Raw genomic sequence first — 57,671 nt, forward strand, 5'->3', positions numbered from 1 at the left:
AGACCTCTTGCAAAAGTAGTTGTCAGACACAACGTATATTATTGAACTCTACTTACTTAATAGATATGCCAAACATAGATAAGCTACTCAAACAAAGTGACGCTGGTTTTAAACGCTACACTGGCATTCATAAAGCCACTTTTTATGACATGCTTGAGGCCATGCAAAAGCATGAAGCATCTAAGACCAAATCAGGTAGACCAAGTGTGCTCAGTCTTAAGGAGCAGATACTACTAGCCCTGACTTATTGGCGTGAATACCGCACGCTTTATCATATCAGTATGGACTTTGGTATTCATGAGTCTTCTGCTAGCCGTATCATTCGTAAAGTAGAAGACACACTGATTAACTCTGGCAAGTTTGAATTGCCCAAAAAGCTGCCTAGTCGTGTCGATGAGGACATCAATTGGTCAGTCGTCATTGTCGATGCCACCGAAACCCCAATTGAGCGTCCAAAAAAAACCAAAGAGACTACTACAGCGGCAAGAAAAAACAACACACCTTAAAAGCGCAGGTTATCGTTCATTGGCAAACCGGTTTGATACTTGATGTGCAAACCTGTAAAGGGTCCATCCACGATTTTAAGCTGTATAAAGATACTTGTCCTGATTGGTTACCTGAGAACACTAACTATCTAGCAGACAGTGGTTATCAAGGGTTAGCAAAGCGACATAACCAAACTTTCACACCATTTAAGAAACCTCGTGGTGGTCAGTTATTGGAGATATGCAAACAAGCCAATCAGTATCTGGCAAAGTTCCGTATTGTGGTTGAACACAAAATAGGCTTAATCAAGTTGTTTAAAATCGTGGCTCATAAATATCGCAACCGTCGTCAGCGCTATGATCTTAGAATGAAGCTGTTTGCTGGTATCATTAATTCCGAGCTTAGACTATGACTTTTGCAAGAGGTCTAATGTCAAAACCCCAATCTTTTAATGAGACTGGGGTTTTATTTTTAGTGTGGCTGGCCAAATAGGCACAAAAAAACCTATCACGCTTTAACATATTGTCTATATACAAGATCATTATGCAAGCGTTAGATTTGATAAATCATTAGCGTCTTGATATGGTTACGCTCTTTTAATTTTGGAAAGATCTATGGATCATGTGAAAGTTGGTAGAGTCGGCCCTTTTCCGCGAGTCAGTAGGCCTGTCTTTTTGACCTCAGTCATCTTAATTACGCTGTTTATCATTTTTGGTGCTTTATTTAATCAGCAAGCAGAAATGGTGTTTAACCAAGCGAAAGCCTTTGTGTCTTTGCGTTTTGGTTGGTTTTTTATTGCCGTGATTAATACCACCTTATTGATGAGTGTCTATATGATACTCAGCCGATATGGTGATATTCGCTTGGGTCATCAAAATGAGGAGCCTGAGTATAAGCTTATCTCTTGGATCGGGATGTTGTTTTCAGCGGGTATTGGTATCGGGCTGCTGTACTGGGGTACTGCTGAGCCGCTATATCATTATATGGCGCCACCACTTGGTGAGGGTGAGACGGTCGCCTCTGCCAAGCTTGCGATGAATATTTCATTTTTGCATTATGGTATTCATGTCTGGGCGCTTTATGGCATGGTCGCTTTGGCGCTAGGCTACTTTCACTATCGTCGCGGTTTACCATTGGCCATACGCTCGACACTGTACCCTATATTGGGTAAAAGAATCTATGGCGGCTGGGGTCATACAGTTGATACTTTAGCGGTATTTGGTACGATGTTTGGGGTGGTGACGACCTTGGGGCTTGGGGTGTTGCAGATTAATTCTGGCCTTGAGAGCTTGTTTGGCATTCCTAACAATGTCAGTGTTCAGATTATCTTGATTGCTATTATTACTGTATTGGCAGGAATGTCGCTGTTTTTAGGTTTGGATAAAGGCATCAAGCGCCTAAGTGATATCAATATCTTTTTGACTATTATCTTATTGAGTTTTGTGATTATCTTAGGTCCGACGCAGTTTATCTTTAATAGCTTTATCGAAAATATCGGTAACTATGTACATCAAGTGATTCCTTTAGGATTTTGGACGGAGTCCTATGAAGGACAAGAAAACTGGCAGGCTTCTTGGACGATATTTTATTGGGCCTGGTGGATCAGCTGGTCACCATTTGTAGGTGTGTTTGTGGCCCGTATTTCGCGCGGCCGTACTATTCGTGAGTTCACCTTAGGCGTGTTGTTGATTCCAGTGGCCATATTGTTTTTGTGGTTCACCGCTTTTGGTGGCTCTGCAGTCCATATGGAGCTGATGTCCGTAATCAATCCTGATATAGCAAGTCCTGGTCTGGTAGAAGCTGTGAGAGCAGATACCGGTAGTGCGATCTTTAAGTTAATGGAGTCCTATCCATTGACATCTGTGTTTAATTTGCTGATTGTCCTCATGATTGTCCTGTGGTTTGTCACTTCATCTGACTCGGCCAGTTTTGTGATTGATATGCTGACCTCAGGTGGTGATACCGATCCTCCAAAAGTCCAACGTTTGTTTTGGGCAGGTACTGAAGGGGTTATCGCAGCGGTACTGCTGGCGGCAGGCGGTTTGACGGCGCTACAAGCAGCGTCTATCGTGTCAGGTTTACCTTTTGCTGTGGTGATATTAGTGATGATGTATTCGCTACTGCGTGGTTTGAGCCGAGATCATCTGATCCTTTATCGTCAGCAGCAGTGGTTTATCACCGAAGAGTCGGCTGAGCACAATTCGGCAAGTGAGCTGCCTGATGAAGACCTGCTTAAAGGCCCGCCAGCTATCAAAGAGGCGAGCGAATAAACGGTCTAGGCTGGTCAGCTAAATAAGACTAGGGTGGATCAGCAGTTTATCGTTATAGCGCAGGCTTAAGAGCACTCACCTGCAACATAGCCGATAGCGTCAGGAGTGCTACAGGCTGAACAAGCATTTCCTGCTGTACGATAGTTGATGATACCTGCAGACTCTGTCTTGACACAGACAGGGTCATATTGTGCTGTACATATCGTCTGATTAGGGTTAAAGGGTGGGCATTGGATAAAGGCGCCATCAGGAAGCTGGGTGTTTGAGTGTGGTGGCTGAGATACACTGGTAACAGGTTGAGTCACACTTGCGATTTCACTACAGCCTACTAATCCTAGAGTTATTGAGAGCCCAACCAATGACAGCCAAGATTTATATGAGTGTTTTGTCACGATGAATCTCCTTTTCATTGTAAACATGGTCAGTGAGCCGAATGACATTCATTTTATCTTAGACTATTTTTGCTCAGTCAGCTAGGGTATGGGCTGATTTAAAAGATATAGTCAGTTGAAAATAAAACTGTTACATAAATTTAAGCGCGCTACTGGTATCAATTTTACTTGCGTGCTGTTATCACAGAGGCTGCGCAAAATTCACCCCAGTAGCGCTATGTTCTTTTTAAAGTGCATCGACTATATAAATAAAAAGCCCAAGCTTGATTTAAGCTTGGGCTTTTGAGTACTTGGATGTCATAAGGGTTTAGTTAGCTGTCTTGTCTTCTTTATTGAGCTGTACATACTTATCGAAGTTTTGTGCATAATCGGTTAGATTATCACTGAGCATTTGACGGTATTGTTTGACATAAAACTCTACAATATCGTCTTTTTCTTTGGCAAAATCTTCGCCTTTGACAAAGCCAATAGAGGCGACGGAAGCACTATAGCGGGCCGCAGCATATAGTAAAGATGCTCCAACTTGCCCTGAATGGGCGTCAGGACCAAGCTGACTGTTTGCCAGACCAATAATGGCATCAGCACGTTGATAAAACGCTTGCATTTCAGGAGTGATTTCAATATTTGTATCGCCATTATTATTTTGATCATGAGCCTTGTCTTGTGACATAAGTTATTCCTATTAAATAGATATAAGTATAAAGTTATAAGCCAGCATCAGCTCTTAATAGCTCAGCCTTATCTGTTTTTTCCCAAGTAAAGGCAACATCTGAGCCAGCACGACCAAAGTGTCCGAAAGTGGCTGTTTTTTGATACATGGGCTGAAGCAAGTTCAGCATTTGGGTGATGCCATAAGGACGCAGATCAAAATGCGTACGAATCAAACGAATGATTTCTTCAGAGCTGATTTTGCTGGTGCCAAAGGTATTGACAGAAATAGAGGTGGGTTCGGCGACACCAATAGCGTAGCTGACTTGTACTTCACAGCGATCTGCTAGGCCTGCAGCGACAATATTTTTGGCGACATAACGTACGGCATAAGCAGCACTGCGATCGACCTTTGATGGGTCTTTACCACTGAACGCCCCGCCACCATGGCGAGCCATACCGCCGTAAGTATCAACGATGATTTTACGGCCTGTCAGCCCTGCGTCTCCAACTGGACCGCCAATGACGAACTTGCCTGTTGGGTTGATGTGATAACGGGTGCCAGCATGTAGTAGGTCAGCCGGCAATACTTGCTTGATGATATTTTCCATCACAGCCTCTTGTAAATCCTTTTGGGAGATACTTGGATCATGCTGAGTGGAGAGTACCACGGCATCGATGGCTGCTGGCGTGTCGCCATCATATCTCAGTGTCACTTGCGCTTTGGCGTCTGGACGCAACCAAGGTAAATCACCTGCACGGCGTAGCTCGGATTGACGTTCCATCAGACGATGCGCAAACTCGATTGGTGCAGGCATCAACACATCTGTCTCATTACTGGCATAGCCAAACATCAATCCTTGGTCGCCAGCACCTTGTTCTTCTGGGCTGCTGCGATCCACGCCTTGAGCGATTTCGGGTGATTGTTTGCCAAGCATATTGATAACGGCGCAGGTTTCACCATCAAAACCAAGGTCAGAATGGTGATAGCCAATGCCATTGACAGTGTCACGTACAATACGCTCAACATCGATATTGGCCGTGGTGGTCACTTCGCCTGCTAAGATCACGGCACCTGTCTTGACCAAGGTTTCGCAAGCGACGCGTGCTTGCAAGTCTTCACGTAAGATGGCATCGAGGATAGCATCGGAGATTTGGTCAGCCATTTTATCAGGATGGCCTTCGCTTACAGATTCTGAGGTAAATAAGTTGTATTCACGCATAGTTGGATCGCTTAATTGCAAGGACTGTTAGAAGTAATAATCAGTCATAATTGAGTGTTAATAGAAAAGAAGAGGCGAAAGTGAATCAAAAAATTAGCACATTTTACCGTGAATCGAAGTAAAACTCTAGTATTAGGCATTGCTGCTAACAATTGTAGAAACCATCAAGTTGGCTGTCTTCTTGCCAACGGTATTCTGTATAGTTAGCAATCTGCCTTGCAGTATCAATATCATGTCTATCAGCAATAAAACCAAGCGTCATATCCACTCCAGCGCTGACACCTGAAGAGGTATAAAACTTACCATCTACTACCCAGCGGGCTTGTTGTACCCAATCAACTTTATTTGATTGTTCAACAACCCATTGCCAAGCAAGCTTATTAGAGGTTGCGCGCTTATTATCTAAAATATTAGCTTTCGCTAATAATGCACTACCAGTACAGACACTGAGCACCCAGTCAGCGTCATCAGAAAGCTTGATTAGAGTCTGTAGAAACCTATGATCTTCGATTACTTGACGAGTACCTTTGCCACCAACAACCAATAATATATCAGTTTGATGCTCTAACTCTGTTACCGCACTAGTATGTAGGGAAACTCCATGATGGTTATGAATAATACCCCCTGTCATAGAGACAAGTTGAATACGAAAATGCTTAGGTAGACTACCGAACATCTCAATCGGTCCAAATAAGTCAAGCGTTTCAAAGTTATCAAATATAAGGGCGGTGAGTGTTTGCATCATTGTTTCCTAATGAGGAACTGTTTTAAAAACAGTGTAAGTGAACGATAAAGAACCTTTACAGCTCTACAAACTTGGCTTTATCCTTAAACATACATTCCTCATAAACCGGGCAAGCCCCGCATTTGGGCGTACGTGCTTGACACGTATAGCGTCCATGCAAGATGAGGTAGTGATGAGCATCGAGTAATAAGTCTTCTGGAATGCGCTCGACCAGCTTTTTTTCTACCATCAAGACGGTTTTGCCCGTAGCCAGACCTGTGCGGTTACCCACTCGAAAGATGTGAGTATCAACCGCCATCGTCGGCTGTCCAAAAGCGGTGTTGAGCACCACGTTAGCCGTCTTACGGCCGACCCCTGCGAGAGACTCTAAGTCTTTGCGGTTGTCAGGGACGGTACTATCAAATTTTTCAATCAGGTCTTGGCAGGTCTTAATGACGTTTTTGGCTTTAGAGTTATACAGGCCAATGTTTTTGATATAAGACTTTAGACCTTCTTCGCCCAGCGCAAGTATGGCTTCAGGCGTGTTGGCTACAGGATATAATTGTTGGGTGGCGATATTGACACTCACATCAGTCGCTTGCGCTGACAAAATCACCGCAATCAGTAGCTCAAAATCACTACTATAGTTGAGTTCAGTGACTGGCTCATCGATGGTCGCTGCAAGCTTTTCAAAAAATGGCCGTACGTTTCGATTGGCCATGCGTCTGGAGGGCGGAGTCTCAGCTGTTTTATGTTTGACCGTCTTACTCATAATGTGGCTTCATCTTTCTAAACGTTCATTGCTTTTCAAAAGTACTTTTATAGTTGTGCCAGCTCGATTTTCAAGGCCGCTAGCTCGCTTTCTTTTTTCGCATTCGCTCGTATGCTGAGCTGTTTTTCGAGTTTTTTAATCTTACTTCTTAGCTTAGCTGCGGCAATGGTGTCTTTGGCTTGTTGTTCACTGATATCTAGTGCTTGACTGGCCACGTTGTTGAGTTTGGCCTCCACCATACTGACGACAGGCTTGGTGTTGCTGCTGGCAGCCAGCTGCTTGGTCACTCGGTTTAGATGAGTATGATAACGCTGTCGTAAGTTGTCCTGTTCTTGAGTGCGAGCCTCCTCAGTGGGCTCACGATGGATAGGGACCAGATCAATACAGTCAACGGGGCAAGGTGCTATGCACAGCTCGCAGCCAGTACATAAATCGGTAAAAATTGTATGCATGTGTTTGCCCGTACCAACGATAGCGTCGACAGGGCAGGCGGGTATGCATTTGGTGCAGCCAATACAGTCATCTTCACGAATGATGGCACGAACCTCAGTAGGGCGCTCGGTCACCGGGTCTATCGGCCACTGTGAATCTGCAGCCATCAGGGGCTGCTCGTGGTTGAGGTTAAGTATGTGATGAATAGCGTCTGTGACAGGCTGACCACCTGGCACACATTTGTTATAAGGCTCGCCCTCTACCACGATAGCAGTTGCATAAGGCAAGCACCCATCTGGATGTTCACAAAGCCCGCACTGGGTTTGCGGTAGGCAAGCATCAATGGCTGCAATCTGCTGCTGTACATCGGATGGTAGTGCGTCTAGGTTCAATGTATCGAATAATAGCGGCAGGTTTGTTAAGCGTGTGTCAATATTACTAGGCATTTCAAAACGGCCTTAAAGCTGGTAAGAAATAGGGTGTATAGATCAGTTATGCATGATAGATATGAGTATATCGTCGATGGTTTCATTTGTAAGCGTTACGCTAAAGGGACATTCCTTGCTCATGTACAATCTGAGCGATCAACTCATACGCTATACTGCCTTTAAAAGGGATTTTAGGCAAGTTTGAAATATCAAAGAAGTCAGCATGTGACAGCTCTTTTTGTTGTATCGCAATATCACCACTGGCATACGCTGCCCGAAAACCCAACATCAAATTAGACGGAAACGGCCATGGCTGACTACTGATATAGCGAATATCAGTTAAGCGGATGGCCACCTCTTCGGCGACTTCACGCACCACCGCATGCTCTAAGCTTTCGCCCACCTCTACAAACCCTGCGATAAGCCCGTATTGTAGCGCTGAGCTTGGTTTGCCATACCGGTGATGATGTGCCAGTAAGATTTGCATCTCTCCGGTCTTAGGGTTGGGTCGAGTAATGGCAGTAATAATACACGGCTGCACACGGGGGTACTGACGTAAATGACAGACGGAGCAGACCATGGCACGCTCACCAGATGAGTCGGCAGAAACGGGGGCGCTACAGCGACTACAAAACTGGGTATCTGCCTGCCACCGTAGCAATTGAGCGGCTTGGCTGAGCTGAGCAGCAAGCGCTGCTGGCAACTGGGTGATAAGCTGTCGATAAGACACAAACTCGATGCGTTGCTGCTCATTGACGTCACTGCTACCGTCTGCTGTGTCAGCGACAGAACGGCTCGTACTAGCAGCTATATTCAAGTCAGGAATGGCAATATCTTGTGTTTGGGCGTGCTCTAGAGTAATGGCAAAAGTTGCCGCAAAGTCCTCAGTCTCAGCAGTGTCGCACGTATCTTCCCAATGACGTGATGCCAAGCTCTCTAGCAGTGTCACACGTCCTACCTGATAGGCTGCAGTTGCCTCAGTTTTTGGAAGGGTCACTTGCAATGGCCACCAGCCTGTTACTGTATGTCGACATAAGACAGTCTCGTTATCAAATACAAAAGCGGTGGTCATTGTGAACTATCCAAAATATTGAAGCGTGTGTTTATAGTGAGTCCTGCCAAATGCCCTTAAGCAGCCAGCAGTTGATTCAAGCTGTCTAATGCAATATCGAGAGACTGCTTGCTAACAGGGCGGTTGTTTTCAAGGCTGTCTAAACGATAATCTACTGCCATAAGGACATCGGCGATACGTGCCAATGTCTGCTCATCAATGTTTTCATGGTCTGCTAGGCGCTGCTCTATATGAGTAGCGAGCTGGCTCAGTAGATTGGCAGCTGCAGGAATCTGTAAAAACCGCATGGCACCTACTATTTGGCGTAACATGCCAGGTGTGTTTTGAAAGCCAGCTGTGTCCTTATTAGGGTCGCTCAAATAGTCACTCATCGTCTGCTCGATATCCGCTATCATAGAACGGCTTTCTTTTGCCAAGGTGGCGTATGAAGTGTCTAGTTGGTGCAATGAGATATGCTGATTGTTCATAGGTAGGTGTGTCATGCCTGGTGTATGGCGTCTGGCCATCGCTGTGGCAGCGTTTTCTGCTAGCATAAGTGCCAACAGCAGATGATCAACGTCCTCAGGTGTTGGTGTATGCCATTGTGTTACTGCGGTCGCTGCAGACTCTAATGCAGTCGCCGCATCATCTAAGCCCAGTAACTGTAACGTAGAGCTCAGCTCAGCCAAGCTCTCTGCAATCGATGTCACTTGACCGGCAGAGGCATTTAGCGTGTCGTCACGGGCATAGCTGTCCGCTTTTTCTTTGATAGCATTGATTTGTTGTTGAATGAGGTTGTTTAGCGTATCTGTAATGGCACGATTGGGACCAAATAAGAAACGCTCCAGTTGCTTACGTTGCGGCGACTCTAGCTGGTTGATGGCGTATTGCTCACGAAGCTTTTGTGCCTGTCTGTTGTCACGTTGACAAGCAAAACCAACCAAATCGGCAAAACGCTTATCTATAACTGGCAAATAATGATGAAATTGCTGCTCTAGATAGATGAGGGTGTGCTTTTGACTCATATTTAACGGTATGATGTGTTTTAAGTCCGTTACCGCCGCTTCAGCCGCTTGCCAAAACAAGCTGCTGGTTTGAGAGGCAATCAAAGCACAGGCAGCACTCATTGCATCTAGTTTTTGTTGTGCATCTGCCGTTAGCAGGCCACTTTTTTGTGTGAGCGCTACACCCAAGCCACTCCGATAAGCACTGGTCAACAGCTCAATGTCAAGGTTGAGCTCACTTAATGGCTGATAGTTTTGCTCAGGATTAGCAATGACAACGCTACTACTGCCAAAGTCAGAGAAGTAAGTAGCATCGATAGCGTCTTTGTGAATATGGTCGTGTAGCTTATTGATAATAGGTAACAATAATGTTGGCTCTATCGTCTCATGTAGTAAGACAAACTCGACATAGCGATCTAACGTCATAATGGCTTCTGATAGATCCATAATCAGCGCTGTATCATTATTATGGCCATTGTCATAAAGTGTCTGCAAGCCAAGCATGATAGCAGTGCTAAGGAGTTGCCCACCTTTTAAACCAATTAAGTCAAAAATACAAGACAACTGTGTCAGCACGTCGACAGAGTCTAATAGTAATGGCGCTTGAGACGCGTCGTCATTGAACTCACTCAAATGATTCTCGCTATCTTTTAGAATAACAACAATCTCATCATAGAGTAGGTGCAACGAAGGAAGATTGAAGTTGCTAATACTCAGACTGGTAGTACTTAGAGGTTTGTTTTCAGCTTGGCTCATAATTATTTCCATAAAATGCTGATCAAGTTGTGTTTGGGTCATAGATGAGATGATAAACCATTTATCGCTCAATTAAGCCATTTATTGTCGTACACTAAACAGCTGAAGAGGTATGGCATTGTGCTTAGTCAATCATTTTTACCACTGTGACATCTTAGCTTTAATCTCAGGGTAGTCGTCTGCTAGACTGGCAAACCAGCTTTGATTTGCATCATTGTCTGCTTTAGAGTTGACTAACATGGCAGCCAAACTGGCAAAGCTCATATGAGCGGTATGACCACCGTCTGCTTCTGCATCATCCTCGATAGCTAGGGCGACCTGACCACCTGTCATTGCCAGATAAACTTCAGCTAAGATCTCAGAGTCAAGTAAAGCGCCGTGAAAAGTTCGATCTTGCTTACCTACATTAAGTCGGCGTACCAACGCATCAAGGGTGTTTTTCTGTCCAGGGTATTGCTGTTTGGCCAGCGCCAGAGAGTCAGTGACTTTGACGCGTTGAGCAAAATCAGTCAGCCCCACCTTGTCAAACTCCATAGATAAGAATGTCATATCAAAGGTGGCGTTATGAGCGATGATTTCTGCCCCATCCATAAAGTCATAGAGGGGTTTGGCGATTTGATCAAAAGTCGGTTTATCGCTTAAAAAAGCCTCAGAGATACCATGAATACGAATGACTTCTTCATCCATACCACGCTCTGGATTGATATAGACATGCAGCTTTTCACCCGTAAACTTACGACCAACCAGCTCCACAATACCCACTTCGATCACTCGATCACCTTTTAAAGCATCGAGGCCTGTGGTCTCGGTATCCATAATCAACTGGCGATTGCTTTCATGGCGATGAATGGGTTCGGGTAATAGGGGGCGAAAATTTGGGTTAGCACGACTGGTATCACCATCAAACTCTGGCAACGCCGCTGATTCAGCTGGCGTGTTGGCTTCTGCCAAGTGAGTCTCCGTCATACGGTTGTTCGACCTATTGTTATCTGCTGTGACTGTATCTGCTGTCATAGTATTACCATGCATTGGTTGTCTACGGTTGTCTGCGGTATGGACTGTATTGCTCGAGCCTGTCTCAGATAATGGCAGATTGTCTGATAAACCATCTGCCTCTTCCATCATGTTAAAGCCCAATGGGTCAAAGTGTAGCCAGTCGTCATCAGCCGCTATATGAGCTTTTTTTTTACACTTTTTTGTATCGCTGTTAGAGGTGACACCTAGGTTTGCCAGTTCATCAGCTTTTTCGTTGCCTGCGTGTCCAGCGTGACCTTTTACCCAGTGCCATTCGACCGTGCGCTCTTGACGAAGCTCATCTAACTGCTGCCATAGATCTTGGTTGGCTACAGGTTTTTTACTGGCTGTTTTCCAGCCTCGTTTTTTCCAGTTGTCTATCCATTCGGTGATACCGTTTTTTACATAGCTAGAGTCCGTCCATATCTCCAGCTTTAAATTTTTTGGGCTATGTTCCAACGCTTTTATTGCGCCCATCAGTTCCATACGATTGTTGGTGGTTTGTGCTTCACCGCCGTATAAATCTTGAGTATGACCATCACCATATATCAGATGAGCGCCCCAACCGCCTGCTCCAGGATTGCCTTTACAAGCACCATCAGTATAGGCAACCGTCGTATCTGCCTTGGCTGCTAGCGGGTCGGCTGTGTTTTTCTGATGGGTACTCACAGTGTCTGCCACAGTATCGCTAGATGTGGATAGTGATGAAGAAAAAGAGTCTGACATAAAAACTATAAACCCTATTGATGATTAATGGATCATGCTCAGCCTCACAACAACATAGAAAGTGCCAGCTGGTCTTACTCGCAATAATGCGCTTGATTATAACAAATACCAGACTGAGATGGGTCATTACTAGCGATAAGGCTACGAAGTAAAATATCAAAACAGCAGGGCCATTATTTTCTGTTAAAATGGCTGCTGCTACTTGCATGCTATTAAAAGCGTATCTACGCTCTAGCAACAACTGATGATATCAGACCTCAAAACTTTCTAATGCAGGATAATGCCGACATGCATAACCCCCCAGAGGCTCGTTTGACCATTTTTGGCGATAAATCATTTACCAAAGCACCTACTAAACTATGCAAGAAACTTGCCACATTTACTATCAGTGGCATGGTGTGCGGTCTGCTACTATTGACTGGTTGTAGCGATGATGACTCAGTAAGTGACAGCGCAACGCCACCAGCCAAAACCGATCTATCTGTATTTGCTGGATGCTATACCGTCAATTATGAGACGCCAGCACAAATCAAAATCAGTAAGCAAGAGGGCAATTGGGTCATGCAAATGAAAGAGTCTGCTAGCGCCAATCGCTTATGGGATGACCCTGAACCGCTAGAGGTGTTAGATAGCACCCACATACCTAAGTTTTTTTCAATCGATCCTGACAATGTCGATGCGGTTATTGCTCGTCCTGATAGGTTTTTGGTGATGGCGCATGTCAAGCCCGTATATGCAAATATCGACCCTCTATTAGATAGCGAGTATTTGTCTTATATCTATAAAGGTGCCAATACTATCTATAAAGTAAAGTGTGATGAGATCAATACGAATCTGCTAAATAATCCTCACGCCAATATTGTGATTGATAATGTCAATGACGGTAGCCAGTGAGGTGATATGAAGCCTAAGTTGGTATCTATAACGAGATGTTTATCAAGTCTCTGTTGAGTTTTCTGTTATTAGGGTCTGCGGACTGATCCTTAATTTTGATGTAATTGAGTCGGATGATATGAGTTTTTTTAGTTATGTAATTTTGGGTGGTTTATCCTATGTGGCTGGGTGGGCAGTACGTCATTATATATTGAACAAAAAGCCTGCACCCGAGCAGCCTTACGGTTTAAAGCACCCTGTTATTTTGGGATATTTAGGCGGTTTTTTTATAGTTATGTTGGTAGTGTCATGGCTGATAGGGCGGTATTTACTTGGGCATATGAGCCTTGATCTGCCATTCATCATTGTTAATAGCTTGGTTGCGACCTTTGTATACTCATTTGGTTTGAACCCAGAAAACAACAATTATAATGTGCCTCATTAACACTTAAAGCCTGTGGTACTAACCACTGGGCTTAGGTCTTTCTCACTTTGATTCTGATTCTGACTTTGTGCTTGTGTCTGTCGCATCAAATTTTGCTGTATCAGTATTATTAGATGCTTTTTGTTTTTCTTTCCATGATTGGTATTTTTTTAAGTCATTCTCTATCAGTTTAAGACAAAAACCCAGTACCAAGGCATCATCAATATGACCAATAAAAGGGATAAAGTCTGGGATGATATCTATCGGATTAAGTACATACAGTAAGCCAACTGCTGCTGCCGAAATCGTTTTGTAAGGGATGCTGCGATAGTTGCCTTGGTAGTAGTCTTTGACCAAGCTCATCAGCAGTAGTAAATCTTTGGTGTAACGTTCAAGCCCTTTGTCAGCCTTTAGTTGCTCATTTAGCTTGTCTTCTTTACTCAAGATCACCTTGATACTGTTTAAAAGATCTGACTTATCTTTTTGCTCTTTTTTGGCGCTCATGCTTACCTCCTTTTACTCGTTGAATAAAAACCTATCAGCACTTACTATAGCAAGAGTCAAGCCATGCGCCAAATAAGTCTCTGTCAGTACCATGATCGAAGCATCAAACACATCCCAGCCAGATGATTACTGGTATCGAACACACAGTAAACCCAAACCATAAGTAAATCACCATCCTAATAAAATGACCGTTACTCAAATAGAGATATCTAAAATGACTACGGTCAATCAGATCAACCCTAAAAGAGAAGCCATGATAAGCGCTAATAAAAGACGAGTGACGCTGAGTCGTCGGCAGTTTTTTCATCAGTTAGGCATGACGGCAGGCGCAGGGCTACTAGCCACGCAGAGCTGGGCTCAGGCGGTGCCGTTTAGAAGCAGTGATCGAGGTGCTCATGCTCAGCTGACCAAAGATGACTTGCCCATTTCAGTAGCGAAAAGCAATCAAGCTGTAGCCGTTACGCCCATGTGCGTGCCGCCAACTATTGATACCCGACTGTTTGCCAGCTCCAATATGAGTGGCAGTAAGGAGCGTAGCCAGTTGGCACTACAGCGACTGTCCTGCGCTGGGTTTAAAGTACACAATCCTGATATCGTTGCTCGCCAATATTTGCGCTTTGCTGGAACGGATGGGCAAAGAGCAAGCGATCTGCAAAACATTGCCACCGGGGCAATAACTGCGCCAAAACTGCTGCTTGGAGTACGTGGTGGCTATGGTGCCATGCGTCTGTTGCCACTCGTTGATTGGCAGACACTAGGACGTGTGATGCGTGAGCGTGGCACCATACTGACAGGCTTTAGTGATGTTACTGCCATTCAGTGTGCCTTACTGGCGCAAGGACAGATGAGCTCACTTGCTGGACCTATGCTCTATAGTGAGTTTGGTAAGACTACACCAGATGAGGTCAGTTGCCGCCAATTTGTGAAAGCGCTTACTGACCCTAAGCTGAGTATCAGTGTGCAAAATGCAGATCTAACCAGCACCCAATTACCCCCTGTGTTGGCCACTACTGCGAGCCAGACACTGACGGGCACGATATGGGGTGGCAATCTCAGTGTGGTGTCGGCGCTGGCGGGCAGTGAGTATTTACCAAACGTTGATGGCGGCATTGTGTTTTTAGAGGACGTGGGGGAGCAGGCATACCGCATTGAACGTATGCTTTATGATTTGTATTTGGCTGGCGCCTTTAAGCGACAACAAGCCATCGTCTTTGGCTCAATCACAGGTGAGGGCGAGGACAGCTATGACAAACGCTATGATGTGGCGACGGTGGTTCGTCAGCTGCATCGTCTGACTGGACTACCGATCTATAGTGGTATGAGATTTGGACATATTGCACAAAAACACAGCTTTCCGCTCGGGGCGAGATGTGAGATTAGTAGTGATGATGATGGCGGCTATCAGCTTAGGTTTTCTGATTATCCTACCGTTGAGGCTAGTGCGGTTAATCAGGAAGGGTTATGGCAGTTTGGTTCACCATAAAAAAGTCAGATAGCTGGTCTTAAGTAAAATCAATGCGTAACTATAGCCAAACAATGGAAAAAATCAACATCAGTCGCTTACAACAGTCTGCTCTCGGTACGTTTTAGGCGATACGCCATATACCCTTTTGAACGCTTGACTGAAGGTTGAATTTGAGGTGTAACCGACCAGCTCACTGATTTGACCGATACTATTATGCTGTAGGCGTAGTTGACGGGCAGCAAGACATAAGCGGTAGGTAGTCAGGTAGGTCAAGGGCGGCACACCCATAATGTTTTTGAAGCGCTGAGTAAAGCTTGAGCGAGACATGCCGACCTTTTCTGCCAGCTCATGAGTCGTCCATTTATGATCTGGTGAATCATGAAGAATGGCTAGTGTTTTTGATAAATACGGGTCTCTCATAGCCAGCAACCAATTCTCTGCCCTCTCAGGCAAACTTTCAATATATGTGCGTAAGCATTCAACCATGACAATACTTGCCCAAAGATTAATCATCGCAAGCTTACCTAAGCGCTCATCTTGAGACTCTAGGGTTAAGAAGCCAACTGCCCAGCCAAGCGCTTTAAATTGACTGTCATGGTTGTCATCATGCTCAGGCAAAATGGCGGGTAATGCTGATAGTAGCGGTCGAAGCAGGTCTTTATCGTATTGACATTCGATGACTATAAATTGCGCATTAGAACTACTGTCTTTGAGAAGGTCTGCAGGACATTTATTATCCTCAAGCAAAGTTTTATCTAACTCTTGAACACTCTGACTGTGATAGTTTGATGTATGACAGACATGTTTACTGGAGTTAGGAATCATCACAATATCACCAGTATACACTTGTCGTGATACGTCATTTATATCGATATAAAAGCTGCCAGCTTGAATCAAATAAAAATAAATATTCTCGCTACCTGTAAGAGAAAACGCCCAGTCACCAAAAAAACTTAGACAATAATATTTAGTTTTTTTTAAGTGCTGAGTTTGCTGCAGTAACCTACTTAAGGCATCCATAAGTCCTGTCCTTAGTCAACAATCAGCTTTGAAGCTCTCGCCACTAATTCCTGTCCAAAACCTTATTGACGCTTGGTTCATCATTACGATAAACGGTCCTTTGTTATCTAAAAAAATTATCAGATTTAGGCTTGTTAGGGTTAAAAATCTGGCTAATAACGGTTATTAACAGCCTATATCTGATTTCATCATAGCAAATGTTGTGTGTTATTTGCTTTAAATCTTGTAGGTTTTTAAGAAAATATTAGTTGAATGATTGTTTCTTAGAGTCAGAAATACCTTTAGTAAAGATATTTTTTATCTTATAAGTCAGATAGTTAGGTTGTTTTTAGTATTTGCATAGATAACAAGTAGTAGCGAGATTTTAGTAGAGCATGTGATGCGGTCAAGTTAAAGCATAAAAAACCTAACCATCAAAAGCCTGCTGCTCAATATCAAAATGAGAGTCATGAAACCCTCTAAAAAATGATCTCTAATCAGTAGAAATCCAAGACAAAAGGCATTTTATTTATACAAAACGACCAAACATGTGTTTGTTGTCTCTATGTTTTTAGTTATAGCACATTATTGTCAATTTGGCTTGCGACATATTTAGTAGTTGGTCTATGTTGGTGTTATGGATGTATTTATTCTGTGTCTAGCTTGTTATCCAAAACGATAAAGTAGAGCAGATAGTTATTTATAGTTATCAGACTCCAATAAAATCCTAAACATGTCGAACAGGAGTATTTAAATTGATTGAGCCCGTGATAATAACCGTGATTTTAAAGTCTGCGTCGGATCAAAAGGGTAGTAAAACAATGGCCAACTCCTTTGCAAAGTTAGAGAGCTGGGCTAGCACTAACGATGTAACTGTGCAATCTCCTATAGATACTGATCCTGAAGCTTTAAAATTTGCTACGGTACTGGCCTCTGATAATAGTGAAGCAGATAAATTGATTGGTGAGATTTTAAGTCTACCGTTTGTTGATACTTGTTATAGGAAACCAACTGACGAATTACCATGAGTAGTATTCGTATTCAAGTATTTTAAATCTAAATATTTTAATGCTCAAAGGAGTTGAGATCATGACTAGTAAAATCAAAAATAAAGCGCCTGCATCACCGCGTGAGACAATCATCATAATGCAGCCAGATGCAGGATTGCGTGCATCTGCAGGACGGTTTGAAACAAAGACAGCCGAGTCAGTGTCGGATCTAAAAAAAGTTTTAAAAAAATACAAAGCTAATATGACTCCTATATTCGGCAGTACTGAAGAACGAATCGAACGAGAGATGATGTCAGAATCTGCCGAGGGCAATGCAGATATACCCATGCCAGATTTAAATCGGTTTTACAAACTTGAAGTGGACGATGAACAAGCTGAAGAGGCAGCTGAGGCAATGGCTGGTCTTAGTCAAGTTGAAGCAGCATTTGTCAAACCTGGAGCTGAGCCTCCTGTGATGCTAGATGATCTTGATGCGACACCAATGCAGAATGAACCCACTGCGCCTGCAACACCAGACTTTGTATCACGCCAAAGTTATCTAGATCCCAGTCCTGTGGGTATAGATGCTCGCTGGGCAAATGCACGAGCCGGTGGGCGTGGTCAAAACGTTCGCATCATTGATATCGAAGGGGCGTGGCGCTTTTCCCACGAAGACCTGCGACAAATGCAAGGTGGTGTCGTTGGAGGAACTCAATCAACAAACATTGGCTGGCGTAACCATGGTACAGCGGTACTCGGCGTATACTCGGGCGATCACAATCGTTTCGGAATATCAGGAATTTGTGATCAAGCCATGGCATCCGCAGTATCAATTTTTGGAGGTATGGGTTCTGCAGCAGCCATTCGTAGTGCAACTTCAAGGTTACGGAGTGGTGACATACTCTTAATAGAGTTACATCGTCCAGGGCCAAGACATAACTTTCAGTCACGAGCTGATCAAAAAGGATACATTGCTATTGAGTGGTGGGAGGACGACTACGCTGCCATTCTAGCAGCAACTCGGCGCGGAATTATTGTAGTTGAGGCTGCTGGTAATGGGGCTGAAGATCTTGATGACAACATTTATCAAGTACGTCCAAGCTCCTTCCCTAGTAGCTGGAGTAATCCTTTCCGTCGCTCTAACCGCGATTCTGGCGCAATCATTGTTGGTGCAGGTGCGCCGCCACCCGGAACTCATGGACGTGATCATGGGCCTGATAGATCGCGTTTGGGTTTTTCGAACTATGGGGAGCTAGTCGATGCACAAGGCTGGGGCCGAGAGGTAACAACTTGTGGTTACGGTGATTTGCAAGGTGGCACAGATGAAGACATCTGGTACACGGATAAATTTTCGGGAACCTCATCCGCATCACCTATCGTAGTTGGTGCTATCGCATCATTACAGGGTATGGCGCGCGCACGTGGATCTGCAGTGTTGAGCCCAGCTAAGGTGCGTCAATGCCTAAGATCAACAGGCGCTGAGCAAACAGATGCTTCTGGTCGTCCACGCACTCAACGTATCGGTACTAGGCCTGACTTAAAGGAACTATATCAATGTGCTTTTAAAACATCAAAAGAGTTTAAAGAAAAAGAGCGTCTTAAAGAGCAAGTTAAAGAGTTTAAAGAAAAAGAGCGCCTCAAAGAGCGGATTAAAGATATAAAAGAAAAAGAGCGCCTCAAAGAGCGGATTAAAGATGTAAAAGAAAAAGAGCGTCTCAAAGAGCGGATTAAAGATATAAAAGAAAAAGAGCGTCTCAAAGAGCGGATTAAAGATATAAAAGAAAAAGAGCGTCTCAAAGAGCGGATTAAAGAGCGTAAAGAGTTTGAACGATTTGATAACAAACAAATAGAAAGGCTGCATGATACTAGATTAATGTCTCAAGATAATAATTTAGATTTTCAACCTGACTTAACAGCTGAAGAATTACAGCTGACTCAAGAGATGCTTTCAGAAGAGCTAAAGTATTTTGAAGATAGAGAGCGAAAAGAGATAAAAAACTTTAAGCATAAGGAGCGTCTCAAAGAGCTCATTAAGGATAAAGATAAAGAAATTAAAGAAAAGGATAAAGAGCGTCTTAAGGAGCTTATAAAAGACAAGGAGAAAGAAAAAGAACGTAAAGAGATTAAAGAAAAAGAACGTAAAGAAATTAAAGAAAAGGAGTTCAAAGAGGTTAAAGAAAAAGAGAAGGATTTTAAAGAGATTAAAGAAAAAGATAAAGAGTTTGAAGGGTTTGATAATGATCAGCTTGAACTGCGTCACAATGCTCAGCCTTACCAAACTGAGGATATAGGAGATCGTTTAGGATCATTGGAGATGATGGTCGGTGAGCTCACTCATTTTATCACCACTGAGTTGCGTCCCGACTTGGTGCAAGGAGCACAAGATTATGCAGAGCATCGGAATGAATACGATCCTGAGAAAGCAGCTCAGATAGCGAAAGATGAGAAGGACTTCAAAGATACGGAAACTTTCTAATCTGAAAACGTTCAGTTTCTAGTGTGGCTCTGTCATATCAACAATTATGGCAGAGTCATTTTATATAAAGGAAGCCATCGATATGATTATATTCTTATGCTCACCCAGCGATATATCGGCACCTTGTTTCTTAGCTACGCTACGTCATCAATATGGTATAAAAGCCAAAATCATCACTCCGCAGGAACTGGTCTATGCACCTGCAATGGAACACTGCTTAGATGGACATCATGTCACCAGTAGCGTGACTACAAGTACGCATGGCACTTTAGATGATACCTCGATGACTGCTGTAGTTAACCGATTGGATTGGCTACCAGATGCTCATTTGACTACAGTTAATACCACAGACCGAAGCTACATTCAGCAGGAGTTACAGGCCATTTGGTCCAGTTGGATTAGTGCTTTACCCTGTCTGGTTATCAATAGGCCAACCGCTACTTCTATGTCTGGACCGACATTTCACCATGCCATTTGGCAGCATTATGCTGCGCTTACAGGTCTGCCAACGGCACCTATGATCTATGATTCTGCACAGCCTGAACCTACTCCTATTTTACCAGTACATTCAATTATTGTTTGTCAAGATCGATGTCATAGTACGTCATCGTTATCTCAACTATATGAATCCTGCCGTAATCTGGCTGACTATACGGGGTTTGATATGCTAGAGATATTCTTTGGAGAGGGGCCTGACGGAAAGGTTGTGTTTTCTCATGCGTCGTCGACGCCATATCTGAACCATACCGTTAGCAGTTTAACCTCTCAGATGGCACAAATGCTCCAAGGAGGCACATTATGATTTTATTAGCTGGATTACCAGACGAGCCACCTATTGCACGCGTTGCTACAGCATTAGAAGACTTAGGTATTGACTATCGCATGATAGATCAACGTCAGTACGCAGATCTGCAAATCTCCTTTGATCCAGCAGGTTTTCAGGGCGTATTACAAGGGCATTTATATTGTAAAGGAGAGCAAGACATTACGCTTGAAGATGTTACAGCAATATATTATCGCCTGCACTCTGAAGAAAGCTTTCCTGACTTGTGTAAACTAAAACAAGAAGATCTAATGCGGGTTCGGTTTAGGCGGTTTGTAACCTTGTTCACAGTATTTGCCGATATATGCTCTGGTCGTGTGTTAAACCGAACGCCAGGAATGGGTACTAATAATTCTAAACCATTTCAAGCGCAAATTATCAAACGCTGTGGCTTTGACATTCCACGTACATTAATTACCAATGTACCCGATCGTGCCCGTAAGTTTGTGATAGAAGCTGAAGAACGTAAGCAAGAAGTTATTTTTAAATCTGTCAGTTCGGTGCGTTCAATTGTACGTACTATGACGGCGAAAGATTTAACGCGTTTAGATCAGTTGCGAATATGTCCAGTACAGTTTCAAGAACGTGTTGAAGGTTATGATGTGCGGGTTCATGTAGTAGGAGAGAAAATATTTGCTACGAGGATCAACACGACAGGAGTTGACTACCGTTATGCAAATCGCGAGAAAGACGGCTCGACCGTTCTAGAGCCTTTTGAGTTACCAACACACATCGCTGCACAAGCGATCAAATTATCTCAAATATTAGAGCTGCCACTTGCTGGGATTGATTTACGTCGAACTCCTAATGGCAACTGGGTATGTTTTGAGGTTAATCCTAGTCCTGCTTACTCATATTATGAAGCTAATACAGGTCAACCCATTTCGATTGCGATAGCACAGTATCTGGCTGATGTATAACATTATATACGATTAGTGTGACGCTGTTTTTTGCTTGTACAGTCAAATAAAAATAAGACTGTCATATAAGTTATATACGCTACTGATATAAGTTTTCTTTGCTTGCTGTATTCACAGAGGCTGTAAAAGCTGTACTCTTTTTATTTAGGACTCACTATAACACTTTTAAAGTGAATCGACTATATATATAAATAAAGCAAACATATGTTTATTGCATCTATGTTTTTAGTTATAGCACATTATCATCAATTTGGCTTGCGATGTATTTAGTAGATGGTCTATGTTGGTATTATAGAAAAATTATTTAAAAATAAAGATATGAGCCAGATAAATATTTTGATAAAAAAATAGTTTTTTTATATAAGAGTAATGTATTCCAACTACTATCCAAGAGGATGGTTATTGTGATAATTGGTTGCCGCATACGTTATAAGTATATGGTATAAACTCATACTTACTATCTTTTATTAAATACGAATTTAATGATTGGACTGTAAAAATAATTTGTTTTGATTTGGTTTATTTTTATCAAAAATATACTAATTTTTTATTAGTAATCAAATTTATGACTACATGCTATCTTTTTTATTTGTATTGAAATAAAAAAGTGGAGAATAGGAATGAATAACATTAATGACAACAACACTAATGCACCTGCTGAAGATCCAAACGTAGGTAATAACAACATGTCAAACGAGAGTTCAAACTCTTCATTGAGTGTGGATGATCCAGACACAACCAATGAAAACTTCGACATCTCAGATTCAGAACTAGAACAAGAAGAGGCATACTCTGAAGCAGGTGTATCTAGCGATTTGCTGGCAATCCGAGATGCAGTTGAAGAAACGTTGTCTGCTGCTACAGGAGAATTTGCGTCAATGTCAGACGTACCATCCACTCAAGGCATCGTCGGTGTCGGGATTGGTTTGTCAGATCCAGAAAGTATTGGATTAGGCGTTGGTAATCCAGGTGAGCCAACTTTGACTCTTTTTACTGAAAGTGTACTTTCAGAAGAAGCACTCACAAGCCAAATTGCTCAGATTGCTGGAGCGCAAGCACTTTCTAGTATCCCAATAGAGCAAGTCGTAGTTGGTACAGTCGACGCTTATTCACACCGCGGCCGACATCGTCCCGCACCTGGTGGAGTTTCAGTAGGTCATACTAAGGTGACAGCTGGAACACTTGGCAGCCGTGCCATTGGACGGACAGCACCTTGGAATAATCGACATCTGGTCCTTAGTAATAACCATGTATTGGCAAACTCGAACGATGCACGTGTTAATGATAGCATCATTCAGCCAGGTAGAGTTGATGGTGGCAAACATTCGAGAGATCAAATCGCGGTTTTAGGACGGTGGGTTCCAATTCACTTCGGCGGTAAAGCAAACTATGTAGATGCTGCTTTCGGATGGGCATGGCACCAGCGCATTCGTGGCGAACAGTACTATCAATCAGCTGGTAGAGCGAATTATTATAAGACAGGAACAAAACCACTCACAGCAAAGGTTGGTATGCTAGTTGGTAAGAGCGGCCGTACTACTGGTCTTACTATGGGACGGGTAACGCACATTGGCGTATCAGTAAACGTCAATTACGGGAATGGTCGCATTGCATTATTCCGCAATCAAATAGCAATCCGGTCGGTGATTTCGGGTACGTTCTCTGCAGGTGGCGACTCCGGCTCACTAATTTGGAACTGGAGTCAAGGCTTGCGACCAGTCGGTTTGCTTTTTGCAGGTGGTGGTGGCACTACCTTTGCAAACCCAATTGGCAGAGTGCTTGCAGCTCTTAACATCCGTTTGCTACCTTGAACTCTGTTATAATTATGACGTTGGCTGTCACTCTCGTAGTGGCAGCTAGCTGTGCGTATCTAAACCCAACGAGTCAAGGAACCGCCATGAGTGATACTAAGAACACACAGCCTGACTTTTCAGGTTCTGGCCCTGTTGAGTATAACCCAGCTCCCGAACAGTCAGATAGCGCGCTTGCACCAATACTTGCGCGTGAAGAAGGCAGAATACTGGCTATTGAAGGCGTGACGTCTATAGGTATAGGTGTTGCTCCTGCTGGCAATGAAGTGTTTAAAGTAGGTGTGATAGATGCTAGTGTTGCGTCACGAGTACCTAGTGAGATAGAAGGCGTGCAGGTAGTTATTACTATCACGGGACCAGTAAGAGCGCTACCACTACGTTAATTTGAGTTTACTTTAAATTTTTGATAAATAAAAAATACCGCTGACTGTAAATAGTTAGCGGTATTTTAATATGATGTTATGAATGAACTATAGTCAGTTTAAAACAAAACTGTCATAAGTTAAAAGTGCTACTGGTATAAATTCCTCTTGCGTGCTGCGTTCCCAAAGGCGGCGCAACTGTATTTTAAAAGAGCGCATCCCAGTAACGCTGTAACGCTGTTAAATTAAATCACTCATTCAAATAAAACTCAGCCATGCTATCTAGCTCGGTTTTGACCGCTTTCCAATGCGGCATAACCAGCGTCAGCAGTCGCCAAAACCGCTCACTATGGTTGTGCTCTTTGATATGACACAGCTCATGCAGTATCACATAGTCGATACACTCTTTGGGGGCTTTCACCAAGTGCGGGTTGAGTACTAAATTGCCTTGAGCTGAGCAGCTGCCCCATTGCTTTTTCATGGATAATATCTTAAAAGTGGGTGAGTTATGCACCCAATTAGCTTGGGGCAATACGGCAGCAAGGCGCTCTGCAAATACCATTCTAGCTTTAGCTTGATACCAAGCATCTAACAGTGCCTTAACTTTAGCAGCTCGGTCGCTTCCGTCACTGGCATTACTGTCATCATGAGTTAAGGTAACCGTGAGCTTGCCACGAATCAGCTTCACATTAGCAGCTTGCTCAGGGTCTACAATTACTTTGAGCACGTATCTGCGACCCAAATAAAACTGAGGCTCACCACTGACATAGCGTTTTGGCAGCACATCAGTTTTTTGCTTGGCAAAGTCTTGCAGGTGCTGCCATATCCAGCGCACCCGTTTTTGCACTGATTGATGTATAAACTCATCTGTCACCTGCATCGGTACGCTGACCACCACCCGCTGATCAGGATGCACCTTAATACGTAGCTTACGAGCTTTGTCCTTACGTATCACCTCATAACTGATTTTGTCCTGTCCATAGTACAAATGGTGTAGTAGGCCGTCAGCTTTGGTGGGCTTGCTATCTTCGATAGGCTTCTTGTCATTGTTTGCTGTAGTGTGCTCTAAGCGACTTGCCATGATTAGTTGCCTCTAGAGATACCATGGCGAGTGATACGGATCACTTCATCAGACAGCTTCTTGGCATTGTCGGTACCGATGGCTTTGAACAGTAGCTTTAGTAGCCCAACTTTGATGTCTTTTTCCATCTGTGACGGGTTTAAGGAGTTGACTGCTACCGCTTTATCGACGACGTCATCAATAGCGTAAGCGAAGCTGACGAGTGTGTCCTTGTCTAGGCCGTTTTCTTCTAGAAGACTTGGATCAAATAAGTGCTTGAACAGTCCATAATAGGCTTGTGCATGTTTGTTATGCTTACCTGACTCATCGATAAACTCGTTTGGCACATCAGGTACTTTGCGAGCTTTAACGTCTTGCTCAAAGCCTGCGAACATCATGTACTGCTTGACTGGTGCATCAAACATGGCTTTGGCGTCCTCAATGGCTTTTTTTAGTAGCTTAGAGAAGTGCTCTTGCGCATAAGGATCGTCAGCCAAATCCTCTTCAATCATCTTAGTGACACGGCTGGTGATTTTGTCTGTTTGGTTACGTGCTTCGTCATCACTTAGTGCTTCAGGTTTGATGTCCTTGCCCATATTGCCGACTAGATAAGCGCCTTTAGGCTCTCTGACTTCTATGCCTGCGATATGTTTATTAAGTAGGGTGCGAATATCATCTTCAAACTCATCAAAATTGATGGTTTCATTGGCATCTTCACGTGCCTGTTTACGCAGCTCCACAAAGGCCTTTAAGTCTTTTTTATAACGATCTCGCTTACCCTCAAAAAAGCTGTCTTCAAAGTAGGAGGCCGATTGTAGTGCGACTTTCATCACATTAGCAAACTCAGTTAAAGCGGCATAAAAATCATCACGCTTTTTCAGGCGAGTATCGATAAAGACGCCCTCTCGCTCTTCTATTTTAGGCGATAACGACTGACGCAGGGCGTTGCCATCTTGTTTGTTGCTAACATCAGCAAAAATCGCCCAGACTTTTTTGTGTAGCATCGGCAGTCTTTTGTATTCAGAGTCCATGGCATGGTACATACCCGCCAAATCTTCAATGTCAAAGCCACCTTGGGTACGTTCCGCTAGATCTTGGTATTTTTCAATCGTGGTATCAAGCTCTTTTAGGATGCCACGATAATCAATCAAATAACCGAACTGCTTTTTGTTATGCAAGCGGTTAACGCGAGCAATGGCCTGAATCAAGTTATGACTCTTTAGCGGTTTATCGATATATAGCACGGTGTTTTTGGGTTCATCAAAGCCAGTTAACAGCTTATCCACCACGATCATAATATCTGGGCCATCATCCTCACCAAAAGCATCAATGATGTCCTTAGTATATTGGGTATCGTCCATACCGTATTTGGGCGCGACGTTATCCTGCCACCAGTTCTGGACGATGTCTTTGCTCTCGGCATCGACGACTTCATGACCTTCACGAGTATCAGGCGGTGACATAGCCACGACTGATGAAACCTTACCAATGGCGTCTAAAGCTTGCTTATAGCGAATAGCAGATACTTTAGAATCACAAGCCAGCTGACCTTTTAGGCCTTGCTGCTTGAAGTTTTGGAAGTGGTCGGAGATGTCATGAGCGATCAGTTCAATACGACCTTCGACTTGATAGACTTGGCCTTTTTTGGAAAACTTACGTTTAAGGTCCGCTTTTTGCTCACTGGTGAGCTTTTGTGTGATACGCTCAAACCATTTATCGATTGCGACATCATTGGTATTGAGCTCAGGGATGCGCTCTTCATAGAGTAGGGGCGTGACGGTTTTATCGGCTACCGCTTGCTGCATGGTATAGGAGTGAATGATGGTGCCAAATTTGTTTTCGGTCTTATCATCTTTAAGCAGCGGTGTACCCGTAAAGGCGATAAAGGCGGCATTGGGCAGAGCCTGCTGCATACGGATGTTGTTTTCACCGTTTTGGCTGCGGTGACCCTCATCAACCAAGACGATGATGTTTTCACTAGGGTTATAAAACTCATCGTACTGCGCCGCTGCACCAAACTTATTGATGATAGAGAACACAATACGCTCGTTACTTTTGCCGATCTTTTTGGCTAGGTCTCTACCCGATAGCGCTTTGGCAAGGCGGCGATCTTTATCACTCAGCGCCCCTGCTGAGATAAAGGTACGGGCGATTTGGTTTTCCAAGTCTATTCGGTCGGTCACGACAAACACACGGCACTTGGCAAGATCCTCAAGCCAAATCAGCGCCTTAGATAAAAATACCATGGTAAAGGACTTACCACTACCTGTGGTATGCCAAATCACGCCACCCTCACGGCTTCCTTGCTCGTCAAAATGACTGATGCGCTTGACTAGGGCTTTGATGCCGAAGACTTGCTGATAGCGCGCCACGATCTTACCTGCCTTACTATCAAACAGGGTGTAGTAGCGAGTCATATCGAGCAGTCGGTCAGGACGTAGTAGGCTGATAATCAAGCGGTCTTGAGCGGTAACGGCAAGCGAGCCAGCAGCAAGCAGTGATTGATATTCACGTTTATCATAAGCGCTACGCTGTGCAAACAAGTGGTCGATTTGAGGATCATCTAAGCGTTGGTTTTTTAATTGATGAAACTCAGTCTCGCTGATTTCTTCTTCGATCCATTTAGACCAGAACTTCTCAGGGGTGCCGCAAGTACCGTACAACCCCTCATGACCATTGATAGCAAGCAGCAGCTGACTGTAGGCAAATAGATGCGGAATGTACTTCTGCCCTTGGTTACGGATGTGCTGCGAGATGGCTTGGCTATTGGTGGATTGATGCGGATTGTTTGAATCGGGGCGCTTGGCTTCTATCACTACTAGCGGTAAGCCGTTTACAAAGCAGACGATATCGGGGATGACGTTACTAGTGGCATCAGCGTTTTGCACGACCATCTCTTCGGTGACGTGATAGGCATTGTTTTCGATATGCTGCCAGTCGATGAGCTGAATAGTCGGCGAGGCTTTTTTACCATCGATAAATTCGGTGACGCTAATGCCATAGAGTAGGGCGTCATATAGTTTCTCATTAGCACGAGTGAGCCCGAGGTTCATCGCAGGGTTTAGCTCGCTGATGATCTTGTCGATACCAGCGTCAGACAGATGATGCTGCTGACCTTCAGATGGATAAGTTTGATCGGCTAAAAACTTACGCAGTATAGGCAATAGCATCACTTGATTGCTGCTATTGGCTGATTTTTGTAGACTTGAGCTTTTAGGGCTGCGTAGCTGTAAGCACTCTTGCGGGGAGAGATAGCGATAGCCCAAATTCATGAGTAAGGTAAGGGCAGGGATTTTTGCGCTAAATTCTTCTTTGAAGTTGATTGCTCTATTAGAGGTTATTTCCATAATGGGTGCTCTCTCCAGTTTTCAGGCAAACCCATTGCTGAGCGCCATTTTCTCTCGGCAGCTAATGGCTCTAGTATATTATTTACTTCTACTGCCCAATCATCTCCGTTGCCAGTCTCTTTTAATAAGTGACGCAACATCAATAAAACATAGAATATTCTGTCGTTTCTAGGGGTCATTGGTGGTAGCCAGTTTACATCTTTTGTTCTATCTGGTTTTATTGCTAGCGAGCGATTCCACAAGCGACCATGATGGGCACAAATATTTCTAACATAAGTCAAAGTATGTAGCCAATCGCCAAGCTTTTTGTGATGAAGACTGAAATGGTCAGAAATTAATTTTTTATCTTCAATCCCTTGTGCTCGGTTATTAATCAAACCTCTATATCCAACCGACAATGCACCTAGTGAAATTACTTCGGTAAGCATCCAAATAGGAACCTTTGGAAAGCCTGCATACTTCAAACTGTAATGCTTGATGAAATCATCAGTTGACCAACTTACTTCGTTTTGTATTTTTCCAAGCCATTTTTGATGATCAAATTTAGAGTGGAAGTTACCTTTGTCAGTATATCCAAAAGCACCATATCTATGACCCATTTGATAAGTAAATTGAGTCCTAACAGCGATTTCAACACGTTCGATGGCATCAAGTATTAAAGAGCGTAGCTTACGGTCAAATTCATATAGAGACACGACTTCATTGAAGTTCGTTCCATCCTGAAATTGGCTGGTAACGACATTTTGGTCATTGCGAATTCGAAAGGGATACCAATAGCCGCTTAAACGATAATAGCTAATACTGGCTAACTTGGCTTCGGCAAGATCTTTGTCTTCAAAAAACATGCCTTTTTTCTCAAGACGTGTAATTTGCTGTGCAAAGGTGAGAGGAGGTTTGACATAGGTAACTAACATTGCTTAGCTACCTCATAAAGAGAAATTTTAGATAAAGAAAAACCGCCAAGGTTGCGCGTTACCCAGAGGGCACTAAGCGTGACGGTTATGTTGCGTACATTATACGGCGTATTGACACTTCTGTCAATACATGCATTCAGACACCACTTTTGCATCTTTTCCAAAAGATAATTCCTCAATTATTTAAAATCAGCTCATATTTAGTTTTTTACTTCTATATTTTATCGGTGCTTAAAAAGCACCCTACGCCAAAATCACCCATCAATCCGCACCCGCTTCTTACCCGTCAACAACACCTGCATCAGCGCCTTTTTCTCTTGCTGTAAATCGGCAAGCTGTTGTTCGAGCAATTCGATTTCTTTATCGGCATTGGTTAATACCGCAGCGATCTTTTGTTGTTCTTCAACAGGAGGCAATGGAATAGTAATTTTTACCAATTGCCTTTTAGAAAGGTTAAACCTCGTCGAACCTTGAGCTAAGATAGAAATCTTCCTACGAATCTTACTACTTCTTAACATGTAGCCAATGAAGAATGGTGAGACTCTTTCAAGGGGCTGAAGTCTGAATCCAAAACAGAAAGAGTTTAAATATATATTCTCTTTTGTATCTGAAGTAAATACAGAAGACATGCCTACTTCTTCTGGAGTTTCAGAGGATGTTGTAAAAAAAATATCTCCAAACTGTACTGCGTTCTGTTTTTCATCTGAGCCTATATTTACAAAATCAAGATTATCTGTGTCTATGAAAGTATTTCTAAATATGTTTATGTAAGGGATATACTTTTCACCACTACCGAAATCTACTTTCGTCTTACCAGTCAACCCATTAAAGGTTGAGCCCAATTCACCTAATTTAACCTCCTCCCACTCACCCTCAAACTGCTCACCATTGTCATCAAGCAAACGCTTTTTACCCGTCAGTAACTGCTGCATCAATGCTTTTTTCTGCTGTTTGCTGTTATCAATCAAACGCTCAGTGCTATCAATCGCTTTATCCCAAGTAGATAGGATTTTGGCGATTTTTTGTTGTTCGGGTAGGGGTGGTAAAGGGAACTCAATTGAGTAAAAGTCTTTGTGGTTTAGATCTGGAATTGTACTTGAGCCAGCTTTAGTTAAGATCAAATGCTGAACTCTAGGTGATCTTAGATAATTAACTAAGAAAGTCTTATCAATTTTACTCTTATCAAAATCCATTAAGAAAAAGTTATTGTGAAAAGCACCTTCAATATCAGTTACAACAATTCCAGTATTGCCTGTTCTAGTCATTAGTACGTCATCTTTAGTACAAATAACTCTCTCAGATGGACGTTCTACATACTCACGCGATTGCTGAGCCTGTTTGATCGATTGAATTGTAATGTACTCTTTCGAGGTTTCAGTAGGTTCTTTCAAACGTTTAGAGATCGCAATTTGTAATCCTTGGCGTACTTTCATTACGTCTAGAAATTTTACCCTTTGCCAATCATCAGGAATTATACCTAGCTGTGATGGTTGAGGTTTATTAGGCACCATAACCAAGCTCCTTAAGATAGCTATCCATCTCAGTCTCTAAGCTAGCAAGCTCAGCTTTCAATGCCAAACGCTGCTCTCGTACCGCCACAAGATCAATCTCTGCCTCAGGCTCAAAGGTATCGACATAACGAGGAATGTTGAGGTTAAAGTCGTTCTCCTTAATCTCATCAAGGCTGGCAACATAGGCATATTTATCGACAAACTCACGGTTGTTATAAGTCTCAATGATTTTTGCCAAATTCTCATCCGTCAGCTTGTTTTGGTTCGAGCCAGATTCAAACTCACGACTGGCATCGATAAACAGTACAGAGTCATCAACTTGACCATTGACAGGATCAGCTTTATTCTTCTTAAACACCAATATCGCCGCAGGAATCCCCGTACCAAAGAACAGCTTTTCCGGTAAGCCAATCACCGTATCGAGCAGGTTTTCTTCAATGAGCTGCTGACGGATTTTGCCCTCACTTGAGCCGCGAAACAACACCCCATGCGGCACGACCACACCCATACGCCCTGTGTCGTTCTTAAGCGTTTCAATCATATGGGTGATAAAGGCATAGTCGCCCTTGGTCTTCGGCGGTATGCCACGATGAAAGCGACCGTGTGGATCATCGCTGGCATCCTCATGACCCCATTTGCTTAGCGAAAACGGCGGGTTTGCCGTCACCACATCGAAGCGCAGTAGCGAGCCTTTATCATCAAGCAGCAGCGGATGACGCAAGGTATCGCCCCATTCGATACGGTGGTTGTCCTCACCATGCAAAAACATATTCATTTTTGCCAGTGCCCACGTCGAGCCAATCGCCTCTTGCCCAAACAGCTCATAGTTCTTTGTGCCAGAGTTTTTACGTGCCATCGCCCCGCATTTAATCAGTAGCGAACCTGACCCGCAAGCAGGATCGCAGATCGCATCGCCCTCGACAGGATTTAGGATAGTCGCAAGTAGGGTAGACACCTCAGGCGGGGTGTAGAACTCGCCAGCACTAGCGCCCGCATCAGCGGCGAAGTGCTTGATCAGATACTCATAGGCATTACCAATCACATCCAAGCTACCGACCCGTGACGGGCTGAGGTTCATCACCTCTTTGCCGTAGTCTTCAAGCAAATGCCGCAGTAGCTCGTTTTTCTTCTTCTCATTACCAAGGCGATCCGTATTGAAGCTGATGTCTTGGAATACGTTTTTGAGCTTATTACCGTTGGCTTCCTCTATCGCATGTAGCGCTTCATCGATACGCTGACCGTTACCCGGCTGATGACGCTGCTCGTATAGATCCCAAAAGCTGGCACCATCGGGCAACACAAAGCGCTGGTTGCTCATCAGCTCCTTGACCAAATCGGCATCGCCATACTCGTCCATCAGGCTGTTGTATTCATCACGGTACACATCCGATAAATACTTCAAAAACAGCATGGTCAAAATAAAGTCTTTATAAGTATCGGCGCTGATCACACCGCGAAAGGTGTCACAGGCGTTCCAAACCGCTTTGTTGATCTCAGCTTGACTGATAGGGGAGATAGGAGTTGCAGCCATGTCAGGGTGTTTCCTTAAATGAGTCTATGATTTATAGTTGAAGGATTGATAGTTGTAGGAACTGATAGTTATCGTGTTATTGGTTTAATGCATCTTGCGCACTATATTAGTTTACTGACACGCTTTAGTCTATCGCCATTGTATCAGTGTACGACATTGAGCGTCGCATGGATAAAGCGGTTTTCTGACTTAACGTATAGGGGGGAGGGGCGTCATTCTAAGAAGGCTGCTTAATAAAATAATAGACACAAAAAAACCGCAGACCATAGTTGGTTTGCGGTTTTTCGTACTTCTATAATGGTACCCGGAGCCGGAACAGTTTTATGTAAGTAAGTTTTTGATTTAGTTAAATTTTAATTTTCTAATTAATTTTAGTGTACAAAATAGTGTACATAATAAGCAAGTTTCATATTCCAGCTATGTAAGCTGATTAATCAGTACTATCATACGCTTCATCAATTAGTTGCTGAAGATATTCTGCGCTACTTACTCCATACTCGCTAGCTAATTTTTTAAGCCTATTCATATGGCGTCTGGTTAAGAAGTGCTCTTGAGCTGTCTCAGCATCTTTCTTATCACGAAATTTTTTCTGACTCCAAGCCTTACGCATATTTGAAATAAAGAATCTCTTGTTTGCGGTAGGCGTATATTGGTAGTTCATGTTATGAAAATTATCTATAGTATCTAAACTTGCACAAATTTGCGCAAACGTATCTTTGTTATCTTGAGCCAAAAATAATACATTTTGCACCAGCATTCCAGCTTTTCTAAGATAGTCTACTGCCCAATAGAGTTGATCTATATCATTGATGTCAATCCAATCAGTATATTTACGTTCTGTAAGTATTGAGTGGTAGAGTCGTTTCGTATCGTTGATGACTGTCAGTTTATACTCTAAACCAAAATTATAGTTATTGATAATATGTAGTTGCTCACTATCATTCGAATAAATAGGAGGGTTCAGTAGCATGAAAGAGCAATCTATACCAGTGATCAAATAATCTACGTGGTTACTAAGGCTATTATGAGCTAAATGTATGTTTGATGTAAGGTGGTTATGATAGTAGTTATAAAACCATAGCGAGGCTCTCAAGTCTTTTGTTATCCAATTTGAGCTTTCTTCAGGTACTAAAACAGACTTTACATCATTAAGTAAAACTAATAAGAGGCCTTGGTCTAAATATGTTTGTTGAAGCCTTCTGAGTAGATAGTCCTTATCTCTAATTATAACGATGTCGTTATGATATTGGTTCAGAATAGCTAGAGTTGCAGCTACCTCTCTTTCCGTTAATCCATTAGCTTTATGTAGCAGTTGTTCTTTCGTTGATTGGTTGTTATTCATGAGAAAATCCATATAGCTGAGATAAAGTTACCCGTAAACTGTAAATATTTAAGCAGTATTAAAGTGGAGTTTATAAGGTATTATGATAGTATATCAGTAATTATATCGTAGTATTTATAGTAATACTATTCTGAGTATAAAGCTTAGAGAATACGGGTTTTCTATACGTAGAACCTACCTATTTAGTAACCTAATAATTATATGCCTTTAATAGATGATGGTGGTTTTTACCGAATAATCATCAACCTATAAAATCAGGAATTAGTGCAGTTGTACCAATTGCAAGCGATCAGCTAACTCCATCTTCACTCTCTTCCCTAAAACACAGCGAATTACTGTGTTGCGATTTTCATAAACCCAATGCTGGCTTACACAAATCTTGCCTTTGGATACTCATGAACAGACGGTACTATAATATAAATTATATTAAGTACTACTTAACCAAGGCGGATGCTGTCCGCATCTAGGAATAAAAAAATACACAACCCTATGAATATATGTAACACCCATTCAACTTTATATTCATAGGAAAACAAGCCATGATCTACTCACCTGTTAATCACTCACAGCTTATCTCTAACGTCGACAGACTGGTTAGAGATATATTATTTGGTACGATCAATTTCCAACAAATCAAAAGTCAATTGAACGAGTTCTATTACTCGTTCATGATCAGCCTTGATTTTGAATTTAGATATTCAAAACCAATCCAAGCATTTATAGAAACTACTAATATAGTTATTGGTGATGCTTACGCTTATAACGTCTTTTGGAATGATGAAAAGACAGTGCATTTTATTCGGTTACTGTCAGGTTATGAGAAGGCGATAAAAAAAGACTATAGTGCTTGGCGCTATCAGAGTAATCAAAATGGCAGAAGCTTAGAGACTAATATCAGAACTCTCATATCAGATCATTCAAGATTATTGTTTGTTAGAGTGGATTTAAAGTACATACGAGACCTCAGTTATCACATTACCATTCGTGATTTTGATTTTCATATGAAAAAATTAAGAGATGCCATTCATAATGGTGATACTTGTTTTACGCATTTACTGCGTTACGCTTGGTCATTAGAACAGGGTGAAGACAATGGTGGTTTTCATTGTCATTTGCTATTGATCTTTGATGGTTCAAGACATTACAAGGACAGTTATTTGGCTGATCAAGTTGGGCAAAAATGGCGTGAGATTACTGAAGGCGTTGGATACTGCTTTATCTTAAATACTAAAGAGTATAAGGAAGATCTTGCACGTTACGGCAAGCTTGGTATCGGAATGATCCATCGTAATAACTTACAGGAAGTTGAAAATGCAGTTAACGCTGCCTTGTATCTAACCCGTCCTGATAAGCGTGATGGTAGCTATCAACGTCTTAAGGTGTCTTTACCGAATATGAAATCCTTTGGACAGAGCCGGCTTTCTAGCAAGGTTAACGATTAATACAGCTAAAACGTATCTCATATCAAAATAATTACAGATATATAGTATCCCCATGAGATAAGCACCGATGTCATCGTTGCCTCATCAATCTAACCCTAAACGTATCATCAAGGTCTGCTTTATAGCAGGCCTTTTTTATGCGCCATTATCAAGGAGGTACTATGAAACCTATCTGTCCCAACTGTCACTCTTCTCATGTCATCGAAAATATAGATACCAGTATGCAAAGCATTTCAGAGCATGTGCTTTCACCAAAGCTATTAGTCAGTCTTAGCGTTGGTGTCTGCAAGTACTACAAGATCAATCCCATGATTGGCATGGTCGCAGGCAGCGCCCTTGCCACCGTCATTAATCTGGCACAACAAAGACTGATACAGCCACCACTCATTAAAGCGGCTGTCCTGCCGCGCTATTTATGCAGTACCTGTCAGCATAGCTTTAGTCTCTGACGCCATCATTTATTTAATCACTCAATGATTCATGTATCAAAGCATTGAATCAGTCAAACCACTTATTTTATTTAACAATAAAAGGAAATATTCTTATGGCACATTTAATCGAATCTATGGCATACGTTGGTGACACCCCTTGGCATGGCTTAGGGCAAGAGTTGTCCCCAAAGCAGCCTATAGAGGTCTGGGCACGTGAGGCGGGTATGGATTGGCGTATTGAGTCGTCGGACGTCAGCTACATGGCAACCAATGACAAAGGCCAAAACTTGATCATACCCTTTGACAACAATAAGGTATTGTACCGCTCAGACACACTTGAGCCATTATCAGTGGTCAGTCAGCGCTACCAAGAAGTACAACCGAATGAGATCTTAGAGTTTTATCGCGATCTGACTGAACAAGCAGATTTTGAATTAGAAACAGCAGGGGTATTAAAGGGTGGCCGTAAGTTCTGGGCATTGGCTCGTACCGGTCAATCCGCAACCCTACGCGGTGGTGATGTCAGTCATGGTTATTTGCTACTAGCAACGGCATGTGATGGCACGCTTGCGACCACAGCGCAGTTCACTAATATTCGGGTGGTATGTAATAACACCTTAGCAATTAGTCTGGCTGATGGTAGTGGCGGGGTGGTAAAAGTACCGCACAGCACCACCTTTGATGCGCAGAAGGTAAAGCAGCAATTGGGCGTGTCCGTCAGCCAGTGGGATGACTTTAACTATGAGATGAAGCAGTTAACCAATCGACGAGTCACCCAAGCAGAAGCGGCCAATTACTTAAACCGTGTGTTTAACGATGTGCAGGACGATGGCCTGATTCTGTTTAATACCGCTAAGAAGGAGAAAGAAGCCGTGCCCAATGCCCGCGCCATGAATCAGGTGATGATGATGTTTAACGGTCAAGGTCGCGGTGCTGATCTGGCCTCTGCTAAAGACACCGCTTATGGTTTGCTGTCTGCGATGACAGAATATGTCGATCATGAACGCCGTGCCATGTCGCGAGACCATCGTCTTGATTCTGCGTGGTTTGGTGCTGGGGCGAAACTGAAAGATAAAAGCTTAGAGCAAGCGCTACTGATGATCGCCTAAATCAGCGTATGAAACTTAATGATTAAACCACGCCCTTGAGCGTGGTTTTTTTATGCCGTTTATTCAAGACATTACAGCCATTACTCACCAATAATAAAATTGTCCAAGGAGTTCACTATGAACACGATCGCTTTACACAACACCAATCGCACTCAGCTAAGCGCTAAACGCTCAACGGTTAAGGTTAAGCCAACAGCAACACCGCTAAAGCAAGATAGGACTGTTGATAAAACCAATCAATCTAAACCCTCAAGCAACGCTAAGCGTCTGATCAACACCAAAGACTTAAGCCGTGAAGAGTGGTTAGCCGTTCGCAAGCAAGGCATTGGCAGTAGTGATGCCGCTGCTGCTTGTGGTATCCATCCGTATTTATCCATGCTTGAGCTGTGGATGATCAAAACAGGACGCATGAGCTCAGATATCGATGAGAGTAGTGATAATAGCATCGAAGGTTATGCGCCTTTGTATTGGGGCAATACTTTAGAGCCCATGGTCGCTAAGTACTATCAAGAACATACAGGCAATAAGGTACGGCGCGTCAACGCCATCTTGCAGCATCCTGATGCTGATAAAGCTTTTATGCTGGCTAACTTAGACTACAGCGTGGTTGGTTCAGATGAAGTGCAGATACTGGAGTGCAAGACTGCTGGTGAACACGGTGCCAAGCTGTGGAAGCATGGCGTGCCGTTATATGTCACATGCCAAGTACAGCATCAGTTAGCGGTTACAGGTAAAAGCGCTGCGCATATCTGTGTGCTGCTATGCGGTCATGAAGCCAAGATATACAAGGTTGAGCGTGATGAGCGCTTGATTGCTTCCCTCATCGAGCATGAGCGTCTGTTCTGGCAATACGTGGAAATCGATACACCGCCAACACCTGATCATTCTGAATCTGCAGCCAAAGCATTAAAACTGCTGTATCCAAGCCCTAAGCCGTCAAGCAAGATTGATCTGACGGATGACGACGGGGCCAATAAGTTGTTTGAGCAATTATTAAGCTACCGTGACTATATGCAAGAGCTAGAAGAGCGTCACGATAAGGTCAAGCATCAATTGCAAAGCCTTATCAAAGACAATGAAGTGGCGGTCTTTGATAAGGGCGCGATCTCTTGGAAGCGTAGTAAGGATAGCGTGAGCTTAGACAGCAAAGCGGTGATCAAAGCCCACCCTGAGCTATTGAGTCAATTTAGTAAAACCAAGCAAGGCAGCAGACGCTTTGTGATCTTAAACGACTAGGTACTTATCTCATTAACTACAAATCAATCCACTTATCAAACAACCAAAATAAGCCCATAACAGCCCACCCGCAAAGGTGGGCTTTTTTATGGCTTAAACAATTTATTAAATACACAAGGAATACCACTATGATTAAAGGTCTAACCATAACCCCACCCGTCTTAGGTCGAATCAGCATTGGCCGTGTCATTCAAAAGGACGGCAAACGTCTGCCTGCGAAAGACGATCAATTCACCATTACCAGCCAAGTGCAGAATAAGGATGGCTGGGTCAATCATCCACTAGATGCAAAGCTGCGTAAGGGTACAACCGATAAGCTCAGACAAATACCAGTACGGATGTTGTTTAACGATCCTGAGCTAAACCTACGTGCTGAATACACTTTGTTTGATCGGCAAACAGGCAGACCGTTATGCGTCGGCGATGGTGAGCAATGTCAGCGCCGCACCAGCAATGGTGTTGAGCAACTGCCTTGCCCATCCCCTGATCGTTGCCCACTAGCACAAGGCGGAGCCTGTAAACCTTATGGGCGGCTTTACGTGAATCTGTCAGAAGACGATGAGCTGGGTACCTTTATCTTTCGCACTACTGGCTTTAATAGTATTAGAACGCTTGCCGCACGCTTAAGCTACTTTGCCGCGGTCTCAGGCAATAAACTGTCGTGTCTACCGCTGCAATTAACCCTAAGAGGTAAAAGCACGACGCAAAGCTATCGTACGCCAATCTACTTTGTGGACTTAACCCTGCGTGAGGGCGTCACGCTTAAGGATGCAGTACAACACGCTGGAGCAATTGATCGTGAGCTGAGCGAACACGGCTTTGATCAAGTAGCGTTAGAACAAGCGGCTAAACAGGGTTATAGCAATTCATGCTTTGAGGTCGATGATGAGGCGAGTGAGCTGATGGCAGAGTTTTATCCAGAGGAAGACAGTCTCGAAACTCAGCCACAGACTCGAAAACAGAAACAAGTGAGCAACGGCTTAGATACTCTTAACGTAAGCAGCATTGAGCAGGGATTACGCCAAAGCGTGACAGCAGTGAGCTAGTCCAGCTACAGTCGTTAATAGATAGATACAACATAAAAAGGAGCTGATTCGTTTAGCTCTTTTTTTATGCGTTCAATTCGTGCAGGACTCTATAGGATGCCGTAAAAAAATATAGGTCTCCCTAACTGTATGAGAGGACACGCTCTCATTCACTTATAAGGAGCAAGTCATGGAAAATCTAAATGTAACACAGCCAGTAATCGAGCAGTGCAATCATATACCACAGCTATTAAGTATTAAGGATGTTGGTCATTATACTGGTCTTAGTCGTTCTACAATTTATGAAATGATCAATGAGAAGTCTGATCGTTATGATCCAACGTTCCCTAAGAAGGTTCAACTTACGCAGGTAAGGGTAGTGTGGGTAGCGAGTGAGATTGCAGAATGGATTGAAAGTAAGATAGCTGCTCGTGTTAGCTAGAAAATTATATGAAAATAAGTCGCGTCATGCGGCTTATTTTTCTTGACTGTTGTTTTTCTATCTTTTTTATTTATTAGTATTAATAGATAAAAACTCCTCAATTTAAGTGTTTCTATTTAACTTCTATTTAGTTATTATATGTAATTTAATGTGAGGATTTTTAGATGAATGGCAAAATAATTAACTTTGATGATTATAAAAATACGGGAATAGTTATAGCTGATGATGGTGTTCAGTATGCTTTCGATGGCAAGGATTGGATAGAGAAGTATGCTCCCAAAGCAGGTGATAATGTAGATTTCATGTTCAATGGCACGGGTAGTATCAATCGAATATCTTATCAATCCAGCCAGTCTCAGGTATCTACCCCTCCATCATTACTTAAAGATCCTCAGAACCAAAGTATATCAACTACACCAGAAATTGAAGATTACGGTCGTCCTGGTCATAGTCAACATGATGAAAATATCGGAAGCTTATACCTAGCAGAAAGTAACTACGGAATAGTAGATTGGACGAAAAAAGTATTCAGTAATTATGCGACTTTTACAGGCCGTGCTAGACGAAAAGAATATTGGCTGTTCTATCTAGCAACTATTCTCTTATCTGTAGTCTTTGGATTTATGGAAGGTTTTTTTGGAGCACTTTTAGGCATAGGAACAGGGGATGAAGCTATATCACCATTGATTCTAGCGTTAGTATTCTTTATTCCTACTATAGCTGTAGCTACAAGACGTTTGCATGATACTGGGAGGTCTGGTTGGTGGCAGCTTTTATGGTTTATTCCGATTATTGGCTGGATTGTTCTTGTCGTCTTTCTGGCACAACAAACATCTCCGCAAAGTAATCAGTGGGGATTACCAGCGAAGCGTGTGCAATAGTCAATGTGATTAAAATAGTTTTGTGCACTAATCTCATTAGTTTGGAGTAATCAATGTACGGTATTCCTGTTAGTAGCAATTATCTAGAAGCTCAATATTTAATTGGAGTAGATTACCTGCAAGGTAATAAAGTAGCACAAGACTATGCACAAGCTTTGAAATGGTTTCAAAAGTCGGCGAGTGAAGACTATGCGCCAGCTCAAGATGTTATAGGGTGTATGTACAGCTATGGCTTTGGTGTTGATCAAGATTATGCTAAGGCATTTGAATGGTGTTCAAAAGCGGCAGAGCAGGGCTACGATATTGCTCAAAACAATGTTGCTTATCTTTATAAGAAGGGCTTTGGTGTGTTGCAAGATAATAGTAAAGCTTTTGAGTGGTATCAAAAAGCATCTGAACAAGATAATGCAGATGCTTATTACGAGCTGGGTAATTTTTATAACGAAGGCGTAGGAGTTGAAATAGATAAAGACAAAGCTAATTATTACTATTATAAAGCAGCATTTAAGGGGCATTTAGAAGCAGAGCAGCGTTTGCAGAAGAATAATGAGCCGCTTGAAGAAGATAAGCACTCTAATAAAAAAGTGGTAGAAGAAGCTGATGCAGATAGTCATATCGAAATCATAAACTTTGAAAGCGATCGGAGTATTTCATTCAAAACGTTCTTTGATAGTTATTTTCGTGATGAGTCAAAAATGTTGCCTCAAAACCCTGGTGGAGGTGTCTGGTTTTATGAAAGTATGGATTTTGACGAAAGTTCTAAATTTTTTGATAAAGCAAATGGTCTTAGAGAGAAAAATGACTACATGATTGATACTACGTATGCAGATTTTATTATTGATACAACTTTCATTAGAAACTTTGGTGCTGGTCTTTTCTTACATGTACATCAAAATAGTTATCAATTTCATTTAAAAAATGACACCAATGACTGGGAAGTATTGAATGATATCGAAGAAGCCTACTACAGCGAAAGTGATAAAGCTCTGTATATAGAGGATTATAAAATAAATCTGGTAGGAGATGCCGCTCGTTTTTATGGTAAGAGGCTTGTAGATTGTATCAATGCATATTTAAATCAAAACGAAATTGATAAAATCGATGAAGAAATGGTGTTTAATTCAGAGCTTGTGACTGGTGCGCTGGATGATATTGATGGCAGACTTGCTGAGATTAACCAAAAGCTTAATGAGCTACGTGAAGATAACGCAGCTTAAAGCAGACTTACTATGAACTTTCCTTGTAATCAATGCGGCTGGTGCTGTCAAAACCTCGATAAAAACAAAGTGTATGCTGCTTTGGATAGGGGTGATGGCACGTGTAAATGGTTCGATATAGCGAATAAAAGTTGCACGATTTATGAGTCACGTCCAACAATATGTAATATCGATGCAATGCACGAGTCTTACTTTTCAGATTTGGACTATGACGAATACATTGCTTTGAATATAAGCGTTTGTCAATCTGTGCAAATCGAACATCAACTACCACTAATTCAGATATAACTAAAAAAGGACTCTACTATGCCTATTCCTCTAATTATAGGTGCAGGTGCACTGGCTGCCTCAGGCCTCGGAATCACCAAAGGGGCTAAAGGTGTCTCTCAATTATCTGAAGCCAATGCTACTATCGAAAGAGCGCAAAGAAGGCTAGATAAGAAGCGTAAAGCACTGAGTAACCTTCGGATAGATACGAATGATGAGCTTAGAAATTTAGGACAGCTAAAAGTTGATATTTTTAACAATCAAATCAAGCATGTCATCGACACTATTAAGAAAGTAAAAGACGCGGGTTCCAAACTTGAAAACTTTAGTCAAACAATCACAGAGCAAGAATATATCGATATACAGAAAAAGGTAACCGCTTCACTTGAATTAGAAAACGGTATTTTAACAGGAGCCGCAGCAGGTGTCCTTACGGGGATAGGCGCTTACGGATCTGTTGGGTTACTTGCTTCTGCTTCAACAGGCACTGCGATTTCTGCATTATCAGGAGCAGCTGCCAAAAGCGCTACGCTTGCATGGTTGGGTGGTGGATCTTTAGCAGCAGGCGGTTTTGGTATGGCAGGCGGTACTTTGGTACTAGGCGGCATAGTTGCAGCTCCCGCATTAGCTATAACGGGTCTACATCTTGCTGGTAAAGGCGAGAAGGCGCTAACCCAAGCACGCGATGCAAAATTTAGAAGCAGTTGCAATATAGCCGCGATTGAATTAATGGAAGTAGGCGTCAAAGCTGTCATGACTAATGCTTTAGAAGTTCAGATGGTATTACTCGAAACGGTTAAACGTTTTGAGAAAATCAAAGTATATGATAATTCAGATCCAGTAGCGTTCCAGACAATGCTTGCTTTAGGTAAGTCGCTAAAAAATATTTTAGATCAGCCTCTTTTAAATAATGAAGGTGAAGCAGTACAAAATATTCGCTACAAGTGTGAAGGCTATCTTGAAATCTAATAAGGAATATAAACATTATGAAAGATGTGATTACAGCAAGCTCTAAGAAAGCTATTAAGACGGTAAGCTCCAAAAATCCAGCCTCTAGTGCTTATCAAGGCTTTGAGATGCTGGTTAAGGCTTACGCAGATTATAAAACTGTCTGTCAGACTGAATACACAAAACGTGAAGCGATAGCTGCATGGGAAAATGTACATCTTACTAAGTCCAATAACCAAAGAGAGTTTCTAGAGTCTTATCTAAAAGAACGCTTCGCAGAACGTCGTCATGTGATAGATGAGATGTTCGCAAGGCTTGATCAGGGGATTGAAAATGATAATCCTGAGTTGATCACGATGGCTATGAGCGCGATCGAAAATACGGTTAAGTCTTCACCGCTTCAAGAAGCAGGTCAGGTGTTAATAGCGATGAATGACCCAAACATCGAAAAAATTGAGTTTTAAAAGTAATAAATACTTGAGTCGATTTAGTGCTATAAATCTATTTTACTAAAATAAAAACTAATTTACTTAACTTTAGCGAGTAGGGCGGTTTATTTTTTGCCTAATAATGAACGCAGCTGTTTAATCGTGGCATGAATGCTTTGATCAAGTACAAGTTTTGCAAATAAAGGCTCATAGCTCTTTGGTAGGGCAGGATTATCAGACAATTGCGGGTGTAATGCACTTTTGCATTTTTGCGCAGTATGGGGGGTGTTTTGACCTAACACACTTAGCAACATGCCTTCTAAGCATAACGGCTTTGAATATAAGATCGTAATGCCTGAATCTTTAGCGGCTTTAATATCTTGTTGGTTTACAGGAACATCGCTATCCATCAAAATAAACTTTTTATCATAACCAACATGACGGCTTTTTTTGACGGTGTCTTTAATAATATCGTGCGGTGATCCGCCACTTGAAAAGTCTAAAGTGATTTTACTACCAGAGCGCCTTTCATGATAGATACCTTTCATATGACTCAAAAAGGCCTTGTCATGCTCACCTTCGCCCATAACAAGCAAGGTGGTTTTGTTGACTGACCTAGGTTTGCGCTTTGCCATAATCTAGCCCCTTATAGATTTGGTATCGCGTCAAACGCGCCAGCCATATACTTGGCATAAAGATTATCGTCATTACGAACCCCTTCCATTTCATCTAACCGCCAAGCTTCTGAAGCCTGCTCATATTTTTCGACCAAATATATTTGATGCTTATTTAATAGATTAAACACTTCAGGAGTATGGCAACTAAAAATAAGCTGAGCATTATGAGGGTTATGATGCAATGAGCGGAACAAGTCAAAAATAGCAGGTAACAGTAGGGGGTGTAAGTCATTATCAAGCTCATCGATAATAGCTACGCCACCATTCTTAAGCACAGGTAGGATGAGACCAAGCAAGCTATAAGCAGATTGTGTGCCATTAGACTCTTCATAAATCATCAGCTCAAATGATTCGTCACCGACTTTATGAACACCAAAGGGCAGCAGAACTTCCTGTTGCTTCCCTTCGTTTATCATCATTACACTTTTTATATTAATCTCATCGATACCTGTATCAAACTGACAAAGTAGCTTTTCTGCAGTTTGTTTTAAACCATCATCCTTAGCAAACAATTCAGTCATCTCAGGTATAGACTGGCTAAGACTGCCAAGCCTACCCATTGAGACTACATTGGTTTTATAGCCTTCAAACATCTCAATGATTGCTTCTGCCAGTGGTTCATCAAGCAAATTAGCATAACTGATCAAAGAGGCATTTTTTTTCACGTCATCTGCAAGTGATGGGATGACAAAACTGCGATGCTTATAAATCATCTTATCACCGTCATAGTGACGGCTAAAAACATAGCTAAATAAGCGACTGGTTTTTTTATATAATGCTTCGTTGCTTACGCGGTTTTGGCTAAGCGTTAGCTCATAGCGATATTCTTCATAAACACCATCAGTATTTTTGAGTAAAAAACCCATTTCAAATTCAGAGGTATTTTTTTTGTTCAGCGCAAAGGGGCTATATGGGATATTGTCTTCTGAATCAAGGCTACTAGTAGAGCCACAAATAAACCAGCGCAAAAACGATACTGCTTTGAGTAGCTGTGTTTTACCAGAGCCATTTGCACCTAAGATTGCTGTGACTTTATTGAGCCGATACTGGTCATGCTCAGTATCAACGTAGAAGTCATAGTTAGACTCGGTCGGCTGCTTACCTAGCGTAAAAGACACCTCGGTTGACTCAGGGTAAGAGTAAAAATTATCGAAACGAAGATAGGTGATCATAGTCAGCCATTTTTAACGGTATTTTGTGGTTTATGGGTTACAATAGCATAATAACGGTCACGTAGTATAGTTTAGACTTGTCAAAACCGTCATACTTTCAGTGTTCTCGCAATATTTGATTCGAAGCTCCTTGAAACTAACTTGACCATTTTCGATCGCTTGCTTAATAATTTTCTGACGCGCATTGAGTTTAGCATTACCTGCTTTTACTTCAGCAATAAAGGGCGTGAACTGTTCACTGATTTGACCTTTTAGAACGTTACGCTGCATGTTATTAGAGCGCTTTTTAGCGCCCTTTATTTTTTGTGCAAGCTCAACTTCAAACTCAGCTTTTTGCTGGGTTATCGCGGTTTGAATATTGGCGATCTCACGCTCGTTTTGTAAAATGGTTTTGTTTTGCGCTAAAATTTTTTGGGCAGTAAATACCAGTAAAACCAAAGCAGTAAGAATGGTGAGTAGTAAAATAGTATTGCTCATAATCGGTTCCTAAGTAAAATATAATAAACGTGTCTATGCATCTGGCTATTGCTTTGGTGTCATATCCATTTCTTGTAGTCGAGCAAAAACAGTATCTGAAAAGGGCTTAAAGTAATTCCATGATTTGTATTTTTGGTTATACTTGCCGCCGCCTTCGTTACGCCACTGCTTTAGTATTTCGATGACATCGTGGTTATAGGTCACGCATTTCACCGATACCATGCCTGAGTTAAATACTCTCACATCTACCCAACTGTGCTTGATCGTAAAGCGATAAGTGCTATAACCCTTATCAAAGCTTTCATTGCCATCTTCTTCAGTGATTGTTTGGCAGTTATAGATAGGTTCAGCTGATAGAGTAGGCGCTGAAAAAGTACTTGGTTCAGGGAATACCCATTGTTTATTATTCACACAGTCTAAAATGTAGTCTTTCGCTTCAGTGCTTGGCAGCTCCATATCCTGTTTAAGAATCTCACGCAAGTCGATCTCTATCGTCTTGATACCAAGCTGCTTAATAAAAGCAGATTTATCCGCATCGATAAATGACGTTACTGCCACTTCGATAAACATTATCTCGTCATTAATAGTCGCTACTAAATCAGGTCTTATAACTCCAATTGCTTGTTCTGCGACCAGATGATCAAACTGCCAAGTCTTATCATCATCATTTTGTTCATCAGGTAATGCTGGTAGTGTTAAATATTTCTCTTCCATAATGACTTGTTTGGCAAACTTGTGTAGGATACTTTCAGGGTGAATCGTACAGCTTTCTTTATTGCTAAGGTGTGCGAAATGATGTTCGTTTTTATCACCTTTACGAGCCACCACAGGCTCCGCGCACTCAAAGCAAAAACACATACAAGCCAGCCCTCGCTCGACTTGCTTAACGTTGACGATTTGCTTTTCCTCATTAACAGCGATTGACATTGACATAGTTACCATCCTTTTGTTAGTTGTTTAGGAGTGAGGTAACTATGCGCGGAAATTTAGTTTTAAAACAGGCTGCTATAGGGATGTTAACAGGGGTTTAAACGGTAAATTTTTATGAAAAACAATCACTTGATAGTATTCAATGAATTGTATAATCAGTTGTTAAACTATCCCCGTGATACGCTTTGGAATACGTATTTAAAAACTATCGTCAGTGAGCAGCTAAGAAAAATCGAGTATTCGGACGAAGCGTTTGAGCCTGAAAAGCTATCGAGACAGCAAATTTATGCCAAAGCAAAAAACATCGATGAAAAAAATGTAGACAGTCAAACTGCTAAAAATGCAGTTAAAACGACAAAGCTAAAATCGACTTTGGAAGCGTTCATTAACGATCAGCCGGACTGTAAAAAGGCGTTTATAGAACTAGGGTATAAGCCAATAATTGTCACATCGGCATCAGGAGGAGGTTCGAAAAATAAGACTTTGCTATGGATGGATATTCAAGTCATCGAAAATGAGGCAGTAGAGCATATAGATGAGACGGCTTTAGTTAATACTGACGATGATATCGAAAGCGTTGATGATATAAGCAGTATCACTTACGAGCGTAAAGCCACATCCAACATTAAGCCATCATTATTTACCAAGCTGTTTTTTAAACAAGGCGAGCTTAAAGTGCTTAGCGTACGAGGAGTATCGCTCATGCTACTGTTGATGGCTGTGTTCGTCTCAGATATTTTAATAGCGATATACGCCTTTTTGGTACTTTTACTGCTGGATGATCTGCCTACGGTCAGCTTGTGGCAAGCCATTTTATTTAGTGCAATGATACCTTTTGCTTATATCAGCTGGCGCTACTTTTTCATGCCGTTATACTTGCTGCCTTATCATCGTGTGATCAAAGCGCCTATGTTTTTTGCCAATGTGAATGTTGATAATGCTGATATCGAAATGTATAGGGACAAAGACAGACTCAATGTTGCTAGAGTAACTGAATTTACTGCTACTTGTCCTATCTGTTCAGGAACGATCATACTGGCGCAAGGTAAGCCTGATCAAAAGCCACCGCTGGTAGGACGCTGCAAGGAAGCACCCCATGCTCATGTTTATAGCTTTGATCGGATGACGATGAAGGGATGCTTTTTGGGTGTGCCGAACTACTTATCTGATAAACTCTAAATCTTTAATAGTAAGGAACAGCGACTATATATTAGGCTCCCTTCTAAGATGCTGTTAAGATATGAGCCGAATTATTGTCTACAGCCAGTTTTCATAACAAAGTTTATAGAGTTCTGATAATAAGTGAAGGTGCGTATGGATTCTGAAGCTTATAGCTACGAACAGCAATATGATACTTCTATAAATATTATAGGAAGTATTAAAGAGCTAGATACAATTTCTAATCTGATTAAAGCTGAGTTATATCCAGACATCATGGATATAGAGCTGGTTAAGCGAGAGCTTGGAATTAGAACTGAAAAGAGTATTTCAAGAGTTGAGCATGGTGTAAAGAAAGCTTTCATGTCTTTCGTCAGCGAGGAGCATGAACAGTTTTTTCATAAAATATTTAGTAAAGATATTAATAAAGCCGATATGTCATTTATATTGTATTGGCAGCTTTTAGTCACAAACCCACTCTTTCGAGAGATAACCAAGGGACTGTTTGTTAAGTATTATTTTGAAGGTCGGGTACATATTGATACAGATGACGTTTTAGGATATGTTTTAGAGCTTAAAAATAAAAATGAGACAGTAGACTGGTCTGAGAGCACGATAAAAATAATAGCTAATAAGTATCTTAACCTGATGGCTAAATTTGGATTCTTAGAAAAAAAAGGTAGAAAAAGAATTTTTGTATATGCCACTTTATCGCCTGAGCTACAAGTTATAGCACTGTATTTTTCTAGATTTTATCCGTCTGGAAGTAGTAGTGTTCTGTCTAATGAGTTAGCGAAGCTAAGCTTCATCTCACAAGATGACTTGGTTCATAAGTATAAGAAGCTATCAAAAAATGGATTGTTTGATATGAGCTTTAATGGTGAAGCCTTAGCATTTAAATTGAATGATGATATTGAGAGAGTAATTGATGTCTTATACGGGTAATTATCAGGCTAGATTTGCAAGCTTAGACGATGCACTTAGAAATAGTGATCAAATCGTTAGAAAGGCTAATGGCGGCAACAGCATCTTGTTCTCTTACCTCCCAGAAAAAGAGCAAGAGTGTATCTCAGGTGCCAGACAGCACTATGGTGATCAATCTGAGTTCAAAGCAGAGTTTATCGATATTAGTAAACTGCTTGTTACTTTTATTGATAAGGATGGTTGGGAGGATTTCTCCGCTTACTACAATGACATGAAGCCTAGCCACATTGTTTTTAAATCAGATGATCCAGAAGAAGACCTGTTTGACTTGATTATAAAAGCGATTAAAACAGCTAGTGCTAATGGTAAGATACCGTTTTTAATACGGAGCGGCTGCCTCTATGGTACTGGAATTGAAAACGTAAATATTATGGAACATAGAGATATCATGAGCCTTCAGCATCCTCTAGTTATATTTTATCCATCAGCAATTTCTGAAGACAATATTCACTTTTTAAACTTTAAGCCAGCATCCAAGTACCGCTGCACTTTGGTAATGTAAGGAAAAATATGACAACTATAAAAGACATACTTGTATTGGATCTTAATGAAGATATTAAGAACGTTATTGATCTTGAAGATCGGTCAGAAGCAGAGATCCAGCAAGAAATTGAGTCGTACATTGTTACTGAAGGGATTGGTAAGCATTTAGGTGAATTTTCTGATGAGTTCACATCAAACATCAAAGAGACTGGTGTTTGGTTGTCGGGCTTCTATGGTTCTGGTAAGTCGTACTTTGGCAAAATGCTCGGTTATATTATCGATAATCCCATTATCAATGGTACCCCTGCACGAGAGCGTTTCATTCCAAGGTTAAAAGGCGTAACTGATGCGAGCCTTATCGAAAACTCCATTCGAAATTTAGATAAGATTAATAGCCGTGTTGTTTTTTTAGATGTTGCAAAACAAAATACGGAGCGTGGTCTAGCTTTTACCTTATTCGCTAATCTATTAAAGAACTTAGGTTTAAGAGACGATATCTATGGCTACATGGAGTTTGATCTTCTGATTGATGGTAAGCTCGATGAGCTTAAAGCCGTAGTACAGAGGCTTGAGTCAGAGCCTTGGGATGAGCTTAAAAAAAGTAACCGTAGAGTTGCTGGAGTCATGCGTAGAGCTTATATCGAAATGGGTGATAGCGAGGATGATTATGAAGATACTAAAAATATATATAGTGCTGCGATAGATGATTTCTCAGCCAGTAAGTTTAAAGAAGCCTTAAACAGTTATTTTAAATTTAACTCTGACGAGACTTTGGTTTTTATTTTTGATGAAGCCAGTGAAGCTATTAGTCAAAGAAAATTCACACTATTAGACCTAGAGGGTATTAGTGAAGCGCTTTCAAGTGTTAGTAATAAAGTTTGGACGATTGCTATTGCCCAAGAAAAGCTTGATGACGTTATTAACAACGCAAATATAAGTCGAAGTAACTTAATAAAAGTAACGGATCGCTTTAAGACCAAGATTCATCTTGAATCGACCGAAGTAGACATTATCATTCGTAGCCGCCTACTAAAGAAAACAGAGCAAGCTAATGCAGACCTACTTGCCTACTATAAGCAAAACGAAGGCCTTATTAGTAATGCCACTAACCTAAAGTCTTCATTCCCAACAATAACAGAGTCAGCCGATGACTTCGCCATTTACTATCCGTTCCATAAGTATCAATTTGATATCTTACAAAAATTCCTGTTCAGCTCAAATGCTTTAGTAGCCACACAGGTCGCTGCTCGTGGCATGATTATTACTACGTTTGATATCTTACGAAAGCAGATGCGAGATAAAGAGTTGTATGCTTTTACTCGAGGTTTTGAGGTTTGTGATCAGGCTCAAACTGCACCACCAATTGATTTAGTTAATAAGTACGATACAGCTAAAAAAACACTTAGAAATAGTGATATCGAAATTGATGGCGAACAATTACTAAAAACCATACATTTACTCTCTGATTCCGAAGTGGTCGAACCAAACCTAGATAATATTACCAAAAGCTTTATTTCGGATATAACCAGTTATTACGACTATAAGCCTAAAGTTGAGTCAGCTTTGAGTCTATTAATTGATGCGAAAGTTTTACTATCTTCTAATAATAACTACAAGATAACGTCTGACCTCGAAGGTAAGATGTTAGAGGAGATGAATAGTTTCGATATCGAACTGTTTAGAAAAAAACGTGAGCTTACTAAGCACTTAATTGATTATAAAATATTTAGTCCGGTGGCATCTTACAGTGACGGTAGCGATTCCTTTAAGTTCAATGTAGAAACAGACTCTGGGGAAGTGTTAGTTGCATCTAATGATAAAGCGCTAAAACTCATTATTTATAGCTTATTCAATATCAATGAAGATAGACAGGATGTTGTGGAGCAGTTGAAGTTAGATACACAATATCAAAAAGATACTATTACTCTGATACCTAAAACATCTGACTTTTCTAAAATAGATAAGTTAATAGGTGAAGTAGAGCGTTATAAGCATATTGAAGATAAGTACTCAAACGAAAAAGATATCAACAAACGCCAAATTGTTCGACAGTTTCAAATTATTCGAGAAGAAAAACAAAGAGCTTTAAGAGGGCTGATTGAGGATGCCTATTACAACGCCACTTTGGTTTATATGTACAGTGACGAGCTACTAAATATCGATGGATTTAAAAGTATTATAAATACCAATCAACAGAGTGCAGTGAAGAATGTTTTTACCAAGCGCTTATCTAATCAGCTTTCTGAAAACTTAGTCCCTAAAATATTTAGTACACACAAGGAAAGCATCAGCGATTTATTTACAGCGAACGACTTTCAGTTTTTTGATAAAAACGGTAACTTCGTTGGTGATAATCTTAAAGTTGTTGAAGAGCTAAACGCTAAAATCAAAGCTCGTTACATAGATGGCAAGTCCTTAGAAAGTGAATTTTCGGGAGCGCCGTGGGGCTATAGCTATGGTACTTTAGCGGCTTCGCTTGCAGCTTTACTTCGTGCTGGCCGCTTGTCTGTTAAGTTTAATAACGATACCTATTTTTCACACGATGAGAAAGCAGTGCATGAGGCTTTTACTAATACCACTAAGTTTAAATCTGCTTCTTTTAAGTCAATTACCGCTAATTTAACGGCCACACAAAAGAGTCAAGCTGTGCAGTTGCTAATGGATCTATCAGCTCAGGACTATATTGATAAGAAAGTCGACTGGAATATTAATGACTTTGATTTAGCTGAAAGTATCAGCGCTTTGGCAACATATTTTATTGGCGCAATCAACAGCCTTCATAGTACTGAAGATAATTTCGATGGGCTTTTCCCAGCAGTAGTTAAACTAAAAACCATATTACAGCCCTTTTCTGGAAAGGTGATAGAGAGTAACTATATCGATAAGGTTGAATTGCTTTTAGGTAATAAAGATGAGTTTAGTAATGCTATTAAAACGATTTTAAAAACGCAGAAGTTTGTCAAAAATAATCTCCCAAAAGTAAAAGGTTTCCAACAGTTTATTGATGATGTCAAACAAGAGCTTGAGAAAGCGGATCGTAAGAACGTCGATATCGAAGACTCGTCTCAAAATTTTGATCGTCTATTTAAGCAAGATATAGTCAAAAACTTCGGTGAGCTCCAGCAACAAGTGCAGGTAGTGAAGGATGCTTACTATAAGCTCGTTAAAACGGCTTCAGAAGCAATGAGCCACGAGTATAGATTACTTCAAGGTAAGGTGGACGAAGCGCAGCGTGAGCTTCAAAAGTATCCTGCTGAACCTAATCAACGAAACCTGCAACAATTAGACTCAATAAAGAATTATGTAGACAAACGTGTGGTTGGTGAACCTGCTCTAGGCTATAGTACCAATTGCTCAAATAGTGGTTATTCGTTATCTGATATTTTGAATTACACTATTCAAGCACCTTTGAAAGACAATGAGCTACTGATCCTAAAGAGTGGCTTTATTAAAGAGTTGCCACCACAGCCAGACGTTTCAGAGCTTGTCTCTAATATAGATAGTAATAACGAGAGTGACTCTGATCAATACACACCACCAGCACCTAAAAAACCTCGCAAGGTTGCTTTTAACATACCTAGCCGAGTAATGACTGTGCAGGACTATAAGACGTTTTTAAGTGATCAACTGCGAGCATTGGCGAGTGCAAAGCCCGAAGATGAAATTGAACTCGAAATAGAAATACAAGACTAAGGTAGAAACGGAATGAAGTTAGCTGATCACGTAGAGCAAATAAGAGAATTGATAGAAGCGTCTTTTGACAAACAGTTTGCTCGATTAGGCTTTGGTAAGACTAAGCAAATGGACGACGACAAAGTTGCCAACCTACCTGACGAGATTAAAGCTAAGCGTGAGCGTTTTATCGCTATGCTGGATAATCATATCAGTGAGACAGGTAGCTACGAGAGTGGTCGTGAAAAGCTGTTAGATGAGCTAACTTTTACCCTGTTTAACCGCCTAGCTGCTATTAAAGTCATGGAAGCGGCTAACTTGTTCCCACCAGTTCTAATCAAGCAGGTAGAGCATGGAGACCGCTCACTTGGTCATAAAATGTGGCTAGAGATATATTCCCACATGCGTGACGAAGAGCTTGAAGGAATCCGAGACTATATTAAGTTTGCCTTTGATGAGCTAGGTGGGACTCTACCGCTCTATAGTAAAGCGTACGCTTATGCATTACTACCAGACACTATCAGTCTCAACGACATCATTGATCGGTTTAACGCAGTCGAGATAGATGAACAAATCACTAAAGAATATGTAGAAGGTATTTGGAACAGTGATGATGTCTTAGGTTGGATGTATGAGAGCTATAACAATCAAAAGAAACAAGCCCACAAAGACAGCAAAGATAAGACCGAATACCACAAGGTCTCACTGCAATCGCAAGTGTATACGCCGCGCTGGGTAGTACAGTTTCTCGTCGAGAACTCACTAGGCAAGATGTATCTCGAGATGCACCCAAATTCTGAGATTAAAGACAATTACAAAATTGCTAATGCCCCTTCTACTCAGACTCGCACTCCCAAGCCATTACATGAAGTTAAAATCATTGATCCAGCTTGTGGCTCAGGTAACTTTTTACTGTACGCCTTTGACTTCTTCTATGAGCTATATATTGATCAAATAGAAAACTATGGCGCTGACTATGAAGAAGGTGATATACCAAAGCTCATTATAGAGAGTAACCTACATGGTATTGATCTTGATGATCGAGCCATTCAGCTAGCTCAGCTTGGTCTATTTATCAAAGCTAAGAAGAAGCGCAGCAGTATCGGTGAGATAAACTATAACGTCGTATCATCTGACTTCTACCTACCTGAATATGATCATGTTCGTCAAATATTCGAGCAAGGTAACACACTGGATAAAAGTCAGAAAGAGCTGATAGAGAATGTCTGGAGTGACCTACAAAATGCTTATAAGTTTGGTTCTCTAGTAAGAATTGATGAGCAAATACAAGAGCAGCTAAGAGCTGTCGAAGAGCGAGCTCATGATGATTTATTCGCAGCAGCGGACTTGGCTGAGCATCAAAGCTTTGCTGGAACTTTCTTTAAGAATCTATCTGAAGCCGTAGAGCAGTATGCAAGCACAAGTACTGATACCTTTTTAACCAGTCAAACTCAGGACGCTATTACGTTCCTTGAGCTTTTAACTACTAAATATGATGTGGCTACAGCGAATCCACCTTATACGGACAGTGCTGACTTTGGGCCAGACTTAAAAAAGTTTATTAATGATAATTATAAGAAGCCATATAACTTTAGCACTAACCTATATGCGACCTTTATTAAACGTTGTTACGAGCTGACGAATGATAGCGGCAAGATTGCTATGATCCATCCACGTACTTTTATGTTTATCAAGTCATTTGAGGATGTTCGTAGTTTTATACTGGATAAGACCCACATCAGTATTTTTTGCGACTTTGGGTATAGTGATTTGTTTGGTCAAATCCATGTTGACCCAATATTGTACTGTCTAGATAAAAATAGGTCTGATAAGAAGTCATTTTTCATTTCACTAGATCAGTATACTAGAACTCCTAAAGAGAAATTTAAGAAAAAAATATTTTTCAGTGCACTCAGTGACTATATACGAAATTTACAAAACGAACACAATTATGCAATCTTACAAAATGAATTAAAGAGTATCCAGTCTTCTCCATTTATTTACTGGATTAGCAAAGAATTCAGAGATAAATTTTTAGAAGAACCTTTAGGAAAGCATAATAAAGCCTTAACAGGATTAATGACGGGTAATAATTTAAAGCATTTGAGGTTTTTTTGGGAGGTTGATAACAAGGAGGTTTCAGACTATTACCCAGAGGATAAGAAAAAATGGGTTCCATATCAAAAAGGTGGGCCTTTTGTACGGTGGTATGGAAATAATTGGATATTAGTCAATTATTTTAATCAAGGATCAGAGTTAGCTACAACAGACAATAAGGCATTTTATTTTAAAGAAGGCTTATCTTATTCTGCATCAGGTCAAAAAGGAGCAAGTTTTAGATTTATTGATAATAAATATGCTTTTGATAAAGGTGGACCTTGCGTGTTTAGCATGAATCAAGAAGTTGATAACATGTATTTACTAGGTTTCTTGAACTCTAAACTCACTCAATATTTGGTTAGTTGTTTAAACCCGACGGTTAATAGACAAGTAGGTGATATTCGAAGAATTCCATTAGTGATACCGAAAAAGAATCAATGCAAAGAGGTTTCTTTACTATCTAGTACATGCGTTATGGTTAAGAAGGAACTAGCTTCTTTTTCTGTTGTCGAAGTTTTATTCAAACAATCCCCAATTAGCTTTTATCAAGGAACGAGCATTAGAGATGCAGTGACTAAGTTTATTAATTATGAAAACTTTTTGCTGTCACAGGTTTTTCTTAATGAGTCTATTATTAATATCTTAATATTTGGTATTTATGACTTAACTGTCCATGACCAGAAAGTAGTTATCGATAGAGAGGGCAACAGTATAGGCGGGTTGCCAGTATCTGAAGAAGCTCGTCAAGCATACCTATTAGAAGAAAATGCTGTAAAAGAATTTCCACTGGATGATATCAAAGATTTTATTAAAGCGTTACCAGTAAAAGAATTCACAGAAGAAGAACGTGAAAAAATAGAGTCTGGTTTCCCTGCACTGTATCAAAGCAATAATAACTTAGAAGAATTTTGTATTCGTCATCAAGTTAACCCTATCAACGTTTGGTACTGGTTTAAGCAAAGTAATGTAATACCCAAGCAACGTATGAATACGTTAGCGATGGAATTTTTGGCCGACATGATCCGTGAGATTCTCATGCAAGATGAAGACGGTATTGTTTCGTTAATGCCAAATTCTGGTGGTAAGCAAATGCTAGATTTGATAGAAGAAAAGTTCTATGAAAAAGGCTTTACTAGCGCTCAGTATTCTAGTTTTGACTCAGTTCTTGGAAGACCACTCGATAACTATATCAATAAATACTTTTTTGCAGAGCTATCTGATCATCTAAATTTATTCATGTATTTACCTAAGACTCCCTTTATCTGGCACTTAACCAGTGGCCCAGAGCAAGGATTTGACTGCTATATTATTATCTATAAATGGAGCCGTGATAACTTAATGCGCCTTCGCTCCGTCTATATAGAGAACCGTGAACGTGCCCTACAGAATCGTCAGAGTGATATCGCTGATAATGAGAGTGCCAGTGCCCAGAATGAAAAAGATCGCATCTTTAAGCAGCTAAAAGAGATTGAAGTCTTTAAGGGTAAGATTGATGAGTTGCTAGAAGAGGGCTATAACCCTATTTTAGATGATGGCGTGGGTAAGAATATTGCGCCATTGCAGCAGAAAAAAATGCTGGCTTACGATGTACTGAACGATGGCCAATTAAAAAAATACCTCAATGCTGACTGGTAAGGATTAAGTAAATGGACTTAAAATCGATACATGATGTTTTTACAAGTCGTATCCTAAGGATACCGTCTTATCAGCGAGGCTACTCTTGGAGTAACAGTGAAACTGGTGACAATGTCAAAGCTGACAATTTAAAGAAAATGAAAGGTGAACTGATAGATCTCTGGAACGATATTATTAACATACCAGAGGGAAAATGGCATTACACAGGTCTACTTACTCTAGTAGAAGTCAAAGATTGTGAGTATCAGTGGCTACCAAGATACAAGCAATTTGCTATTGTAGACGGACAACAACGTATAACTAGCATTCTTATCCTTATCACAGTCATGGTTGAAAAGGCTAAAAAGCTTGGCAAAGAGTTTGGGATAAGAGAAGGCGATACGACCATTCGTTACTTACATATCGAGAAAGATGGACTGTATGCGTATATTTTTGGCTATGACCAAGATAACCCAAGTGATAAATTTTTTAGACAACATATTCTAGGTTTAGACGTAGTAGAAGACGATAGTCGTGAAAGCGTTTACACCGAGAACTTGAAAAACGCCAAATCTTTCTTCGAAAAAATGGTCAGTCAATATTTGAAAGACTCTGATAACGAAGAGCAATCCTTGCAGGAGCTATTTGACCGAGTAACTGGTAACTTACGTTTTAACGAATATATATTACCAGAGGATCTTGATGAATACGTCGTTTTTGAAACGATGAATAATCGTGGCAAACCATTATCTGAGCTAGAGAAGTTAAAAAATCGTCTGATGTACCTAAGTGATAAGTTTCAAGTAAAATCAGAGGATTCAGAAAACTCTTCATTATCAGAGAATTTTACAATAGCACAAAAGCAAGACCTTATAAGTTCTATCAATAAAGGCTGGATAACCATTTACCAGGCTTTGGGAGCAAATAAAGAATCTCCTTTAAGTGATAATAATTTTATCAAAGCCCATTGGATCACTTATTTTGACCGCTATAACCGTAGTGAATCAAACGCCCATGCAATACATCTATTCAATGAATACTTTACGCTTGAACGTGTCTATGATAGCTCACTCACTGCGAATCATATTAGGCACTACGTCAAGTCACTACAAAGTTGCGCCGTTATATGGAATAAAATTCATCACCCTAGATTCTTCGAAGCTCATGAAAACAATATAAAACTGAGTATTCTAGGGCTTCATCGTGTGGGTTTTCAAGCATCGTTTAAACCTCTTGTCCTAGCTGCCTTATCACAAAATAACGCTAGCGACTATCTGCCAATGATTGAAGCATTAGAGAACTACGCATTTAAGGTATTTGACGTATCAGACAGACTTTCTCATACAGGTAACAGTAGGCTCTATCGTCGTGCTCCAAGAGTTTATTATTCAAACATATCTGCTAAAGATGCTTACAATGAAATACAGAACCAGACTAAAGATTATTATGTCTTCTTATTTTTCAAAAACCAGATGCAAAATATTCATGAAGCGAGAGGCTCCAAAGGATTCTACGGTTGGTCAGGGATACATTATTTTCTGTTTGAATATGACTCTTCTCTACGTGCTAAAAACCTTACATCTACCCAAGCTAGTAAACTAAATTGGCAGGATTTTAAGGGTAAGAATACTATTGAGCATATATACCCTCAAAGTGCAGCTCTAAGCTATGATCAATACTGTAAAGGTGAAGATACTCCTG

48 protein-coding genes and 1 pseudogene (1 of these 49 running past the window's edge) are annotated in these 57,671 nt (G+C 41.4%); 28 read left to right on the forward strand and 21 right to left on the reverse strand.

Annotated elements, in window-relative coordinates:
• From J3492_RS09450 to J3492_RS09460, 3 genes and pseudogenes are all read left to right on the forward strand, one after another.
• On the forward strand, nucleotides 1–506 hold a 506-nt coding region (locus tag J3492_RS09450), incomplete at its 5' end, for a transposase family protein (protein WP_207988982.1).
• A gap of 8 nt (nucleotides 507–514) precedes the next feature.
• A pseudogene (locus J3492_RS09455) lies at nucleotides 515–898 on the forward strand (transposase family protein); the annotation flags it as partial.
• Between the two features lie 202 nt (nucleotides 899–1,100).
• The gene (locus J3492_RS09460; RefSeq protein ID WP_207991808.1) at nucleotides 1,101–2,756 is read left to right on the forward strand and encodes a BCCT family transporter; all 1,656 of its coding nucleotides are present in this window, start codon (nucleotides 1,101–1,103) and stop codon (nucleotides 2,754–2,756) included.
• Between the two features lie 65 nt (nucleotides 2,757–2,821).
• Here the strand turns inward: J3492_RS09460 and J3492_RS09465 are convergent, their stop codons facing one another.
• The 9 genes from J3492_RS09465 to dnaQ all read right to left on the reverse strand — a co-directional run bounded on the left by J3492_RS09465 (nucleotide 2,822) and on the right by dnaQ (nucleotide 11,926).
• Nucleotides 2,822–3,148 (reverse strand): hypothetical protein, encoded by a 327-nt coding sequence (locus J3492_RS09465; protein WP_341534110.1) that lies wholly within the window; start codon nucleotides 3,146–3,148, stop codon nucleotides 2,822–2,824.
• A gap of 307 nt (nucleotides 3,149–3,455) precedes the next feature.
• On the reverse strand, nucleotides 3,456–3,818 hold the full coding sequence (locus tag J3492_RS09470) for a DUF3144 domain-containing protein (protein ID WP_207991809.1): 363 nt from the start codon (nucleotides 3,816–3,818) through the stop codon (nucleotides 3,456–3,458).
• 34 nt (nucleotides 3,819–3,852) lie between these two features.
• Entirely contained in the window at nucleotides 3,853–5,019 is a 1,167-nt protein-coding gene (metK, locus tag J3492_RS09475) for a methionine adenosyltransferase (RefSeq protein ID WP_207991810.1), read from the reverse strand.
• 145 nt (nucleotides 5,020–5,164) lie between these two features.
• Nucleotides 5,165–5,761, reverse strand: a complete 597-nt coding sequence (locus tag J3492_RS09480) for a DJ-1/PfpI family protein (RefSeq protein ID WP_207991811.1) — start codon at nucleotides 5,759–5,761, stop codon at nucleotides 5,165–5,167.
• 58 nt (nucleotides 5,762–5,819) lie between these two features.
• Entirely contained in the window at nucleotides 5,820–6,515 is a 696-nt protein-coding gene (gene nth, locus J3492_RS09485; protein WP_207991812.1) for an endonuclease III, read from the reverse strand.
• 47 nt (nucleotides 6,516–6,562) lie between these two features.
• Nucleotides 6,563–7,393: an RnfABCDGE type electron transport complex subunit B gene (locus J3492_RS09490; protein WP_207991813.1), complete on the reverse strand. Its 831-nt coding sequence runs from the start codon at nucleotides 7,391–7,393 to the stop codon at nucleotides 6,563–6,565.
• 100 nt (nucleotides 7,394–7,493) lie between these two features.
• Nucleotides 7,494–8,447: an NAD(+) diphosphatase gene (gene nudC, locus J3492_RS09495; RefSeq protein ID WP_207991814.1), complete on the reverse strand. Its 954-nt coding sequence runs from the start codon at nucleotides 8,445–8,447 to the stop codon at nucleotides 7,494–7,496.
• A 56-nt stretch (nucleotides 8,448–8,503) separates the two neighbouring features.
• Complete coding sequence (locus tag J3492_RS09500; protein WP_207991815.1) at nucleotides 8,504–10,186, reverse strand: hypothetical protein; 1,683 nt, start codon at nucleotides 10,184–10,186, stop codon at nucleotides 8,504–8,506.
• A gap of 138 nt (nucleotides 10,187–10,324) precedes the next feature.
• The gene (dnaQ, locus tag J3492_RS09505) at nucleotides 10,325–11,926 is read right to left on the reverse strand and encodes a DNA polymerase III subunit epsilon (RefSeq protein ID WP_207991816.1); all 1,602 of its coding nucleotides are present in this window, start codon (nucleotides 11,924–11,926) and stop codon (nucleotides 10,325–10,327) included.
• A 288-nt stretch (nucleotides 11,927–12,214) separates the two neighbouring features.
• Between dnaQ and J3492_RS09510 the strand changes: the two genes are divergently transcribed.
• A complete protein-coding gene (locus tag J3492_RS09510; RefSeq protein ID WP_243453203.1) occupies nucleotides 12,215–12,820 on the forward strand; it encodes a hypothetical protein in 606 nt (201 codons plus the stop codon).
• Nucleotides 12,821–13,286: 466 nt separating this feature from the next.
• Here the strand turns inward: J3492_RS09510 and J3492_RS09515 are convergent, their stop codons facing one another.
• On the reverse strand, nucleotides 13,287–13,727 hold the full coding sequence (locus J3492_RS09515) for a YkvA family protein (RefSeq protein ID WP_207991817.1): 441 nt from the start codon (nucleotides 13,725–13,727) through the stop codon (nucleotides 13,287–13,289).
• Between the two features lie 214 nt (nucleotides 13,728–13,941).
• Between J3492_RS09515 and J3492_RS09520 the strand changes: the two genes are divergently transcribed.
• Nucleotides 13,942–15,210, forward strand: coding sequence for an LD-carboxypeptidase (locus J3492_RS09520; RefSeq protein ID WP_341534112.1), 1,269 nt, complete (start codon nucleotides 13,942–13,944; stop codon nucleotides 15,208–15,210).
• Between the two features lie 69 nt (nucleotides 15,211–15,279).
• Here J3492_RS09520 and J3492_RS09525 read toward each other — a convergent pair whose 3' ends face one another.
• Nucleotides 15,280–16,212 (reverse strand): AraC family transcriptional regulator, encoded by a 933-nt coding sequence (locus J3492_RS09525; protein WP_207991818.1) that lies wholly within the window; start codon nucleotides 16,210–16,212, stop codon nucleotides 15,280–15,282.
• Nucleotides 16,213–17,012: 800 nt separating this feature from the next.
• Between J3492_RS09525 and J3492_RS09530 the strand changes: the two genes are divergently transcribed.
• The 6 genes from J3492_RS09530 to J3492_RS09555 all read left to right on the forward strand — a co-directional run bounded on the left by J3492_RS09530 (nucleotide 17,013) and on the right by J3492_RS09555 (nucleotide 23,593).
• A complete protein-coding gene (locus tag J3492_RS09530) occupies nucleotides 17,013–17,219 on the forward strand; it encodes a hypothetical protein (protein ID WP_207991819.1) in 207 nt (68 codons plus the stop codon).
• A gap of 61 nt (nucleotides 17,220–17,280) precedes the next feature.
• Nucleotides 17,281–19,656 carry a S8 family peptidase gene (locus J3492_RS09535; RefSeq protein ID WP_207991820.1) on the forward strand — a complete coding sequence of 792 codons (2,376 nt, stop codon included), beginning with the start codon at nucleotides 17,281–17,283 and terminating at the stop codon, nucleotides 19,654–19,656.
• An 82-nt stretch (nucleotides 19,657–19,738) separates the two neighbouring features.
• Nucleotides 19,739–20,458 (forward strand): hypothetical protein, encoded by a 720-nt coding sequence (locus tag J3492_RS09540; RefSeq protein ID WP_207991821.1) that lies wholly within the window; start codon nucleotides 19,739–19,741, stop codon nucleotides 20,456–20,458.
• Nucleotides 20,455–21,399: an ATP-grasp domain-containing protein gene (locus J3492_RS09545; RefSeq protein ID WP_207991822.1), complete on the forward strand. Its 945-nt coding sequence runs from the start codon at nucleotides 20,455–20,457 to the stop codon at nucleotides 21,397–21,399. The genes J3492_RS09540 and J3492_RS09545 overlap by 4 nt, the downstream gene beginning before the upstream one ends.
• Before the next feature lie 620 nt (nucleotides 21,400–22,019).
• Nucleotides 22,020–23,210 carry a chymotrypsin family serine protease gene (locus tag J3492_RS09550; RefSeq protein ID WP_207991823.1) on the forward strand — a complete coding sequence of 397 codons (1,191 nt, stop codon included), beginning with the start codon at nucleotides 22,020–22,022 and terminating at the stop codon, nucleotides 23,208–23,210.
• An 86-nt stretch (nucleotides 23,211–23,296) separates the two neighbouring features.
• Nucleotides 23,297–23,593 carry a hypothetical protein gene (locus tag J3492_RS09555; RefSeq protein WP_207991824.1) on the forward strand — a complete coding sequence of 99 codons (297 nt, stop codon included), beginning with the start codon at nucleotides 23,297–23,299 and terminating at the stop codon, nucleotides 23,591–23,593.
• A gap of 229 nt (nucleotides 23,594–23,822) precedes the next feature.
• On the opposite strand, the gene J3492_RS09560 is transcribed toward J3492_RS09555, so the two are convergent.
• From J3492_RS09560 to J3492_RS09585, 6 genes are all read right to left on the reverse strand, one after another.
• Nucleotides 23,823–24,653 carry a M48 family metallopeptidase gene (locus J3492_RS09560; RefSeq protein WP_207991825.1) on the reverse strand — a complete coding sequence of 277 codons (831 nt, stop codon included), beginning with the start codon at nucleotides 24,651–24,653 and terminating at the stop codon, nucleotides 23,823–23,825.
• Between the two features lie 2 nt (nucleotides 24,654–24,655).
• A complete protein-coding gene (locus tag J3492_RS09565) occupies nucleotides 24,656–27,979 on the reverse strand; it encodes a type I restriction endonuclease subunit R (protein WP_207991826.1) in 3,324 nt (1,107 codons plus the stop codon).
• Nucleotides 27,970–28,893, reverse strand: a complete 924-nt coding sequence (locus tag J3492_RS09570) for an Abi family protein (protein ID WP_207991827.1) — start codon at nucleotides 28,891–28,893, stop codon at nucleotides 27,970–27,972. The genes J3492_RS09565 and J3492_RS09570 overlap by 10 nt, the downstream gene beginning before the upstream one ends.
• 254 nt (nucleotides 28,894–29,147) lie before the next feature.
• The gene (locus tag J3492_RS09575; protein WP_207991828.1) at nucleotides 29,148–30,404 is read right to left on the reverse strand and encodes a restriction endonuclease subunit S; all 1,257 of its coding nucleotides are present in this window, start codon (nucleotides 30,402–30,404) and stop codon (nucleotides 29,148–29,150) included.
• Entirely contained in the window at nucleotides 30,394–31,935 is a 1,542-nt protein-coding gene (locus tag J3492_RS09580; RefSeq protein WP_207991829.1) for a type I restriction-modification system subunit M, read from the reverse strand. The genes J3492_RS09575 and J3492_RS09580 overlap by 11 nt, the downstream gene beginning before the upstream one ends.
• 430 nt (nucleotides 31,936–32,365) lie before the next feature.
• Nucleotides 32,366–33,277 (reverse strand): hypothetical protein, encoded by a 912-nt coding sequence (locus J3492_RS09585; RefSeq protein WP_207991830.1) that lies wholly within the window; start codon nucleotides 33,275–33,277, stop codon nucleotides 32,366–32,368.
• A 539-nt stretch (nucleotides 33,278–33,816) separates the two neighbouring features.
• Between J3492_RS09585 and J3492_RS09590 the strand changes: the two genes are divergently transcribed.
• From J3492_RS09590 to J3492_RS09640, 11 genes are all read left to right on the forward strand, one after another.
• On the forward strand, nucleotides 33,817–34,719 hold the full coding sequence (locus J3492_RS09590) for a YagK/YfjJ domain-containing protein (protein ID WP_207991831.1): 903 nt from the start codon (nucleotides 33,817–33,819) through the stop codon (nucleotides 34,717–34,719).
• Between the two features lie 161 nt (nucleotides 34,720–34,880).
• Nucleotides 34,881–35,168 carry a hypothetical protein gene (locus J3492_RS09595; protein ID WP_207991832.1) on the forward strand — a complete coding sequence of 96 codons (288 nt, stop codon included), beginning with the start codon at nucleotides 34,881–34,883 and terminating at the stop codon, nucleotides 35,166–35,168.
• A 95-nt stretch (nucleotides 35,169–35,263) separates the two neighbouring features.
• On the forward strand, nucleotides 35,264–36,259 hold the full coding sequence (locus J3492_RS09600) for a DUF932 domain-containing protein (protein ID WP_207991833.1): 996 nt from the start codon (nucleotides 35,264–35,266) through the stop codon (nucleotides 36,257–36,259).
• A 117-nt stretch (nucleotides 36,260–36,376) separates the two neighbouring features.
• Nucleotides 36,377–37,495: a YqaJ viral recombinase family nuclease gene (locus J3492_RS09605; protein WP_207991834.1), complete on the forward strand. Its 1,119-nt coding sequence runs from the start codon at nucleotides 36,377–36,379 to the stop codon at nucleotides 37,493–37,495.
• A gap of 128 nt (nucleotides 37,496–37,623) precedes the next feature.
• Nucleotides 37,624–38,541 (forward strand): recombination directionality factor, encoded by a 918-nt coding sequence (locus J3492_RS09610; protein WP_207991835.1) that lies wholly within the window; start codon nucleotides 37,624–37,626, stop codon nucleotides 38,539–38,541.
• Between the two features lie 169 nt (nucleotides 38,542–38,710).
• Nucleotides 38,711–38,962 carry a helix-turn-helix transcriptional regulator gene (locus J3492_RS09615; RefSeq protein ID WP_207991836.1) on the forward strand — a complete coding sequence of 84 codons (252 nt, stop codon included), beginning with the start codon at nucleotides 38,711–38,713 and terminating at the stop codon, nucleotides 38,960–38,962.
• 164 nt (nucleotides 38,963–39,126) lie between these two features.
• A complete protein-coding gene (locus J3492_RS09620; protein WP_207991837.1) occupies nucleotides 39,127–39,843 on the forward strand; it encodes a DUF805 domain-containing protein in 717 nt (238 codons plus the stop codon).
• Between the two features lie 53 nt (nucleotides 39,844–39,896).
• Nucleotides 39,897–41,060: a tetratricopeptide repeat protein gene (locus J3492_RS09625; protein WP_207991838.1), complete on the forward strand. Its 1,164-nt coding sequence runs from the start codon at nucleotides 39,897–39,899 to the stop codon at nucleotides 41,058–41,060.
• Between the two features lie 12 nt (nucleotides 41,061–41,072).
• Entirely contained in the window at nucleotides 41,073–41,348 is a 276-nt protein-coding gene (locus J3492_RS13500) for a YkgJ family cysteine cluster protein (RefSeq protein ID WP_207991839.1), read from the forward strand.
• A gap of 18 nt (nucleotides 41,349–41,366) precedes the next feature.
• The gene (locus J3492_RS09635) at nucleotides 41,367–42,296 is read left to right on the forward strand and encodes a hypothetical protein (RefSeq protein WP_207991840.1); all 930 of its coding nucleotides are present in this window, start codon (nucleotides 41,367–41,369) and stop codon (nucleotides 42,294–42,296) included.
• Between the two features lie 17 nt (nucleotides 42,297–42,313).
• Nucleotides 42,314–42,739, forward strand: a complete 426-nt coding sequence (locus J3492_RS09640) for a hypothetical protein (RefSeq protein ID WP_207991841.1) — start codon at nucleotides 42,314–42,316, stop codon at nucleotides 42,737–42,739.
• 89 nt (nucleotides 42,740–42,828) lie between these two features.
• Here J3492_RS09640 and J3492_RS09645 read toward each other — a convergent pair whose 3' ends face one another.
• Genes J3492_RS09645 through J3492_RS09660 form a run of 4 tightly spaced genes read right to left on the reverse strand, consistent with a single transcriptional unit; the run spans nucleotide 42,829 to nucleotide 45,962 of the window.
• Nucleotides 42,829–43,338, reverse strand: coding sequence for a hypothetical protein (locus J3492_RS09645; RefSeq protein ID WP_207991842.1), 510 nt, complete (start codon nucleotides 43,336–43,338; stop codon nucleotides 42,829–42,831).
• 11 nt (nucleotides 43,339–43,349) lie between these two features.
• Nucleotides 43,350–44,552 carry an AAA family ATPase gene (locus J3492_RS09650; RefSeq protein ID WP_207991843.1) on the reverse strand — a complete coding sequence of 401 codons (1,203 nt, stop codon included), beginning with the start codon at nucleotides 44,550–44,552 and terminating at the stop codon, nucleotides 43,350–43,352.
• Between the two features lie 57 nt (nucleotides 44,553–44,609).
• Nucleotides 44,610–45,029, reverse strand: a complete 420-nt coding sequence (locus J3492_RS09655) for a hypothetical protein (RefSeq protein ID WP_243453204.1) — start codon at nucleotides 45,027–45,029, stop codon at nucleotides 44,610–44,612.
• Between the two features lie 45 nt (nucleotides 45,030–45,074).
• Nucleotides 45,075–45,962, reverse strand: coding sequence for a competence protein CoiA family protein (locus J3492_RS09660; protein ID WP_207991844.1), 888 nt, complete (start codon nucleotides 45,960–45,962; stop codon nucleotides 45,075–45,077).
• A 111-nt stretch (nucleotides 45,963–46,073) separates the two neighbouring features.
• On the opposite strand from J3492_RS09660, the gene J3492_RS09665 reads away from it, so the two are divergent.
• The 6 genes from J3492_RS09665 to J3492_RS09690 all read left to right on the forward strand — a co-directional run.
• Nucleotides 46,074–47,138 (forward strand): hypothetical protein, encoded by a 1,065-nt coding sequence (locus tag J3492_RS09665; protein ID WP_207991845.1) that lies wholly within the window; start codon nucleotides 46,074–46,076, stop codon nucleotides 47,136–47,138.
• A 135-nt stretch (nucleotides 47,139–47,273) separates the two neighbouring features.
• Nucleotides 47,274–48,062, forward strand: a complete 789-nt coding sequence (locus J3492_RS09670; protein ID WP_207991846.1) for a BrxA family protein — start codon at nucleotides 47,274–47,276, stop codon at nucleotides 48,060–48,062.
• Entirely contained in the window at nucleotides 48,046–48,603 is a 558-nt protein-coding gene (locus J3492_RS09675; RefSeq protein ID WP_207991847.1) for a hypothetical protein, read from the forward strand. The genes J3492_RS09670 and J3492_RS09675 overlap by 17 nt, the downstream gene beginning before the upstream one ends.
• Nucleotides 48,604–48,611: 8 nt before the next feature.
• Nucleotides 48,612–52,277 (forward strand): BREX system P-loop protein BrxC, encoded by a 3,666-nt coding sequence (gene brxC, locus J3492_RS09680; protein WP_207991848.1) that lies wholly within the window; start codon nucleotides 48,612–48,614, stop codon nucleotides 52,275–52,277.
• A 12-nt stretch (nucleotides 52,278–52,289) separates the two neighbouring features.
• Nucleotides 52,290–55,991: a BREX-1 system adenine-specific DNA-methyltransferase PglX gene (gene pglX, locus J3492_RS09685; RefSeq protein WP_207991849.1), complete on the forward strand. Its 3,702-nt coding sequence runs from the start codon at nucleotides 52,290–52,292 to the stop codon at nucleotides 55,989–55,991.
• An 11-nt stretch (nucleotides 55,992–56,002) separates the two neighbouring features.
• A protein-coding gene (locus tag J3492_RS09690) for a DUF262 domain-containing protein (protein ID WP_207991850.1) crosses the window boundary here: on the forward strand, nucleotides 56,003–57,671 show its 5' portion. The gene runs 416 nt beyond the window's last position; 1,669 of the gene's 2,085 nt are visible here — the first part of the coding sequence; its start codon is at nucleotides 56,003–56,005; its stop codon lies beyond the right edge, outside the window.

Origin of the sequence: Psychrobacter coccoides (assembly GCF_017498085.1) — a bacterium.
Classification (GTDB): Bacteria; Pseudomonadota; Gammaproteobacteria; order Pseudomonadales; family Moraxellaceae; genus Psychrobacter; species Psychrobacter coccoides.

Excerpts from the sequence above, each read along its gene's own strand:
- J3492_RS09460 (WP_207991808.1), top strand. The coding sequence starts at position 1,101 with ATGGATCATGTGAAAGTTGGTAGAGTCGGCCCTTTTCCGCGAGTCAGT.
- J3492_RS09470 (WP_207991809.1), bottom strand. The coding sequence starts at position 3,818 with ATGTCACAAGACAAGGCTCATGATCAAAATAATAATGGCGATACAAAT.
- metK (WP_207991810.1), bottom strand. The coding sequence starts at position 5,019 with ATGCGTGAATACAACTTATTTACCTCAGAATCTGTAAGCGAAGGCCAT.
- J3492_RS09480 (WP_207991811.1), bottom strand. The coding sequence starts at position 5,761 with ATGCAAACACTCACCGCCCTTATATTTGATAACTTTGAAACGCTTGAC.
- nth (WP_207991812.1), bottom strand. The coding sequence starts at position 6,515 with ATGAGTAAGACGGTCAAACATAAAACAGCTGAGACTCCGCCCTCCAGA.
- J3492_RS09490 (WP_207991813.1), bottom strand. The coding sequence starts at position 7,393 with ATGCCTAGTAATATTGACACACGCTTAACAAACCTGCCGCTATTATTC.
- nudC (WP_207991814.1), bottom strand. The coding sequence starts at position 8,447 with ATGACCACCGCTTTTGTATTTGATAACGAGACTGTCTTATGTCGACAT.
- J3492_RS09500 (WP_207991815.1), bottom strand. The coding sequence starts at position 10,186 with ATGAGCCAAGCTGAAAACAAACCTCTAAGTACTACCAGTCTGAGTATT.
- dnaQ (WP_207991816.1), bottom strand. The coding sequence starts at position 11,926 with ATGTCAGACTCTTTTTCTTCATCACTATCCACATCTAGCGATACTGTG.
- J3492_RS09510 (WP_243453203.1), top strand. The coding sequence starts at position 12,215 with ATGCATAACCCCCCAGAGGCTCGTTTGACCATTTTTGGCGATAAATCA.
- J3492_RS09515 (WP_207991817.1), bottom strand. The coding sequence starts at position 13,727 with ATGAGCGCCAAAAAAGAGCAAAAAGATAAGTCAGATCTTTTAAACAGT.
- J3492_RS09520 (WP_341534112.1), top strand. The coding sequence starts at position 13,942 with ATGACTACGGTCAATCAGATCAACCCTAAAAGAGAAGCCATGATAAGC.
- J3492_RS09525 (WP_207991818.1), bottom strand. The coding sequence starts at position 16,212 with ATGGATGCCTTAAGTAGGTTACTGCAGCAAACTCAGCACTTAAAAAAA.
- J3492_RS09530 (WP_207991819.1), top strand. The coding sequence starts at position 17,013 with ATGGCCAACTCCTTTGCAAAGTTAGAGAGCTGGGCTAGCACTAACGAT.
- J3492_RS09535 (WP_207991820.1), top strand. The coding sequence starts at position 17,281 with ATGACTAGTAAAATCAAAAATAAAGCGCCTGCATCACCGCGTGAGACA.
- J3492_RS09540 (WP_207991821.1), top strand. The coding sequence starts at position 19,739 with ATGATTATATTCTTATGCTCACCCAGCGATATATCGGCACCTTGTTTC.
- J3492_RS09545 (WP_207991822.1), top strand. The coding sequence starts at position 20,455 with ATGATTTTATTAGCTGGATTACCAGACGAGCCACCTATTGCACGCGTT.
- J3492_RS09550 (WP_207991823.1), top strand. The coding sequence starts at position 22,020 with ATGAATAACATTAATGACAACAACACTAATGCACCTGCTGAAGATCCA.
- J3492_RS09555 (WP_207991824.1), top strand. The coding sequence starts at position 23,297 with ATGAGTGATACTAAGAACACACAGCCTGACTTTTCAGGTTCTGGCCCT.
- J3492_RS09560 (WP_207991825.1), bottom strand. The coding sequence starts at position 24,653 with ATGGCAAGTCGCTTAGAGCACACTACAGCAAACAATGACAAGAAGCCT.
- J3492_RS09565 (WP_207991826.1), bottom strand. The coding sequence starts at position 27,979 with ATGGAAATAACCTCTAATAGAGCAATCAACTTCAAAGAAGAATTTAGC.
- J3492_RS09570 (WP_207991827.1), bottom strand. The coding sequence starts at position 28,893 with ATGTTAGTTACCTATGTCAAACCTCCTCTCACCTTTGCACAGCAAATT.
- J3492_RS09575 (WP_207991828.1), bottom strand. The coding sequence starts at position 30,404 with ATGGTGCCTAATAAACCTCAACCATCACAGCTAGGTATAATTCCTGAT.
- J3492_RS09580 (WP_207991829.1), bottom strand. The coding sequence starts at position 31,935 with ATGGCTGCAACTCCTATCTCCCCTATCAGTCAAGCTGAGATCAACAAA.
- J3492_RS09585 (WP_207991830.1), bottom strand. The coding sequence starts at position 33,277 with ATGAATAACAACCAATCAACGAAAGAACAACTGCTACATAAAGCTAAT.
- J3492_RS09590 (WP_207991831.1), top strand. The coding sequence starts at position 33,817 with ATGATCTACTCACCTGTTAATCACTCACAGCTTATCTCTAACGTCGAC.
- J3492_RS09595 (WP_207991832.1), top strand. The coding sequence starts at position 34,881 with ATGAAACCTATCTGTCCCAACTGTCACTCTTCTCATGTCATCGAAAAT.
- J3492_RS09600 (WP_207991833.1), top strand. The coding sequence starts at position 35,264 with ATGGCACATTTAATCGAATCTATGGCATACGTTGGTGACACCCCTTGG.
- J3492_RS09605 (WP_207991834.1), top strand. The coding sequence starts at position 36,377 with ATGAACACGATCGCTTTACACAACACCAATCGCACTCAGCTAAGCGCT.
- J3492_RS09610 (WP_207991835.1), top strand. The coding sequence starts at position 37,624 with ATGATTAAAGGTCTAACCATAACCCCACCCGTCTTAGGTCGAATCAGC.
- J3492_RS09615 (WP_207991836.1), top strand. The coding sequence starts at position 38,711 with ATGGAAAATCTAAATGTAACACAGCCAGTAATCGAGCAGTGCAATCAT.
- J3492_RS09620 (WP_207991837.1), top strand. The coding sequence starts at position 39,127 with ATGAATGGCAAAATAATTAACTTTGATGATTATAAAAATACGGGAATA.
- J3492_RS09625 (WP_207991838.1), top strand. The coding sequence starts at position 39,897 with ATGTACGGTATTCCTGTTAGTAGCAATTATCTAGAAGCTCAATATTTA.
- J3492_RS13500 (WP_207991839.1), top strand. The coding sequence starts at position 41,073 with ATGAACTTTCCTTGTAATCAATGCGGCTGGTGCTGTCAAAACCTCGAT.
- J3492_RS09635 (WP_207991840.1), top strand. The coding sequence starts at position 41,367 with ATGCCTATTCCTCTAATTATAGGTGCAGGTGCACTGGCTGCCTCAGGC.
- J3492_RS09640 (WP_207991841.1), top strand. The coding sequence starts at position 42,314 with ATGAAAGATGTGATTACAGCAAGCTCTAAGAAAGCTATTAAGACGGTA.
- J3492_RS09645 (WP_207991842.1), bottom strand. The coding sequence starts at position 43,338 with ATGGCAAAGCGCAAACCTAGGTCAGTCAACAAAACCACCTTGCTTGTT.
- J3492_RS09650 (WP_207991843.1), bottom strand. The coding sequence starts at position 44,552 with ATGATCACCTATCTTCGTTTCGATAATTTTTACTCTTACCCTGAGTCA.
- J3492_RS09655 (WP_243453204.1), bottom strand. The coding sequence starts at position 45,029 with ATGAGCAATACTATTTTACTACTCACCATTCTTACTGCTTTGGTTTTA.
- J3492_RS09660 (WP_207991844.1), bottom strand. The coding sequence starts at position 45,962 with ATGTCAATGTCAATCGCTGTTAATGAGGAAAAGCAAATCGTCAACGTT.
- J3492_RS09665 (WP_207991845.1), top strand. The coding sequence starts at position 46,074 with ATGAAAAACAATCACTTGATAGTATTCAATGAATTGTATAATCAGTTG.
- J3492_RS09670 (WP_207991846.1), top strand. The coding sequence starts at position 47,274 with ATGGATTCTGAAGCTTATAGCTACGAACAGCAATATGATACTTCTATA.
- J3492_RS09675 (WP_207991847.1), top strand. The coding sequence starts at position 48,046 with ATGTCTTATACGGGTAATTATCAGGCTAGATTTGCAAGCTTAGACGAT.
- brxC (WP_207991848.1), top strand. The coding sequence starts at position 48,612 with ATGACAACTATAAAAGACATACTTGTATTGGATCTTAATGAAGATATT.
- pglX (WP_207991849.1), top strand. The coding sequence starts at position 52,290 with ATGAAGTTAGCTGATCACGTAGAGCAAATAAGAGAATTGATAGAAGCG.